The sequence below is a fragment of the Enterococcus sp. DIV1067f genome, assembly GCF_050543505.1.
GTDB classification, from domain to species: Bacteria; Bacillota; Bacilli; order Lactobacillales; family Enterococcaceae; genus Enterococcus_D; species Enterococcus_D entomosocium.
The window spans coordinates 115,344-173,014 of the sequence record NZ_CP172940.1 but is presented as its reverse complement, the minus strand read 5'-3'; the positions used below and the strand labels follow the sequence as shown (position 1 = coordinate 173,014).

The following is a 57,671-nucleotide window of genomic DNA, read 5'->3' as shown; positions in this document are numbered from 1 at the left end:
CTTGTTCAATCTCCCCAATCGGGTCAGCGCTCGTCTCACTCCACATCTCAATGACAAAAGAACCGTTATAATTCAACCGCTTCAGCGTGCGTAAGCAGCCATCAAAATCAACACACCCAGTGCCAAACGGTACTTCTTTAAACTTTCCTCGAAACTTATCTGAGACCGCCAATGTATCTTTCAAATGAATCTGGGTAATCTCGCAAATGCCTTTTTCTAATTCATAACCGACATCATTTTCTGGCCAGGCCGACAGGTTCCCGACATCTGGATAGACTTGTAGATAGGGTGAAGGGATCTGCTCCTTGATCCGTAAATATTTTGAGATAGAATTCAGAAACGGATCATCCATGATCTCTAGTGACAAAACGACCCCCTTTTCAGACGCCCTGGCGACGGCTTCTTTTAGATTGGCAATGAACCATTCTCGGCTACAAAGACTTTTTTCCTCATAATACACATCGTATCCGGCTAATTGGATGCAGCGAATACCCAAATCTGAAGCCAAGTCGATGGCTTTTTCCATCAGATGCATCGCGTGCTTGCGCTTTTTTTCATCGATCGAACCAAAGGGAAACCGCCGATGTCCACTGAGACATAAAGACAAGATTTTGATCCCCGAGGCATAGATTGCCTCGACGATCTCTTTGCGCTGTGCTTGGTTCCACTCTAGGCGTGCCAAGCGTTCATCGGATTCATCGATGGACATTTCAATGAAGTCGAAACCTCGGTCTTTGACAAACTGCAATCGTTCCGGCCAAGAAAGGGCTTTGGGTGTTGCTTTTTCATACAGACCGATCAAACTCATAGAAAACTACCCCCAAATCCGTAAAATCTCTTGCTTGAAATCAACTGCTGCTTGTTGCGGATCGTCAGCGGCAGTGATGCCTCGTCCTGTGATAAAGGTATACACATCAATGCCGGCAAACAGAGCCAACGTCTCGACGCTCAATCCTCCCGTGACGGACACTCGAAACCCCATATCGATCAATTTACGGACTTTTGTTAAATCTTTTTCTCCCCATGTTTCACCAGCTAACAATGCGTCACGACTTTGATGATAGATGGCTTGTGAGATGCCGGCATCTAGCCACTGCTGTGCTTGCTGGTAGGTCCAGTCACCATATAATTCTACTTGGATCTCAGCAATTTCTTTTGCTGCTGCCTTCATTGTTGGGATCGTTGCTGCACAAATCACGGTCATATAATCCGCGCCAGCTTGCTGGCAGTTTTTGGCGACCGTCCCACCGGCATCGGCACATTTTGTGTCTGCTACGATCAACTTCTCCGGATACATTGCTCGGAAACAGCGTAATACCTGTTCTCCTTCTTGCAACAATAAAATAGTCCCTGCTTCAATAATATCAACCACATTGCCGACTTTTTTGATATCTGCCAGTGCACTAGCTAAATCGGAGTGATCGCAAGCAATCTGTAGTTTTGGTATGCTCATGAAATTCCCCTCTCTTTTGTTTGACCAACCTTTTTGTTTTGCCACATCCTGTTACGCTGACTACTCCTTTGAAAGACCCGCTTCTCTGACCCGCTCAATGATTTCTTTTGGAGACATCACATTTCTGACCCCGATTACTGTTACGCCCTTTTCTTTTGCTTTATCGAACATATTGACAAAGTTCATTGGCGTAAAGACCACATCGTAATTCTTGGCGGTGCTTTTGCCTTCAGAAATCGCGCAGTGGTGGATAGAGGTGATCGTGATCCCTTCAGACTTCAAAGCTTTTTCAACACTCCGCATCATCATCAAACTTGTTCCTGATCCATTTGCACAAGATACTAATACTCTCATCTTTTTTTCCTCCTAAGAATTCATTATTTTTGTTTTTCTACATACGCATCGTAATCATCTACGATCAAGAAATACCCTTCTGGATCTCTGCGGTACTGCAATTGCGGAATCACTAATAAGATCACCACCACAAGAACCACACCAATGATGCCTAAGAATTTCATCAATACTGTAAAGAATGGCCAGACGGTCGCCCAGTCGAACATACCAAGATAGCCGCCATATTGGGACAATCCTACCCAAGTAGCGATCAAGGCCGAACCACCGATCTGAATGATGCCTGATAAGAATGGGAAAAGACAAGCCGCCTTGATACCTCCACGGTTGTTGGCAAAAACGGCAATCGCTGCATTATCAAAGAACAGTGGGATAAACCCGGCAATCACGATCGTTGGTGACCGGAACAAAATCAGTAAAGCAATCATTAAAAATTGTCCTAATGCACCGAATAAAAAGCCCACCGTCACAGCATTTGGTGAACCAAAGGCAAAGGTTGCGGCGATATCGATCCCCGGAACAGCACCTGGTAAAATCGTATTTGAGATTCCTTGAAATGACTCGGTCAATTCGGAAACGAAGGTGCGCACACCTAATTGAAGAATTGCTAAGTAGACGGCAAACATCAGTGATGTTTGTAAAATATAAAATAAGAAACTTTGTCCTTCTGCCATAAATCCTGCTGTTATTAAATAATCTTGTCCAAGTGTCACTAAAATGATACCGAAGAAAAAGAGCATCAGGATCGAAGTCGATACCATATTTTCATTGAAGACCGATAAAAAACCCGGTAGTTCGACATCTTCTAATTTCCGGTTGGATTTGTTCTTTTTGAACCGTTCCGCAAGTCTCGCAAAGAAATAAACACCAAACATCTGTTGATGGGCAATCGCAAAACCAGCACCTTCCGTCAAATCTTGACAGATGCCCACGGTCAAATTGGAACCAACCGCCCAATAGCAGCCTAAGATCAAGCCCATGACAAGTAAGACTTCGATTCGACCCAAGTCTGGAAAACAGAATAGCAGCAGCCAAAAGGCCGTTGCGGCTTGCTGTACTTGCACATTTCCAGTAGTGAAGACGGCCCGCAGCTTCGTATATTTTTTGAAGCGAACGAGTAAGATATTAAAAACAAAGGCAATCAATAATAAGAGCATCGTGTCACCAAAGGTGCGTCCAAATCGTTCTTCAATGCCGGCGGTGATCGCATTTTGACCAAAATACGGGTCAGTGACCATCGCATCTAATTCAAAACGCTCCTTAAGCCCCACCAGGATCGGACGGAAATTATTGACCAATCCACCAGAGCCAATCGTCAAAATCAAGTAACCAACGGTGGCCTTTAAGAAACCTGCAACACATTCAACAAACGGCCGTTTCAATAGTAAGTAACCAATCAGTACAATAAAACCGATCAAAAAAGCTGGCTGCATCAAAATATTCTGAGCAAAGTAATCCCAGCATCTCAATAAGAAATCTCCTACCACTTCCATCTAATCCCTGCTTTCTTTTTGGTCATATTTCTCCATCACCATTTCAAAATCTGCCATCGTTTTTACACCTAATAGATCTTCTACCAGCCCCTCTTCCATCAACATCTCTGATAAACCAGCGATATTGTTCATATGTGCTTCAGCGTTTTTGGCAGCGAGCATAAAGAACAACTGCGCCTCCTTGTCCGGATTATCTTCCTGAAACGAGACGGGCGCTGGAAAAATCGTCAGCCCGATCCCTGTTCCTAAGACGCCTTTGCTTTCTGCTGAAGAATGGGGCATGGCTACTTTGGGAATGATCACAATATAAGGACCGTATTGATGGACATCCCGAATGACATCTTCAATGTACTGATCCGTAATCAACGCCTTTTGCTTTAATCCTTCGCCACTCGCCCAGATAGCAGCTTCCCAGTCTTCGGGCTGTTCATGGTTGATTGCAACCAACTCATTTTCATAAAAATAACGCAGCATTACGTTTGCTCCTTTCAAATTTGGCTTTTGCAGCATCCCCCCTTCTTTTATAAGAAAGAAGGGAATGGCGTATCATTGTCGACCGAAAAAACATCTTTGAAGCCACGATAGAAATTAAATTCAAGATCATCTTTATTCGTTGGGTAGGTGAATTTGCCGCCAACTTGCCAAATATACGGTTTAAACTCATAGTTCAAACGATCTTTTTTAAACTTCCAAATCTCGGTGATCTCTTTTGGATCAGCCATAAAATTGGACCAGATATCATAATGTACGGGAATCACCACTTTGGCATTGAGGGATTCGGCCATCCGCAACATATCGACTGATGTAACTTTGTCGGTGATGCCCCGCGGGTTTTCGCCATATGCACCTAAGCAAACATCGATCTTGTACTGATTCCCATGTTTAGCAAATACATTCGAATAATGAGAATCTCCTGCATGATAAATCGCCCCACCGGAAGTCTCAAACAAGTAATTGACTGCGATACGATCCATGTCCTGTGGCATTTTTCCTTTCAAGCTGGTATCCGGATCTTCACAAGTAATCAGAGCGGTTCGATCGAATGCTTCTAAAGCGACGATTTTCACCTGCCCAATAGTCACTTCATCCCCCGGTTTGACCACGATGGTTTTTTCTTCTGGTATTCCCCATTTCAACCAAGTTGCAACGACTTCATGGGGACCGACGAATTTTGCTTCTGGACAATTTTGATGGACTGCGGCTGCGGTATTGATGTCTAAATGATCGGAATGGATGTGGGTCACCACTAACGCATCCACTCCTTTGATTGCAAATGGATCGATCACAAAGGGCTGAGTCCGTAGGTTAGGCTGCATTTCTTGTACACCACTCATTCGCATCATTTGATGGCCTTTTTTCATTTGCCCATTCCCATGACTGCGCTTGCCAGTGCCACACCAAAGGTCGCATAAAATATTGGTTCCTTCCGCACTCTTCAGCCAAATACCCGTACAGCCTAGCCACCACATGGAAACTGTGCCTTCTTTCACAAGCTCATTTTCAATCTCTTCGTTCAAATAGGTCCCCCATTCTGGAAACGTATTTAAAAGCCAACTCTCTTTCGAAACATCATTTACATGTGCCATTCTTATTCCTCCCTTGCTTATTTACACTTTGATTCTAACATATAGAAAAACGCTTTCAATCTAGTTTTATGTTAATTTAGCTTATTATATGTTAATTAACCCATAAATAAATGTGATTATTTAATATATATGGTAATGTATAGGGGATATGTTAAAATGAGTTCGAAAGAAGAAACAACAAACACATCGTTGCTTCTCAACAAGTGGTGTGGGATCATCACTTGAACTTGCGAGAAGGAGGCGATAAGGTTTTTGCTATGCAAAGGCAATCGCAATCTGGATAAACGATGAAAGACAAGAATAGAATAAAGCGCATGTAAGGAGGAAGTATCGTGAAACGTTCCAATGAAGAAGTGAGGCAAAGGAGAAAACAATTGATCGATCTGATAAAAACATCTGGTTTTTCTGATGTGAAGACCCTCAGTCATCAGTTGGGAGTATCAGAGATGACGATCCGCAGAGACTGTACCGTACTGAGTGAGATGGGTCAGATCAAACAAACCCACGGAAAAATCGAATACTGTGAAGCTTATGAAGATGAAGCGCATCCCACCGACTCGATCGAGTACATCAAAGATCGACTAGCCAAAGAAGCGGCTCGCCAAGTAAAAGATGGCGATACCCTTTTCGTCAATACGAGTACTAGCGCCGCTCAAACGTTGCGCCATCTAACGGACAAACGAATCAGTTTGTTGACGAACAATACAAGTGTGATCCAAATGGAACACCATCCAAAATCAACGATCGTTTTAAGTGGCGGCGAAATACGCTATCCTAAAGCGGCCTTGTCAGGGGATATCGCCGTGGAGTCGTTTTCTCATGTTCGTTCTGATGTTACGATCATTGGTTGTAGTGGGTTAGATTTACAGACCGGCATTTCCACTTCAGTGATCCACGAAGCCAAAGTCAATGCGAAAATCATCGAAAATTCTGGCAAGTTGATCGTTATCGCGGATTATCGCAAAATCGGTAAGCAATCCAATTTTACGATTGGCGCAATTGCGGCTATCGATCTGCTGATCACCGACCATTATTCTGATCCCAAAGTCATCGACTTGATTGAGCAACAAGGTGTTCAAGTCATCCAAGTACCCGTCTAACCTTCTTTGCCGCTAAAAAAATGCCCGACAGTTGATCTGAAAAGTCACGCCTTGCTGCCTCTTCCAACAGAAACAGCAAAGCGTGCCCTTCGATCAACCGTCGTGGCTTTTTTCGTTAAACAATCGTACGCTTCAAACGTGCTTTATGAGATGTGCCTCGTGTGAATTAGAGCCGCAGCAACCAAATCAACGCAACAGCACCTACGGTTTGGACGGCTCCAACGGAAAGACCATAGAATAAAAAACGCGGTCCTTCTTTTAAAAACTTGCGGAAATCCAGGCGCAAACCGATGGCTGCCAACGCCGTTGTTTCAAACCACGTACTGATAAAATGAGCCCCCTCATTCAACCAGCTAGGCAGCGGCAAGAAGCTATTCAAGATACAGATGGTCAAGAAGCCCAACACATACCAAGGGATTGGCAGCCGTAGCTTACCTTTGCCTTTGGTTTTGGTGGGGGTCTTTGTCGTCATTCGTTCAAAAACAATGACGACGACTGCCAACATGATGATGCGCGCGATTTTAAAGAGCATCGCGTATTTGACGGTGTCGGCATCAATCAAACTAGCCCCCGCCACGACTTGCCCGACGGATTGAAGTGTGCCGCCAAGTAAGGCGCTTTTTTGCAATAGATCATCGCCGTATAAGGCCAAGCCTAAAAACGGCAGCGTCAGCATCATCACCGTTCCTAAAAGATTGACCAAGGTGATGATCTGCCCTTTTTCTTCATCATCGGCATCAATGGCTGGTGCGATCGCCGCAATCGCAGAGGACCCGCAGACAGCATTGCCGCCTGCCATCATCAGGCTCATCTTTTGATTAAAGCCCAATTTTTTCCCTATCAAATAAGCAGCGGTAATGACCAAGCTCATCATCAGCAAAATAAAGAGAAAGCCCCGAAGACCCATTTCACTGATGGTCTGGAAAGTGACGGTAAAGCCCAGCAAAACCACCGAATATTCCAAGAGCCGACTTTCCGCAACCTTCGTTCCGACTTGATAGCGTTCTTGCTTGAACAGTGTATTTCCTAAAATGATTCCTAATAAAATAGCAAGGGTTGCTCCCCCTAATTTTGGCACAGCCAAAGCCATGATTCGGGCGATGACGGCTACCGAAAAGGACAGGAACAAACCGGGAAGTATCAAAGCTGTTTGTCGTTGCTTCATTGCTTTCATCCTTTCATATAACATCCATTATACACAGATTGACCGATCAGTAGGATTTATTGGTATAATAGTTATGATTGAATTTTCTAATGGAAGGAATTGCAATGTTAAAATTACTGGAGACCTTTAAGATGGTCTATGAAACGAAAAATTTTTCGAAAGCTGCCGAATTGCTATTTATTTCGCAGCCCACGGTTTCTGCTCAAATCAAGCAGTTGGAACAAGACCTGGATACACCGCTTTTTTTACGCAATGGTCGCAAAAACGTGATCGCCACGCCCCAAGCAGAGTACCTTTACGAAAAGGCACTGAATTTATTGGATGAGTGGTCGACGATCGCCAGCGAGATCCATACCAACACACAGCATCAAAGCCACTGTGCCCTAGGCATCTCTCATACCTATGCGATGGCCTTGATGCCTGACTTGATGATTGCTTTATACAACGCCTTTCCCACGGTGCATTTTCGGGTATCGATAATGAACTCCGCTGAAGTCTTAACAGCGCTTGAACAACATCAACTAGATTTAGGGATCATTGAAAAACCCTTATCTGCACCAAGTATTTTGCGTTTCCCGATTTTGAAAGATCAGCTCGTCTTAGCTGGTGATCCCCAAGTCGGTCCTTGGCTTGTTCGAGAAGCGAGTTCTGGTGTCTACTATTACACTAAGCGCTATCTAGAGGAACAAAATATTCAAGGACCGATCATTGAGATCGCCAGCAATGAATTGATCGTCGCTTTACTGAAACAAGGCTTCGGCTGTTCGATCCTTTCCAAGCGAGCCGCCCACGGCATTGGCTATCAACTGCTGGATAAAAATTTTGAGCGGCAATTTTACCTCATCCAGCGCAAAGCCGTCACAGAACCAGCCATCGAGGGATTGCGGACCTTCATTCAGGAGTGGTCGCAAGAGGATTCCTTGCAAGCAGAAAGCAAATAAATCCACTTGTTTTTAAGGGAGGAAACCACCGCCTCGTGGGATTTCTTAACCTTTTCTTACGATTACGCTTCCTCGCTGCTGATCTGGTCCGATTGATTGTTTCTTAAGAAATTTGTGCTAAAATGAGGAGTACTGGCTATGGGCTCTAACGTTCCCCTTTTTGAGGGAAACTTAGACCGCCCTTTGACTACTTATGCAGTTCGTGAAGCAAACCAGTAAGAAAGGATCTTGAAATGAACGAACAAATCAAGAACAAATTAGCGCTGCTTCCTGATCAACCTGGTTGTTATTTAATGAAAGATAAAAATAACAAAATCATCTATGTTGGGAAAGCCAAAATTTTAAAAAATCGTGTCCGTTCGTATTTTACCGGCAGCCACGATACGAAAACCGAACGGCTCGTTCAAGAAATCAATGATTTTGAGTACGTCGTTACCGAATCAAATACGGAAGCTTTATTGCTGGAAATCAATTTGATTCAAAAAAACAAACCAAAATACAATATCATGTTAAAGGACGACAAGTCGTATCCTTTTATTAAAGTGACCAAAGAGCGCTATCCGCGTTTGATCATCACTCGTAAAGTTTTAAAAGACGGGGCTTTATACTTCGGCCCTTATCCTGATGCACGAGCAGCCAATGAAACCAAACGGGTGCTAGATCGCCTCTTTCCTTTACGAAAATGCGGTCCTTCTCAAAAGCGGCCTTGTCTTTATTATCATTTGGGTCAATGCGTCTGTCCTTATGTCAATAATGTAGACCCCAAGGATTATCAAAAGATCGTGGATCAAGTCAAACACTTTTTCCACGGCGGTCACGTCGATATTTTGAAAGATCTGAAAGAGAAGATGGGCGAAGCCATTGAAACATTAGAGTTTGAGCGAGCGGCTGAGCTGCGGGATCAGATCCAAGCGATCGATACCGTCATGACGCGACAAAAAATGACCTTGACCGACCTGATGGACCGTGATGTCTTTGGCTACAGTGTCGACAAAGGCTGGATGTGTGTCCAAGTATTCTTTATCCGTCAAGGAAAGCTGATCGAACGAGAAGTCTCTTTGTTTCCTTTCTACAATGAAGCGGATGAAGATTTCTTGACCTTCGTCGGCCAGTTTTACCAAAAGAATGAACACTTCATTCCCAAAGAAGTCTTTGTTCCGCAAAATGTCGATGCTGCCCCATTAGAAGCGCTGTTGGAAACCAAAGTCCTGCAGCCCCAACGAGGCGACAAAAAGAAATTGGTCGATTTGGCCAATAAAAATGCCCGCATTGCCTTGGCCCAAAAATTTGCGTTGATCGAGCGTACTGAAGAACGGACGATCGGTGCTGTGGATCGTCTAGGCGATGCCATGGGGATCCCGACACCTTATCGGATTGAAGCCTTCGATAACTCCCACATCATGGGAACCGATCCGGTTTCTGCAATGGTGGTTTTTGTCGACGGGAAGCCGTTTAAAGATGATTATCGGAAATATAAGATTCGTACCGCACAAGGCGGCGATGATTATGGCTCTATGCAAGAAGTCATCTACCGCCGATACTCTCGTGTCCTAAAAGAAAACCTGCCTTTTCCTGATCTGATCATCATCGATGGTGGGAAAGCCCAAGTCGGTGCCGCCCAAGAAGTGCTGCATAACCAGCTAGGTTTAGATATTCCCGTTGCCGGGTTAGTGAAGAACAACAAACACAAAACCAGCGAGTTGATTTTCGGAGAATTTTTAGATCCGATCCAGCTGGAACGCAATTCTGTCGAATTCTTTTTGCTGCAACGGATCCAAGATGAGGTCCATCGTTTTGCGATCACCTTCCATCGCCAACTGCGCAGTAAAAACAGCTTTTCTTCCAAGCTAGATGAAATTCCTGGCTTAGGACCAAAACGCAAGCAACAGCTCATGAAAACCTTCAAGTCGTTAAAAAACATCCAAGCAGCTTCCGTGGAAGAGATCCAGCAAGCTGGTATTCCCAAAGCCGTTGCGGAAACTATCTTAGCCAAACTAGGCGATCAAAACCAACCCACTTCTTAAGCCAAAACAAAAACGCTCCATAGCCAACAGTAGCTATGAAGCGTTTTTTCGTTGAAGAACCATTTTGTAAGCCGTTACTTTTTGCGGTGCTGTAACAGATCAGGCTTCATGTCTAACATGGAATAGCCACGAACATCATACCGATTGCGGCTGCAGGAATAGTCCACTGGACGTCCCGATTCTAAATAGATGATCTGTTCTAATTCCAATACTGGATCATCTGCTTGGCACGCTAAATAGGTTTGATCGTATTCATCACTTTTGGCAGCCTGAAAAGTCCGATAAGCACCAGCAAATTTGTAGCCTAAATCTTGCAACAGATAGTCATAGACGGATTCTTCCAAGATCTCTTTCGTCAAACCGCTGACCAGATCCAACGGCATATAGGAATGCTCGAGTATGTAGGGATTGCCTTCTAAGATCCGCAAACGGATCACATGATAGATTGGTTGTTCGGCAGTGATCTGAAGCATCTCTTGAATTCTTGTTGTAGGAAAACAGACTTCAAAGGTGATGACTTGGCTAGTCAACGTCCGTTTTTCTTGTTTCATCTGATAGCTCAGGCCTTTGTATTCTGTCACCGATGAGGTATCTTTGCCCCAAAAGGAATGATTCAAAACTTTGGTCCCTAAGCCGCGCTTTGTCAGCAGCAAGCCTTCCATAATCAGGATATTCACCGCATTTTTAATCGTCATTCGGCTGACGCCAAACTCTTCCACTAACTCTGTTTGATAAGGTAAAAGACTGTCTTTCGGATAAGTTCCGTCCTTGATTCTTTTACGCAGAACATCTGCGATCTCCATATATTTGGGCATTTTGCCACCTCCAAAACGTGTGTTGTATTGATTGAAAAACGAGAAAAGAACCGGCCAAACGAAAAGAGTGTCATCACACCACTGCACCTTCCAATGAAGCAGTGTGATAAGGGGTATTGCACTCTGATCGCGGCCGGATAAGGTCTATTACGTTTGGCGCTTGTTTCTAATCGACTCGATCAGACATTACGCATTTTTTAAACGGCGTGTTTCTTGAATTTGCGCCATTTTCACGAACGGCAAGTAGATAACGATCGACAAGATCAAGTTAACAGCTGCCAAGATTCCGCCAGCAATACTTTGTGTCGACAAAATACCGCCGATGATTGGTGGCGTCGTCCATGGTGCGATGACGGTACTTGCAGGAACTAAGCCAGTTGCAGTTGCAAAATAAGCAGTCGTGACTAAAACAAGTGGTGTCAACACATATGGGATGAACAAGATTGGGTTCAAGACAACTGGTAACCCAAACATCACTGGTTCATTGATCATGAACACACCTGGTGCAACGGATAGTTTTGCGACAGTCATATATGCTTTATGATGACGAGCAACTAAGAAGATCGCAATCAAAAGACCTAGTGTCGCACCTGTTCCGCCGATGTTCACGAAAGAATCAAAGAATGGTTTGTTCACGATATAAGGCAAATCTGTGCCTGCTTCTAATGCTCGTGCGTTTGCTTCGATCGCTGGCACATTGATCGTTTGCATGAATGGATCGATGATGTTGGCACCATGTAAACCAAAGAACCATAAGAATGCAGAGATAAAACCTAATAGCAAAGCAGCTGGGTAAGAGTTTGCCAAGCCCATGAATGGTTGTTGCACCAATTCATAGAAGGACAATACGATACTTGTCACACCAAATGCTTGGAAAATTGCTGTAAACAAAGCAAAGATCGATACGGTGATCATTGCTGGGAATAACGCAGCAAATGAACGTGATACTGCTGGTGGTACGCCATCAGGCATGTTGATGACTAAGCGTGGGTTGCCAGCTAGACGACGGAAGATCTCAGTAGAAATGATCGATACGATTAATGCTAAAAATAATCCTTGAGAACCAAGTCCGGCAGCTGTTAACAAACCATCTGGGCCTGTCGCCATTGCACCTAATGCGAAGAAACTTGCAACTGAGATCGCCCCAGCACCTAATGCGTCTTGATTGTAGCTTTTAGCTAAATTATACGCTACTGTGAAAGCGATTAACAGACCAAGTATTGAAAAAGTACCTGCTGACAAGTTGTTCCCAAAGGCTTGCCATGTCCCTTCACCAAAAATGCCATTCATAAAATCAATATAGGCAGGAATTGGTAAGTTGTTGATCAATACACCAAAAGAGCCTAAGATCATCAACGGCATCGTTACGATAAATCCGTCACGAATGGCCACTAGATGTCTTTGAGAGCCTATTTTAGAAGCGATCGGAATAAAGTGCTTCTCCATAAATCCAATAAATTTATCCATTGTTTTTTCTCCTTTCAAACCCTAAACAAAATAATGAAACCGATTTCTACTAAAGAATACCACGAGAACGTTTCCATGTCTAGTCTTTTCTTTATCAAAACCGTGCTTTTGTTTAACCCAGCTTATCATTTGCAAAAACAGGTGGTTTTTTAATAGAGAATGCCCTTCGGAACAAGACAGAAAAATCCGCGATTTTACACAAAAAAAGCAATGCTGATCCCTACAGCATTGCTTTTTCCATTGTTATTAAAAGCCGTTATTATCTGAAACTTCTTTAAACCAACGACCTGATTTTTTCACCGTTCGTTTAGCATCATTTGCTAAGTCAACGGAGATAAATCCGTAACGGTTCTTGTAAGCATTGGTCCAGGACCAGTTGTCCATGCAGGTCCACATATGGTAGCCAACACAATTGGTTCCTTCTTGGATCGCTTGGTGGACATACTTCAAGTGGTCAGAGACAAACTCGATGCGGTAATCATCTTCGATCACGCCATCAGCATTGACGAAACGTTCTTCTCCTTCGACACCCATGCCATTTTCAGAAATGTAGCACTTGATATTGCCATAGTTTTCTCGCGTGTTTGTCAAAATATCATAGATCCCTTTTTCATAGATTTCCCATCCACGATACGGGTTCATTTTCTTGTTTGGCATATCATAGTTATCAAAGTAATCATCTGGCATTGGACTTTTCGCTTGATCGATCGGTGATTCTTTCTTCATGATACGACGAGGTTGGTAATAATTGATCCCCAACAAGTCGATCGTATTTTCGCGAATCGTTTGTAAATCATCAGCTTCCATCGCTGGTACCATATCTAATTCCTTGACGATGGTCACTAATTCTTCTGGGAACGTGCCTTTGACAGCAGGGTCTAAGAAAGAGCGATTAAAGAAGGCATCTGCGATTTGCGCTGCTTTGACATCCTCTGGATCGTTCTCATCTCTTGGATAGCTTGGCGTCAAATTCAAAATAATGCCGATCTCCCCACCAAGGTTCATCTCATGGTAAACTTTGATGGCTTTAGCACTCGCCAACGTTTCGTGGAACCCAACTTGGACTGCATGTTTCATGTTGATCTCATTCGGATAATGGAATTGGTAAAGATAGCCGCCTTCAACAGGGACGATCGGTTCATTATGAGTGAACCATTTCTTGACACGATCACCAAATAACGTAAAGCAGGTTTGCGCAAACGCGACATAGGCATCCACGGTCTCTCGGTTCAACCAGCCGCCTTTTTCTTGCAGCGCCATTGGCATATCGAAGTGGTATAAATTCATGAAAGGTTCGATCCCGTTGGCGATCAACTCATCAATGTAGGCATTGTAAAAATCAACGGCTTTTTGATTGACTTCTCCTTTGCCTTGCGGGAAAAGACGACTCCATTGGATCGACGTCCGAAACGTCGTATGGCCGGTTTCTTTCATGAGTTGAATATCTTCTTGATAGCGTGTGTAGACTTGCGAGGTTTTTTCAGGACCTACCCCATTGAAAAATTTCTCTGGTTCTTGCTGATACCAGTAATCCCAGATGCTTGCCCCTTTGCCATCACCTTCAAATACACCTTCTGTTTGTGGGCCACTAGCGGCTGACCCCCACCAAAAGCCTGCTGGAAATTGATAATCCATCTTCATTCACTCCTCATTTTTTCTTTGCTGCCCTAATCATAAAGGAAGCAGTTACAAAAATCAATCTTTTTCAAAATAAATGTATAGACATTTAAAATAAAACATGATACATTATCAATGTAATCGATTGCAAAAAGAAATTTAAGGAGTGAACTAATAATGAATGGTTTTATGGACAAGTTATCTGAAAAGATTTTGCCCTTGGCGAATGCCTTAGGACAAAATCGCTACCTGACCGTCTTGCGGGACGCGTTTATGCTTTCGTTCCCAATCACTATGTTTGGATCGATCGTGGTCGTTTTAAACAACCTGCCCTTCTTCAGTGATGCCACTAAAGGAACATTAGGAACGCTGTTTGGCAATGGGCAAAATGCAACAATGAGTATCATGACTGTTTTCGTTACTTTCGGTATCGGCTATTATTTATCAAAATCATATGATGTGGAAGGGATTTTTGGCGGCGCCGTTTCTTTTGCCAGCTTTTTGATCTTAACTCCTTTCTTTATGACTACTGAATCTGGCGAAACGATCTCCGGCGTGCTGTCTCTTGATCGTCTTGGCGCAAAAGGGATGTTTATCGGGATGATCGCAGCATTTTTAGCAGCTGAAATCTATTGCCGCATCACAAAACGCGGCTGGCAGATCAAAATGCCTGATGGGGTGCCACCAGCAGTTTCTAAATCTTTTGCCGCTTTGATTCCAGCAATTATCACCTTAACGGTATTTTTAGTGATCAATGCCATCATGACGGGTGTCTTCAATGCCAACTTGCATGACTTGGTTTATGAATTGATCCAAAAACCATTGACTGGACTAGGCAGCAGCTTGCCAGCAACTCTATTGGCTTTGTTCTTTGTCCAATTCCTTTGGTTCTTCGGTCTACATGGTCAAATCATCGTCAACTCTGTGATGGACCCGATTTGGAATACATTAATGTTAGACAACTTAGAAGCGTATCAAAATGGGGATGCACTGCCGCATATCGTCACAAAACCATTTATGGAAACCTTCACCGTTGGATTAGGCGGTTCTGGTATGACGTTAGCCGTTGTTATCTTGATGGCTTTTGTATTGAAGAAAAAACAATACCGCGATGTGGGTCGTTTGGCTTTAGCACCAGGGATCTTTAACGTTAACGAACCAGCAATCTTCGGTATGCCGATCGTCTTGAATGCGACGATCCTGATTCCTTGGGTCGTGGCACCTCTTGTGGTAACGACCTTCAACTACTTAGTGATGGCGGCTGGACTTGTTCCTGCACCAACTGGTGTTTCTGTTCCTTGGACCGTTCCAGTGGTCTTCAGTGGTGTCTTAGCAACCAACTCTTGGTTAGGTGGTTTGCTGCAAGTCATTGACGTGGTGATGGTCGGCTTAATCTGGTATCCATTCTTACGTGTTTTAGATCGTCAAGCAGAACCATCGATCGATTAAGCGCAACGGCTGGCTGAATTTTTTCAGTCAGCCGTTCTTTTTATAAAAAAACCAAGGTTTGATTGTCGAAACCGCTTTTTTCAGCTATACTTCTTGCGAGGTGATCAGATGCCAAAATACCAAGAAATTGCCAATATTTTACGCACACGTATCAAAAACAAAACGTATCCGCCTGACAGCTTACTGCCGAATCAAACTGATTTAGTCGAAGAATTCGGAGTCAGCCGGATGACCGTCAAAAAAGCCATCGGTATTTTAGCCATGGAAGGACTGGTTTATTCTCAGCGGGGCGCTGGAACAAAAATATTGAACCACCCATTCTTAAAAAAAGACACCACTGCTTTAACGGTCTATGAAGGCTTGTCAACAGAAATGGGCAAAGCTGGCCGCAAGCTAGTCAGTCAGGTCATCGATTTTCAAGTCGAATTTCCTGACCAAACGATCCAAGAAAAGTTGATGTTGACGGAAGAACAGCCAATCTATAGTATTGTCCGCTTGCGGATTCTTGAAGACCAGCCGTTTATTTTAGAATATACCTATATGCCGGTCCATTTGGTGCCCAATTTAACTCGTGGCCATTTAGAAAGTTCTATCTACCGCTATGTCAAAGAGGAACTAGGGGTCCAGTTTGCCGGCGCTTACCGCACCATTGCCGCTGATAAAAGCACCGCGTACGATCAACGGTATTTGGACTGTAAAGCCGATGATCCGGTTTTAGAGATCGAACAGATCGTCTATCAGAAAAATGGCTCACCTATCGAATTTTCCCGTAGTCGCAACCGTTATGACGTGCGGGCCTACTCTTATTTAGATGTCCAGCACTAAAAAGACCTATCCACGGTTTTCTTCCATCAGAAACCGTGGGCAGGTCTTTTTGTTGTTGCATTCGTTGCTTCGTTTATTTTTTTGCTGAGGGTTGGAATCGTTTCAGCCGCAAGGCATTTAATAAAACGGATACCGAGCTGAAGCTCATGGCCGCCCCGGCGATCATTGGATTGAGCAAGGGGCCGCCGAAAAGATGCAACACACCCATTGCGACAGGAATGCCTAAGACGTTATAAGCAAAAGCCCAGAAAAGATTTTCTTTGATGTTTTTGATGGTTGCCCGACTTAACTCGATCGCTGATGGGACGTCCATCAGATCGCTGCGCATCAGTACGATGTCTGCCGATTCGATGGCGACATCGGTACCAGAGCCAATCGCGATCCCTACATCGGCTTGGGCTAACGCCGGCGCATCATTGATCCCGTCACCTACCATCGCAACCTTTTGGCCTTTGGCTTGCAGGCCGGCTACTTTGGCGGCTTTATCTTCTGGCAAGACGTCACTGATTACTTCATCGATACCGACTTGTTTGGCGATGGCTTGGGCTGTCCGAGCATTGTCGCCAGTGATCATTGCTACGTACAAGCCCATTTGATGCAGACGTTCAATGGCTTTTCGACTGCTTTCTTTGATAGTATCTGCCACAGCGATGATCCCGATCGCTTCGCCGTCTTTGGCAACATACATCGGTGTTTTCCCTTCGTGAGCCAATTGTTGGGCTTGCTCGATCAGGCCATCGATGGCAACGTTTTGTTTTTCCAGCCATTTCTGGTTGCCTAATAGGACTGGACTGCCAGCAATCGTGCCTTGAATCCCATGACCGGGAATCGCTTCAAACCCGTCAACTTCTTGTAGGGCGAGGGCTTGCTTGCGGGCTTCGATCACAATGGCTTCGCCTAATGGATGTTCTGAGCCTTTTTCAACAGAAGCCGCCAGCTGCAGCAATTCCGTCGGCGTGTGGTTGCCGGCAGGCAGGAGATCGGTTACGACTGGTTTGCCTTCTGTGATCGTGCCGGTTTTATCAAAGACGATCGTCGTCACGTTTCTAGCTGTTTCTAACGCATCGCCGCTTTTGATCAAGACGCCATTTTCTGCCCCTTTGCCCGCACCCACCATGATGGCGGTCGGTGTCGCTAATCCTAAGGCACACGGACAAGCAATCACTAATACAGAGATCGTAATGGTCAATGAGAAGATCCAGGTTTCTTGTCCTAAGAAAAACCAGGCAAGTCCTGCAAAAACCGCCAAGACCATGACAATCGGGACAAACACACCCGAAACTTTATCTGCCATGCGGGCAATCGGCGCTTTGGAGCCTTGGGCATTTTCTACTAACTGAATGATTTGCGCTAACGTTGAATCTTCTCCCACATTGGTGGCTTCGTATTGAAACGAGCCATTTTTGTTGATACTAGCGCCGATCACCCGATCACCGACTTGTTTTTCGATAGGTAAGCTTTCTCCGGTGATCATTGATTCATCGATGGCAGAGCGTCCTTGGGTAACGATCCCATCCACAGGAATCTTTTCACCAGGTCGTACGACTAAGATATCGCCGGCTGCGACTTCTTCAATACCCACTTCGACTTCTTCGGCTTGATGCCCGCTGCCGCGAAGCACGCGGGCTTTTTTCGGTGCGAGATCCAACAACTTCTTGATGGCTTCGGAGGTTTTGCCCTTCGAGACCGACTCAAGGTATTTTCCTAAGGTAACTAATGCCAAAATAACGGCGGCCGTTTCATAGTACAAGTGCATCGCATAGTGGGTCGTGCCTAGGTAGACCATCACGGTCCCATAAATACTATAAAAGAAGGCAGCACTGGTTCCCAATGCGACGAGGGAATCCATGTTAGGATGGCCTTTCCAAAGCGCTTTGAAACCAGCAATGTAAAAGGCGCGACCGAGGACCATCACCGGTAAGACTAAAATCAATTGAGTGGTAACGAAATTGACTGGATAGGCCATTGGATCTAAAAAGCCAGGGATCGGCAAACCGATCATTTCCCCCATCGTCAAATAGAACAAGGGGATCGTAAAGAGCGCCGAAAGCCAAAACCGTTGCCATAAAGCACGAATCTCTGCCTGTTTTGAATCCGCCTTGTCGGCAGAAGCGGTCGGCAGCTGTGCGTCATAGCCCGCCTCTTTCACGGCAGCTGCGATCTTCGCGGCGGACACTTGGTCTTGTTGATAGCTGACCGTCAGTTTTTCTGTCGCCAGATTGACGGAGGCTTGCTCCACACCCGCTAATTTTTGGACAGCTTTTTCTACTGTTTGGGCACAAGACGCACAGGTCATGCCCGAGATGGCAAAGGTCTCTTGTCTTTGAGAGCCGATCAGTTGATAGCCCGCTGCTTTGATGGCCTCAGCGAGTGTTTCTTCGGTGAGCTGCTGCTCATCATAACGAATATGTAATTTTTCAGTAGCCAAATTGACAGCTGCTTGGTCGACCCCCGCCAGCTTGCTGACTGTTTTTTCGACTGTCTGGGAACAAGACGCACAGGTCATCCCTTTTACCCCATAATTCTTTTCGATCATTGTTTCCTTCCTCCTTGCTTGCTATGCAAACCCATTCACCTTTTATGTTTACAGTTGTAATCTTCTTCTACTTTACAATTATCGTTTACACTTGTCAACGATAATACTCAAAAAAAGGACGTTCTCCTTTGAAGCGGCCCAAAAAGCGAGACTTTTGGTCTACCTTTGGGCGGTCGCTACAGGTGGAACGTACTTTTTTCTAAGAAACGATCACTGCCGTTGCAGGGGTCGTTTCGCTTATTTAGGTATTGGCTTTAGGAGGCTAGCACTCTTGCCCGTTGGTTTTGATCAGCTCTTGATACCAGTAGAAGCTGTCTTTCTTGTAGCGTGCCAGTGACCCTTCTTGGGTTTCATCTTGGTCGACGTAGACAAAGCCATAGCGTTTTTGGTAGCCGTTCAACCAGCTTAGCAAATCAGTGAAGGACCAGGTGCAATAGCCAAGAACTTCCGCGCCGTCGCTGATCGCTTCTTTGATGGCATGGACATGCCCTGCTAAATAATCGATGCGGTATTGGTCATGGATTTGGTGATCGTCTGTTAGTTTATCGTATTCACCAAGTCCGTTTTCCGTAATGATCACAGGCACCCGATAACGGCTAGTGATTCGGCGTAAAGCGATCCGCAGCCCTTGAGGATCGATCTCCCAATCCCAATTCGTCCGTTCCACAAATGGATTTTCAGCTTTTTTGAACATTCCTGGTGTCCCGGTTTCTTCGGAGCTACCTTTTTTCCCAGTGGTGTTCATTTTACCGGCACCGACACCATCTAATGGATTGTAGGCATTCGTTGCTGTTTGGTAATAGTTGATCCCTAAGAAATCTGGTTTTGCTGAACGCAGCAAGTCCATGTCTCCTGGTTCGATCGTAGGCGCGATCCCTTGCTCGTTCAAGTAATTCATTGCGGCAATCGGGTATTCGCCCCAAAGATAGACATCTAACCAATAGTGCGCCATCAAGTCTTCGGCATTTTCAGCTGCCAAAATATTTTTCGGGTCGCTGTTGATTGGGTAGTTTGGTGAGTAGGCGAAACTTGGTCCGATTTTCCCTGGGATTTCCATCTCGTGGAACTTGTTGATCACCGAAGCATTCGCCAAGTTAGCGATATGATTGACTTCATACATCCGTTTAGGATCGGTCACTCCTGGTGGATGGGCAGCTAAAAGATAGCCTAAAGAAGTAAAGATATTTTGTTCATTCAAGCTGACCCAATAGTGAACTTTGCCGCGAAAGGCTTCAAATAATACGGCCGCATAGTTGGTGAAATCTTCAATGATTTTGCGAGATTCCCAGCCGCCATATTCTTCTTGCAACGTACGTGGCAGATCCCAATGGTACAAGGTCACCATTGGTTCGATCCCTGCTTTAATCAGCTCATCGATCAATGCTAAATAAAAGTCTAACCCTGCTTGATTGACTTCTCCTCGTCCTTCTGGAAAAATCCGTGTCCATGCAATGGAAAAACGATAGGTTTTCAATCCTTGTTCTTTCATCAAGGCAACATCTTCTTTGAAGCGGTGGTAATGGTCGACCGCGACATCTCCGTTAGTTGCTTTAAAGGTTTTGCCTGGAATGCGGACAAAATCGTCCCAAACTGAAGCGCCTTTGCCGTCTTCTTGCCATGCGCCCTCTACTTGATAGGCTGCTGATGCTGAACCCCATAAGAAATCGTTGGGGAATTCTTTTAGTTGTTTATGATCCAATTGTTTCCCTTCTTTCTGTTTGATGATACCCCTTTCTTAAGTATACCGATAATTGCCTGATTTGTCATAAGAAGATTTTTTACCTGTGCCAAGAAAGCCGATGGCACGCAAAAAACATCCGTGCAAGCAGTGGGTTACTCCTTGTACGGATGCGGACTAGCTATGGATCATGCGTCAAATTGTGCCTGATAGAGTGCGGCATAACGCCCCTCTTTGGCTACTAACTCTTCGTGGGTCCCTTGCTCTACGATATTGCCCTGTTCCACCACGAGGATCGTGTCGGCATGTCGAATCGTGGACAAGCGATGAGCGATCACAAAGGAGGTTTTGCCTTTCATCAATTTGGTCATCGCTGCTTGGATCAGCAGCTCCGTTTGCGTGTCGACATTCGATGTGGCTTCATCAAGAATCAGCAGATCGGCATCTAAGAGCATTGCTCGCGCAATCGTCAATAGTTGTTTTTGCCCTTGTGAAATACCGGTTCCGTCTTCAGAAATCAAAGTATCATAGCCTTTTGGCAGGCTCATAATAAAGTCATGGATATGGGCGGCTTGTGCAGCAGCTTGGACTTCTGCCATCGTCGCATTCGCCTTGCCGTAGGCCAAATTTTCAAAAATCGTTCCCGTGAACAGCCACGTGTCTTGCAGCACCATTGCATAGCTTTGCCGTAAGCTGCGGCGTGTCGTTTGGCGGATATTTTTTCCGTCTAAACGAATCGCTCCTTGGTCAGGGTCATAAAACCGCATCAAGAGGTTCACAATGGTGGTTTTCCCGGCTCCGGTTGGTCCGACGATCGCGACCAAGCTGCCAGCTGGTACTTGCAGCGAAAGGTCTTTGATGATGGGCTGCTGTGCTTGATAGCCGAAGGTCACATGGTCAAAGGCGACATCACCAGACACCTCGTGGTATTCGTAGGCTCCAGGAACATCAGAAACTTCCGGTTCTTCATCCAGCAAACGGAAGATCCGTTCTGCCGCCGCCAATGCCGATTGCAAATCACTGAAGATGTTGGCTAACTCATTGATTGGTCCTGAGAATTTTCTGGAGTAAAGAACAAAGGAAGAAACATTCCCTAATGTCAGATGACCGAACAAAAACAGCAAGGCGCCAAACATACTGATCAAGGACAACGACAGATTGTTGATAAAGTTGATGGAAGGACCAGTCATACTACCGTAGTACTCGGCATTGTAATAGGCATCCACCGCTTCTTGGTTTTTTTCGTCAAAACGGCTGATGATCGCTTCTTCTTGGTTATACAGCTTGATCGTTTGCTGACCAGAAATAATCTCTTCCACAAAGCCGTTCAATTCGCCTAATTTGCGGGAACGACGGCGAAACAATGGTTGAAATTTGCTCATCAAAAAGCGGGTCAAAAAGATCGAAGCGGGAACCGTTACGACAAAAATCAGCACCAGCAGCGGCGAAATCAAAACCATCATCACAAACGAACCAATGATCGTCACAAGACTGCTGAGAACTTGAATGGCATCGCTGGCCAATGACGTATTGATGGTATCGACATCATAACTGATGCGGCTGATGATATCCCCAGTGGCGACTCGGTCAAAATACCCCACCGGCAGTTCGGTGATTTTATCAAAAATCGCCTTACGCATCGCTGCCACCACCCGCTGACTCAAGCGAATCATCATGAGCGAAATCAGATAACTAAGAAGGGAAGACGCAAGATAAAACAGGAGCATCAGCCCACAATAAAAGAAGACTCGTTCAAAAATGACCTTGCCGGGACCCGGTTGAATGGCATCAATGGCGTACCCGGAAAGCAACGGTCCCACCAAGGCGAAGATGTTGCTGACCATCATTAAAATAGCGGCTGCCAACAGGAGTCCTTTGTACTCGTAGAGATAGCCCCACAAACGGCGGAGTGTTTTCTTGCTATCCTTTGGTTTTTCCGTTTTTTTCTTCGGCATCTTCGGCATCATCGGCACCTCCTGTCTGCCCTTGATAAATGGCTTGGTAGATCACATTATCTGCTAGTAATTCTTGGTGACTGCCAAAACCGTTCATTTGACCATTTTCCAGTACCAAAATTTTGTCGGCATGCTGGATCGAACTGATCCGCTGCGCGATCAAGATCGTCGTCGTCTGTTGAAACTGCTGTTTCAGGACCTTGCGCAACTGAGCGTCGGTCCGATAATCTAGCGCACTGGCGGAGTCATCCAAAATCAAAATTTCCGGATCCCCCGCCAATGCCCGCGATAACAAGACCCGCTGCTTTTGACCGCCGCTTAAATTGCTGCCTTTGGCATGCAGTGGATGGGCTAAGCGCTTGGGCAGTTGATTGATAAACTCCTTGGCTTGGGCGCGAGCCGCCGCTTCTTCGATCTGCTCTTTGGAAAACCGCCGGCCAAAGGCGATATTTTCTTCAATCGTTTCCGCAAAAAGCACGTCTTTTTGTAAGACGACACCGAATAACTGATGCAGCTCCGTCGGATCGATGGAACGAATGTCGCGACCAGCGATGCGGATCATACCCTTCGTTGGGTCATAGAGCCGCAGCAGTAATTTGACGATCGTTGATTTTCCGCTACCAGTCGCACCGATGATCCCTAAGGTTTCTCCCGGCTGCAAGGAGAAATCGATGTCTTTCAGCACCCGGGTACCGTTAGGATAAGTGAAGGAAACTTTTTCAAAAACGATATGCGCCGACTCTTCTTTGACAGGCGCCTCAATGACTTGCATATTTTGCGGCAGGCGCAAGACGGATTGGATCCGATCGGCAGAAGCCAGCCCCTTCGACACGATTACAAAGATGCGAGTGATACTGAGCATGGCATTCAAAATGATCGTAAAATAGGTCAAAAAGGCAATGATGACCCCTGGTTGGGTCAACCCTTGATTGACGCGAAAGGCACTGACGACGATCACCAATGTCAACCCGATATTCAAAAATAGGTCCATCAGGGGCGGTGTTGCAGCCATGGTTCGATTAGCAGTGGTTTCCGCAGCTACTACGTCTTGATTGACGTGGTCAAAGCGCTTTTTCTCGTAATCTGCTTTAGACAAGGCCTTGATCACCCGAGCCCCAGTTACATTTTCTCGGACAGTCCGCACCAACACATCCACTTGCTTTTGCAATGAGGCAAACAAGGGGATCCCCCGTTTTGAGATCGTGACTGCCGCCACTAAAGTGAAGGGCAAGACGCCTACTAAGACCAGTGTCAAAACGGGATCTAATGTAGCAGTGATCATGATCCCCCCTAATAACAGAATCGGGGCACGAATCCCCATCCGCTGGATCATCCCTACCGTTTGATGGATGTTGTAAGTGTCTGTCGTCAAGCGAGACACCAAGGAAGGAATCCCGACTTCTTCGACTTGCGGAATCGACAGATAGGAAACTTTTTCAAATAAATCATGGCGAATACTACCGGTGGTATCGCGAGCAACACTAGAGGCCATCCGATTGGCGATGATATTGGTGACAACTGCGATGATGGAGCAGACCACCATCGCCCCGCCCCAAGCAAAAATCGCTGATACTTGCTTCGTGGGAATCACAGAATCGATGATATACGCCAAAATCCAAGGCAATAGCAAGTCCATCAATGACCCGAAGAATTTGATGCTGACGCCAAGGGAGATGCGCCCGATATAGGGTTTTAAATATTGAGCCAAAAGATTCATTCCATCGCCTCAGCTTTCGCTAAAAGCCGTTGGGAATTTTCTTTGACGATTTCCAGATCGGCGATCAACTGCTGCTGTTGGGCAGCAGAAAAACCTGCTACGACTTGTTCATTCCAGCTTTGAAGCAGCTGTTGGATCTTTGGTTGGACGACAAGTGCTTTTTCGGTTGGATAAACCAGTAATTGTCGTTTGTCGGTGGGACTGCTGGCTCTAGTGACAAATCCTCGTTCTTCTAAGATCGCTAGTTGACGGGCAACATTGCTTTTATTAACAAAAATCTTCTTGGCTAAGGCTTCTTGACTGATCCCCGGTTGACGGCAAATGTTTAAGATATAGGTATGATGCATCCCACCTAAACCAAATTTTTTCAGTTCTTTTTCCCGATAAAGGGTGGCGAGACGGGCAATATGATTGATTGAGCGGATAATGGCTTCCATGAGCACTCCTGCCTTTCTTGGTTCTTCAAAGTGTCTTATCTATTATAAGGAATAATTGTTGCGCACGCAACGATTATTGTTTCTCTCGGAAAAAAATAGGTACACTGTTGCTGATCAACAAAAAAAGAACTTCAGCCCTCTCGCTGAAGTTCTTTTCTGATTCATTTTATTCAGATTCTTTCAATAAAGCTTGTACGACCTTACGACGACGATACAGCTGTCTTGTTTTCCAGCTGATAAAGCCGATGAGTAAAGCGAGCCAAGAAATGATCGTCAGCCATAAAGCTCCGTCGAAAAACCAAGGTGCGTCATAGTCAACGACTAAGACATTCTCCCCTGCTTGCTGTTGGACAGAAACGGCACCAATGGCACTCAAAGAGACATCTTTCTCAGTTAGTGGCTGCTGATTGAGGGTCAATTCAGTATAGCGGTAATTGATGATCGGTAACGCCTTCCACGCCTCTTGATCACCTTGCCAACGTAAAGTAAGCTTCCCGTTTTCTACGGTTTTTGCCACGGTATCATTTTTTTCAATGATTTCTTCCCCGTACAAATTGTACTTGTTCTTCTTGGTCTCTTGATAGAGGGGCAGATAATCTGGGGTAGAACGTTGATACAGCGCTAATGCTAAGGACTTGTCTTTACTAAAATAGGCTTCCTTCAATTGCGCTTCAGATTCCGCCGAGAGATAGGTGTGGTTTCGCAGTGAAACTGCCGCTTCATCGGAGTGCCAGTCCTGCATTTTGACCGTGTTTTGGATCAGGATTTGACCAACACTCAAAACTAAAACGAGGACGAACCAACGCGGATTTGCCAATGGCTTGCCCCGATAATAAGGAACCAGCAGGCACAAACCGACTAAGATCAAAATCGTGGCAGGAACAAAGAACCGAAAAGGGAATTGTAGTAAATTGATCACACCATTGTCCAGACTGCCTAGCCATTGCCAAGGAATAGCGTTCGATGATAAAACGAAAAAGACCGCTGCAGCTGCTGTCATTAATTTGAAGCCGCCGGATAGACGAGGCCATACACGAATCGCACCGCAAAAGAACAAGGCACATAAGATTGGCAGCAGGTACGGAGTCGTCCACCAATAGCTGCTGGTTCCAGTAATGGTATTGTTCTGCATGTTGCGATTCACAAAAGGCGCGATCAACGTGTTACTCGTATAGAGATCCAACATCCCTAACCAAATATTGGCGGTCAGCAGCAAGAAAATCCCGATCGCTCCTGCTAAGCGCAGCACCAATTGTCGTTTTTCTTCGCCGGAAGTTCCAACAAAAAAGGCGCGTAAGAAAAAGGGCACATATAAGAGCACTAACAAGATGCTTGAAAACACATGGATTTGAAATAAGACCGCCACGGAAACCCCTACCGCAAAAGGCCGCAACCGTTTATGTTCCCCTAGTGCGATCAGTGGAATCAGACACAGCGGTAACACGGCTGCTCCCCAAGCAGAAAAGCCCTGCCGCTCAATCCAATACTGGACAGAATAGGTCGCCATAAACAGGATGCTCATCCCCACTGACAGCCAGCCATTGACTCGTAGTTTCTTTAATAAGCCAAACATCGAAAACCCTGCTAGCAGATAGAGCAGCCCATTGGCGAGCAGTTGGTAGGAAAACCACGAAGGACTCAGCAAGACCAGCAGACCTTGGAAATAGGCAAAAAAGGGACCGTATAATGCATTGACGATACGAGCAGATTGCTGAAACCCGTAGATAGAAAGAAAATATTGAAAATTGCCCTCTTTGATCTGCTGGCTGGTCTCATAAAAACGATTGAAGTGAAAGACCACATCAGAGCCCAAAATCATGCCTTGGCCTAAGATCTGCGGTAATAAAAAAACACCACTCATTGCAATCAGAATCACCACTTGCCAGAAAAGCGGCTTTTGTACTATTTTTTGTTTCAAAAAAAAACCTCCTTGCACCTTTTCGGTACGCTCATAAAAAGAGTACCAGATAGGGACGAGGAGGGGAAAAAGAAAGCTTAGTGAAAAGGGATACATGGTAAAAATTTAACCAATTACTAAACTTTTCTAGGTTTTAGGTGGTCGTTTCTTTGCTTTTTCTCAAATTTATTGGGTGATCGTTTGCCAGCTTTCCAGTAGTTCGCTTAAAAGCGGGACGACCGTTTCTGCAGGGGCTGCCTCTTTTTGGACATTGGCACTGACTAGCTGATCGTACATATAGCCATACAGCTGATCGAGATCTTCAGCAATAGCGCCGCCTTGCTCACGGTCTAAAGAGACCCGTAATTCCAATAAAATATTCTGCGCCTTGACAAATTGCTGATGGGCTTGGCTCAACTCTTCTTTTTCCAATGCGATCACTGCTAATTTGATGTTTTTGATGGCTGCTTGCAACAGCATTTCAATCAGTTTGTTGGGGGAGGCACTCATTACTTGGTTCTGCAGATAGTTGTTTTGCATTTTTTGATAATTCATCTTTTTTTCCTCACTATAAATCAAATTCGACGAAGGCGGCACTGTCTTCTTGCTGCAAATACGTTTTGACAAGATTGTTTTTGCGGTTCAAACGCCCCAATTCTTGTTTGATCTCTTGCTGCTGGGCTTTGACCTGGTCTAGGAACGCTTGATACGCTTGGATCACTTGTTGCGCCAATGCACTGGTTTGTGGACTATGGCTCTGTTCTTCTGCTTGCATGGCTGCTATGACCGCTGCATTGGCTGCCATCAAACGACTGGCTTCTTCGCTGTCGCCGCGCCATTGGGCAAAACCAGTTAAAATCTGATTCAAACGTTCATCTAATGATACGTGTGGCTCCATAGGTTGTTTCCTTTCTTGTTGACGAGGGTTTCTTATGCGAATGAAAAAGTGACTGCTTTAATCGGCTATCCTGCCTAGTTTGACGTATTGGCAAACTGATTGCTTAGGTAACTCAGCTGATTTTCAGCCTCCATCATCACGGAGTCTAATTTGGTAAACATTGTGATGTAACGCTCTTTTTTCATTGCTAAAATATCATCAAACCGTGTAATCTGTTTGTTCAAATCCTTGATGGTACTGTCATAGGTCGCAGATTTGGTGGCAATGATCCCTTTATTGGCTGAAGTATTGACGACATAGCTGTTGGCTAATTCTTTTAGCGCTAATGTATAGCCGGTCTCTTTCGTACTCGCAGTGCCATCGGCTTCTTTGGTTTTCGTACTTGCATAAAAGAAGGACTTCACAGCAGCGGGATCTTCCGCTAGGGCTTCTTTTAACTTGGTCGTATCCAGTCCCAATGTACCATCATTATCGACGGTGGAGATGCCTAGCTTATTAGCAGTCAGCTTTGATCCGCTGACGGCTGGAATGGTGATCAAATTTCGCAATTGAGTCTGTAGACGGGTCAACGCACTGTCTCCCACCAAGGTCCCCGTCTTGTTGTTTTCACTACTAGGATCTCCCACGGTCAAATTATCGCCGATAAAACTCATCAAGCTATTGTATTGATCCACTAATCCTTGTACTGCATCAACGACTTTCGAAGTATCATTGGCTAAAGAAAGCGTCACATGCTCCTCGCTTTTTTTCGCTAACGTCAGAGTGACACCATCGATAACATCCGTCACACTATTGCTGTCGCGGGTGATCTCCATGCCGTCTAGTTCAAAAATAGCCGGTTGGCCTTGCGTCGTAGCCGCAGTTGAACCGATCCCTAATCCTTCGGCGGCATTGCCGTCGATCAAGAAGTTTTTGTCGCCCATTTTCGTATTCGTTAAAATCAAACGGTTATCCACGATGCTCGCTGCAACGAAGGTCGTCTTGCTTTGGCCATTGATCTTAGCTGCCACATCTTTTAAGCTGTCTTCGGCAGTGATCTCGATCGAAGCGGTGATCGGTTTGCCATCTTCATCGACTTCCGAACTGGTCAATGAGAGCTGACCACTGACATTTAGGGCCGTTTTGCTGCTTTGAGCTACTTGACTCCCCGTCACCTTCGTGGCTGTTGCTAGTTGGTTGACTTTTAGATCATAGGTGCCTTCTGGGGCTTCCGTTGTTCCTGCAATTGAAGCGATACTACTATTGGTGGTCGTCGCTTTTTTTGTTTGATAAGCATCATCTTTTTGTAACGCATCGACTTTTGACAAAAAGTTAGTCAAGCGAGTGCTGATATCACTCCATGCCGTTTTTTGTGCTTTAAGCGACGTGATTTTATTCTCAGCACGGGTCTTATTGATCGCATCTGCCGCCAATAATTTTTCAATATCTTCTGAAGTCACGCCAGAATAACTCCCTAGCGTTGTACTGATTCCTGAACTGCTGGTTACACTTGCCATAGTTTCATCCCTTTCGATCGACCGCAATGCCCATGTCATCCCATATTTTTCCAATCACATCTAGCATGTTGGCTGGTGGGATCTCTTTGATCACTTCGTTGGTCTGCATATCCACTAAACGCACCATCGTACGCCCTGTGCGCTCATGTACTTCATAAGCCAATTTCATATCTTTGCCAAGTAGGCGCTGATTCACTTCCTCCACGGAGGCTGCGATCTTGTGCTGATCGGCTACTGAAAAATAGTGGATCGGCGGTTCAGTGGCCACTGTCCGTTCCTTTTTCTCCGCCATTTTCCCCTCTTGGTGTTGCGGCTGAAGGTTGGCGGTCTCTTGATCTAGGGATTCGATCGGACGTGCTTTAGCGACCGACGCAACGGCTTCGATCGGGTGTATTCCTGACATTGGCTGAATATCCATCAGAGCTTCCTCATTTCTAAGCGTTTTTGTGCTGCTATGTAAAACACAAGAACTGCGCTTCCCCTAGGCAGTCCTTGTGTCAGTGGTTCACTTGATCAAAAATTATCCTTGTAACAAGCTCAATACGCTGTTAGGCATTGAGTTTGCTTGTGCCAACATTGAAGTTGCTGCTTGAGAAAGGATGTTGCTCTTCGTAAAGCTCATCATTTCTTGGGCCATATCAACGTCACGGATACGTGAGTTTGCTTCAGATAGGTTTTCTTGTGTTGTACCTAAGTTGTTGATTGTGTGTTCTAGACGGTTTTGCGCCGCACCAAGATCCGCACGTTGTGCAGAAACTGCTTTGATCGCTTCATCGATTTTCGTGATTGGGTTGTTTTCAACGCTGACAGTTGCCGCTGCTGCTTTGCCTTCATCAGAAGCGGTAAATGTTGCTAAAGCATCATCGTATGTTTTTTGAGCTGTTGCTTTTGCTGTATCATCCGCTGCTGTATCGATGGCTGTTTGTAATTCAGCAACTGTTTTACCAGCAGCCGCATCAACTGTGCCGTCCGCTGCATATTTTGTTGTAGCATCTGCTTTGAAGGCAGTCGCTACTGCTTTATCTTTTGCTGCAGCAACAGCTTTAGCATCGCTTGTGTCAATGGCTTGTGTTAAATCTAAGCCTTTTACTTTCAAGGCAGATGAGCTCATGTTGTTGATTGAAACGCTCATTGTTTGGTTTGCGTTGGCACCGATTTGGAAAGTGAATGATTTCGCATCATCGCCTTCACCAGTTAACAAGCTTTTTGTATTGAATTCAGTGGTATTGCTGATACGGTCGATTTCATCAGACAATGCAGTGTATTCTTTGTTGATCGCACTGCGGTCGTCATCACTTAACGTACCGTTTGAACTTTGAACCGCAAGATCACGCATACGGCCTAAGATGCTGTGGGTTTCATTTAATGCACCTTCTGCTGTTTGGATCAATGAGATACCATCTTGTGCATTGCTTTTTGCTTGTGACAAACCGCCGATTTGGCCTTTCATTTTTTCAGAAATTGCTAAGCCAGCTGCGTCGTCCCCTGCTTTGTTGATGCGTAAGCCTGAAGATAATTTAGACAAAGAATTGCTTTTAGAAGCATTTGCTGCCGTTAGGCGTGAGTAAGTATTCAATGCTGAAACGTTTGTATTGATTCTCATGTGTAGTTCCTCCTAATTTTTATTCGCTAAGGTTTCCCTCTGCTACTATTTATCGGAAGAAACCGTTCAGGGTTAAGCCTTTTTTCTAAAAAAAATAAAAAACTTTTGCTCCCGTCAAAGAACAAAAGTTTTTTGGGTTAATTTAAATAATCTAGAATGGACATCTGCATGATCTTTGTTCCCATTGCTAATGTTGAGCGGTAGGCAGTCATTTGATTTTGATATTCCATATACTTTTCCGCAATATCGACGTCTTGTTTGTTGGACAGTGTTTCGGTCAAGTTCAGCTTTTCCGTCTCATTTCGATCAGCTGCCGCCTCCAAGCGATTGTAGAGGGTGCCGATCTGCGCCCGTACATTCACTACATTGGTGGCATGCTGGTCATGAGCGGTTAAAAGCTCGCCCCCTAAGGCATCTTTATCATCACTGCGCAACGCAGACAATAAATCATTGAAGTAGGTGCTTAAATTTTGGGGATCCGTAGCGGTGCCCGTCTCGTTCATCAGTCGATCACCGCTGGCTAACAGATCCACCGAGACCCCGTTTGCGATTTCTCGAGGCAAGTCTTCACTGGTGCCATTGTATTTGATACCGACGATGGCGTCATTTTCTTTGACGATCTCAAAAGGCGCCGTCGTCGTATTCGTTCCGCTAAATAAATAGCGGCCATCAAAGTTGGTATTTAATGATTCAACGATACCTTCGACCTCTTGCTCAATCTCTGAACGATTTGCGCCTAATTCCTCACTGCCGGCTGTCGCATTGGCAGAAGATTGAACCAATGAGCGAATCCGCAGCATCGAGGTACTGACGCTTTCTAAAGCAGAATCTTGGGCTTTTGTCCAAGAAATACTGTCTTTGATCGTATTATTGTAGGTTTTGTTTTGATTTAACGACACATTGAGATCCATGATTTTTGAAACCAGCAGTGGATTATCCGAGGACTTGCTGACTTCTTTCAAGCTCGATAGCTGATTCAACGTGGATTGGACTTTGGAGGCGTTGGTTCCTAGATTTCGTAAAAAATCATTGTAGGTGATTGAATTGGAAATACGCATGTTCTACACTCCTGTTCGATTGATCAATGTGTCTAACATTTCAGAAACGACCGATAATATGCGGGCATTGGCCTGAAATCCTTGTTGGAAACGAATCACATCTGACATTTCTTCATTTAATGAAACACCGGACACCGATTGATTTTTGTATTCTAGTTGATTCAGCAGCGACAATTGGGCACTGACTGTATTGTCGGCTTGCTGTTTTGAGATCCCGTTTTTGGTGACGATGCTGTTAAAATAACTGCTGACACTCATGCCGGATGCTGCATTAGCAAACGTCAATGTCTCAGAATCAAAAGAAGCGATCGTCTTTTCTGACAACGGGAAATCCAATTTGGCACTGCTGAGTTTGGCCATTGCAGCAGCTCTTGAACCATCTCCTGCTGCATTGCTCGTTCCGCCGGTCACCAGACTTGGGTTATCTAACAGTGCTTGGCTGACCCGAATCGTCGTCGCTGTGCCGGTATCATCTTGGCCGATCTCAAATAGTCCGCTTGTACGAGAAGCGCCGCCGGTAAAGACCATGTTCATGGCTTGCGCGATCGTCGTCGTAAAGTTGTTCAATTCCGTCAAGCGGCTGCCGATTTCACTAGATGATGCTTGCAGGCCACCGATCGCCCCTTCTTTGATCGGCAATTCTGTATAGGCGGTGTCGCCATTGTCGGTGGTTTTCGTCAACAAGACGGTTCCAGCTGGATAAGACCCTGTGATGGTTTCGGCAGGATTCAAGGCGTTGCCGTCTTTGGAAACCAAGGCGCCTGTCTCGCTTTGTCCCACCACCACACTAAGGGTATTGCGTTCCTCCGCACTTAAGATCGTCTGTCCGCTCATGGATACAAACCCACGGCCATACTGATCGGTCTTGGTTTCGATCCCTGCTAGACCCGAGAGATCTTTCAACAGACTGTCTCGACGATCTAAAAGATCATTGGGTGTCTCACCACTCGTCGTCAACCCATAGATCTGTTCATTCAAGGATTGCAGCTGCTTGACCTTTTCATTGAAGTCCAGCGCGGATTTTTCGATGGTATCCAGCGTGTCGCTTTGCAGCTGCGTCATTTGTTTGCCCATTTGGTTGATGGTATCGGCAAATGTACTGCTGTTTTCCAGCACAAGGGTCTTAGACGTATCCAGTTCAGGATTGTTGGCTAATGCGGTCCAAGAATCAAACATCGTTGCCAGCTGTTTGGACAGTCCGTTGTCAGAAGGCTCATTCATTAAACTTTCCAGCTGTCCTAATATGTCTGCTTTTTGTTCATAATATGTATAGGTAGAATTGGCATTGCGTACTTGTCCAATGACAAAATCATCGACGATCCGTTCGACACTGCCGACTTTCACACCCATACCGATGCTGCCGACACCCGCTAAATGATAAGACGCTTCGGCTTGCAAGTTGACTCGTTGTCTTGAGTAGCCGTCTGTATTGGTATTTGCAATGTTATGGCTGCTGGTTTGCAACGCTGCTTGATTGGCGGTCATGCCCCGGGTTGCGGTGCCTAATGAACCAAATAGTCCTGTCATAGAAGTACTCCTTACATTTTTTGATCGATGATCGCTGTTGAGACAGCTTGTTTTTCTTGGTATTTCGAATACGTATTTGCCGGTGTCTTGATATTTTCTTTGACTGCATCCATCAAAACGGTTTGGAAACTAATGGCTTGTTCCGTCAGCAGGAGATTCTCGGCTTGCTGCACTTGGATCTGGCGGATGAGTTCTTTGATCGCCCCTGAAAGAGTTCCTTCATACGTGGAAAAAACGGGTACGAAGGCGGTTTTTTTCTCGACGAGTTCTGGTAATTTTTCTGCTTGATTTTTGATCAAGCAGGTCTTTTCTTTTTGCAGCAACCGCAAGAACTGCTGTAGCTGACGCTCAAATTCCCGTTCTGTCATCTAGTCGACCTGCTTTTCATCTTGTTGCAGCATTTTATCGGCGATCGTTTCGGCAGATACTTGGTAGGTGCCTTCTTTGATCGCTCGTTTCAATTCTGCCACTCGTTCACTGCGACTGGCTGTTTGATTGGCACTCTTTTGAATGGCTTGAGCTGTTTCGGACAATTGAACATCGACGGTTTTTTCTGTCTGAACAGCAGTTGGCTTTTCTTGTTTGACCGCATCACGTTTGATGGCCTTGTCGCTGTATTCTGCGTAACCTCTTTCGATTTTCATAGGTTCTCCTCCGTTCTCATTCTTCTACCCTCTACTATCGGTCAAATCACAAAAAAGTTAAACCCATATGTTTAACTTTTTGCGATTTCTTCAAATTAATGCAAATTGTGGATGCGTTGTTTTTGCGAAAGAATGTTGGTGATCCGTACGCCGAAGTTTTCATTGATGACCACGACTTCCCCAGTGGCGATCAGTTTGCCGTTCAACAAAATCTCTAGCGGTTCATCCGTCAGTTTTTCCAGCTCGATGACGGACCCCGTATTGAAAGATAAAATGTCCTTAATGGTTTTTTTGCTGCGGCCTAACACGACACTTAGATCCAGTGGCACATCAAGAATCAAGTCCAAATTATCCCCATCGCTCACCCCGCTAGAGGCCAATGTTTGAAACGCCGGTTTGCTGACTTCAACGGGTTTTGATGTAGCCGCCGGTTCAGGGGTAGGCGCAGCAACGGGTGACGTTGGCTGCGGTGTTGGTGTTTCTCGAGTAACGACAGTCGCTTCATCGGACAGCATCGCACTGGCGATATCGTTAACCACCGGATCCGTAAAGATCTGCATGATTTTGCTTTCGATCAGACCTTCGACGCGCAAAGAAAATGAGATACAATAAATCTCTTCCTCTGCCTCGATCCCGCTATACTCAATGTTTTCTGGTGTCTCCCATAGTTTGACGATCGGCGGTAAGATATCCACTTTACGGCTGATCATCGTCGCCATCGAAGTCGAGGCAGTCCCAATCATTTGGTTCATGGCTTCTGCCACAGCACTTAGCTCTAATTCCGTGAATTGGGTGTTGCTGGTTTCACCGGTTCCCCCCATCATCAAATCAGCGATCACGATGGCATCTTTGACTTCTAACAGCATCAAATTACTGCCTAAAAGGCCTTCTTTAAATTCAACTGTCGTTGCTACTTTTGGTGCAACGAGGTCGTTTAAGATCTCACCAAATTTGATTTTAGACACCCGGGGAGTCGTGATGCTGACCCGACGATCAAGAATGGAAGACAACGTCGTCGCCGCTTGCGACATGGAGATATTGCCAACTTCGCCGATAATGTCGACTTTGACTTGCTCTTCTAATCCTTGCGGCTGGGTTGGGGCACTTTGATTCAACAATGCATCGATTTCTGCTTGGGATAAACGTTCACTCATAGTTCTTGCTCCTCTTCTAACTTGTCTAATAATTCAATGGCTAAATGGTCCTCTTGCTTCCCAGGTTTTGCTCGGAAGTAAGGTTTTCCATCGATGAAGGTCTCTAATGGTTCAGTAATTTTTTTGTCTAGTTTGATGACATCGCCTTCTTCTAAGTGGAGAAACTCAGAAAGACTCATTTGAGCATGGCCCAGCAGAACTTCTAGATTCAATCCGACCCCATTCAAACTTTTTTGCAACTCGCGGCTATCGTCTTGGTTGACTGGCTGATTGCTATCAAACCAATTGCGGAAACTTAATTTATCAATGATCCCTTCAAAGAAGACATAGGGGATACATAGATTGATAAAATGTTTCACTTCAAAAATTTTGATAGTAAAGGTCACTAACACGACGGGTTCGTTGGGCGACATGTTTTGCATCAATTGCGGATTCGTATCGATTCCATCCAAAACCGAATCCAAGGCAACGATGTCCTTCCAAACATTTTGGTAGACCCGTACAAATTGTGCTACTACTTCTTCCAAGATCGCTGTTTCAATATCAGTAAAACTTTTTTTCTCGCTAAAATCCATTTCGATCGGCTTGTTTTGATAAACATCCAATCCGCCGCACAACAACTCCACCAACATCATACACAGTTGTGGGTTCATCTCGATCATTTGGATCCCGCTCAAAGGCTGCGAATGAAAGAGCCCCAACAAAGTAAATTTTGGTATCGAATGGATAAATTCGTCATAACTGACTTGTTCGATAGCTGCCAACTGCAAAGAAACATTGGTCCGCAGTTGGGTAGAAAGCATGCTGCTGCTCATCTTCGAGAAATCCTCGAAGATCATGTGCAGGGTATTGACGTATTCTTTCGACAGCTTTGTTGGTCGGCGAAAATCGTAGGCTTTCACTTTGGCTTGTTTGTCTTCTATCTCAATAATTTCTTGATCGATCTCTCCGCTGCTCATCGCATTCAACAATAAATCAATCTCTTGCTGCGTCAATACCTGATCCACACTAATCCCCCATTTTTTTAAAAAATCATGTGATCGATTTGAATCACACTGGCTACTTTTTCACCGATCGTCACGACCCCAACGGCATGTTCTGTCTCTTGATTGCCCAGTTGGATATCGTCTTCAGTGATATCAAGTACTTCAATTACTTCTTCTACGAGGACCCCTTTGGTCTCCTCTTGCTTCTTCATGATCAATATGTTTTTTTCGTAGGCTGGTTCCATGATGGGAATCAATTTTGCCAAACGAATCACCGTTACGACAGACCCCCGCAGATTGATCAACCCTTCCACCCACTCTGGTGCTAAGGGCACCTTCGTAAAGGAAGGGGCATCAATGACCTCGTCCACCGAGTCCGCCGAGATCAAATAGTACTGCTGAGCCATTTTGAAAAGAATCATCTGCATGTCGCTATCCTCCTAGGCATTAGGCAAAGGCTTTGTCGATGGCAGTGATTACGCGGTCCGTGTCAAAGGGCTTCACGATAAAGTCCACCGCACCGGCGCGAATCGCATCCATCACCATTCCTTGTTGTCCCATGGCACTGCACATTACGACTTTGGCCTGCGCATCAAACGTGCGGATCATTTTTAATGCCTCTAAGCCGTCCACTTCTGGCATCGTGATATCCATAGTCACTAAGTCTGGTGTCGTTGCTTGGTATTTTTCAAAAGCCTCTTGGCCATTTTGGGCTTCCCCCACGACTTCATAGCCGTTTTTTTCTAAAATATCCTTTAATTTCATGCGCATAAATACCGCATCATCCACAATCAATACTTTTTTTGACATTGTATTTGCCCCTTTCAAATTCCTAATGAATCAAATATGTTTTCTAGTACACCGATTTCTGGAATCAAAAATAACGATGCCTCTAATGTTTCTTTGGCGTAGACGAACTCATTACGGATCACCATCACCTGCTCATCATACTGGGCCATCGCCAAATAGATGGAGCTGATCGCTGCGCCAAAGAAATCATAGCTGGCGCTTGGTAAAGACGCACTCAGCTGAGTTTCCAATAGTTGGCCGATCGCGATCAAAAAAGAATTGGTAAGAATGTTAGTCAACTCGTTGATGACCGATTGCTTCAATTCTTCAGACGGATCGCTTTCTTGGATCATCAACTGACGCAATTTTGCGGCGGATTCATCTGTTAAGACAAACAAGAAGATCCCTCGAAACGCCCCTTCGATCTGGCTCATCACCACATGAACTTCTTTGTCTTCCGCCATGATCTGCTGATACAGGTCCTCATACGCTAGAATCTCGACTTCCGGTACCCGCATATCGATCGGTTGTTGGACGAGCTTTGATAAACTAGTCGCAGCGTGACCACCGCCGATATTGATCAGTTCTTTTAGGCCATCGATTTGCAGCGCTGTATAACTCATAGGCGGTCATCCTTTTTTTCCTGACAGATGGCATGAATGTCTAGGATCAATGCGATCGAGCCGTTGCCCATAATCGTTGCCCCTTGATAGCGATTCAGCTTTTGCAGCAATGGATCGATTTTCTTGATGACGATTTCTTGCTGGCCGATCAGCTCATCTGCCAAAATGCCGTGAAATTGCTGGTCATTGTTGACGATGATGGCGAATTTTTTCTCAGATGGATCGCTTTCGATCGCTAAGAGTTGATCGGTCCGAACCAAGGGAATCAACTCCTCTTGAAAACGATAGACCTCATCCGAGACCGTCTGGATGATCTCTTCTTCTTTGACCATCACCACGCGTTCGACGAGATTTAGTGGAATCGCAAAGGTTTCTGCTCCGACGCGAACCATCAACGCTTGAATGATCGACAGAGTCAATGGCAATTTGATCACAAACTGCGTGCCTTTATTTGGCTGGCTCTTCATTTCGATCGTGCCCCCTAGTTGGGTGATCTTCGATTGCACGGCATCCATCCCGACACCGCGCCCAGAAATGTTAGTCACTTCTTGCGCCGTTGAAAAACCAGGATGGAAAATCAGCTGCTGCAACGCTTCATCGGAAAGACCTTCCGTTGCTAAGCCTTTCTTTTCAGCACTTGCTTTGATTACTTGCGGATCAAGGCCTTTGCCATCATCCTCTAAAGTAATGATCACGCGATTGCCTTCTTGGTAGGCCGCCAAGCGAATCGTGCCCTTGCGCGGTTTGCCCAGTTTTTCCCGAACATCAGGTGCTTCGATGCCGTGATCGACAGAATTACGCAATAGATGGACCAGAGGTTCACTCAACTCAGAAACCACTGTTTTATCCAATTCCGTTTCTTCCCCAAAAATGACAAGTTCCATTTCCTTTTGCAGTTCATTGGATAAGTCCCGAACCATTCGCGGAAAGCGACTAAAGACGACATTGACTTGCTGCATGCGGATCCGCAAGACCAAATCTTGCAGCTCAGAGGTCAATCGTGAAACTTGCTCTAAGGGGTCTTTGACTGCTTCGATATTTTCCCGCTCACTGACATCCTCTAATTGATTGCGATAGACCACCAATTCGGACACGAGATCCAAGAATGAATCTAAGCGATTCAAGTCGACTCGGATCGATTGGTTTTGGGCGGACGCATGATGCGCGGGCGCCGGCGATTTTTCTTTCGTTTCTGTTGTCGCTTGCTGAAGAGCAGAAGTCTCTGACTCTGGGGTCGGCACTGGTTGAAGCAGCTCTTCTGCCTCCTCCAACACAGCAGCTGAAGGATCTAACGGTGCCACCACGAAGGCTTCGATCTCACTATTGCTAGCGATGTTTTGCTCGACATCAGCCAGTGTTTGCTGCGTCAAATACAGCAGTGAAAAATCTGATTCAAAGGTGCCTTCTTCGAGTGTTTGGGCATCTGGTTCTGTATAGAGAACATCCCCTGCTTGACCCAGCTTTTCCATGATCAAGAAGGCACGAGCGCCTTTTAACATGGATTGGGCATCTAAGCGAACAGCAATTTGAATGGCTTGATAACCATCTCCAGCCGCTTGCTCGATCACATACAGATCAGAAGGATCGATCTGTTTAAACTGTGGGGTTAATGCGCCCACTGCGGTGGTTTTTTGACTTGCTTCTGTCTCGGTTGGTAGGCCGCCAGAATGTTCTGTTTGGTCAAGTTCGGCCAATAAATCGGCAATTTGAGCTGGCTGCAGGTCACGTTCTTCCCGCAGATCCTCCACAAGTTCTGACAGACGATCTAGACATTTGAAAATCAATGAGATCGATTGCTGGGTCACTTGCAAGGTCCCTGTTTTAAATAACTCAAAAATATTTTCCATTTTATGGGTCAGCTGCGTCATGACGTCATAGCCCATCGTTGCCGCCATCCCTTTAAGGGTATGGGCAGAACGGAAAATATCATTCAGCAAGGCGCTATCTTTTGGATCGTTTTCCAATTGCAAGACATGATCATTCAACTGCGCTAAATGATCGTCTGTTTCTTCAAAGAAAAGGGTACGATAGACACTATTGTCATCCAAATGGGTCCCTCCTTTACAAAATTATACTTTTTGATAGATAAACGAATCGATTTTCTTGAGACCGAATTGTTCCGCAAAATTGATCGTTTCTGTCGCTCCCGTAAACAAAATGCCCCCTGGCACCAATGCATCGCTGAATTTTTGATAGACGGCATCCCGAGCATCACTTTTGAAATAAATCGTCACATTGCGGCAAACGATCACATCAAAAGGCCCATTGTACGGGTCTTTCAAAAGATCGTGTTGCTTAAAATGAACTCGCCGTTTGATTTCTGGTTTGATCTGAAACTGGTTCTTTTCTTTTGCATCAAAAAAACGGGTACGTTCTGCCGCTGAGACATTCCGCAATTCGTGGTCTCGATAGAGTCCTTGCTTGGCTTTTGCCAAAATTTGCGTATCGATATCGGTGGCCAAGACATTGGCTGCGGCAATTTGGTTTTTTTCTAGCAGCATGGCGATCGTATAGGGTTCTGCCCCAATCGAACATGCGGCACTCCAAATTTTTGGCAGCGTAGTTTTCGGGAGAACAATGGTTTTCAAGACGCGTTCAAAGGCGTCAAACAGTTCTTTGTTGCGATAAAATTCCGTTACGTTAATGGTGATATGGGCTAAAAAAGCCGCCCGCACCCCTTCATCTCCTTCGATCAATTGCTGGTATTCCCTCAACGTCTTTGCCCCGCTGTTTTCCATGATCGTAAGGATGCGGCGCTGCATTTGATTTTCTTTGTATGCGGCTAAGGGAATCCCTAATCGGCGATCCACCCACGCATTAAATAAGGCAAATTCTTCTTCCATCTTCTTCACCTGACCATCTGTGCAATTTTTGCTTCAATGCCCTGCAACGGCAGGACTTCATCCACGACTCCTTGTTCAATGGCATACCGCGGCATCCCAAAGACTGTACACGTTTCTTTGTCTTGAACGATCGTATAGCCCCCAGCCGCTTGGATCTGTCGTAAGCCAGCGGTGCCGTCTTTTCCCATCCCCGTCAAAACCACTGCCGCTAGTTGCGGGCCATAGTAGTCAGCAGCTGAGGAAAAAAGATAATCGACGGTTGGCCGCGTCCCATGACGTTTTTCTCGCTGGTCCAGCTGCAAGTGCCCTTGTTTGACCGTCATGTGGTAATCCCCTGGACAAAGATACACTTGATTTTCGATCCGCATGCCATCGACTGCTTCTTGTACTCGGACGGTTGTCTCTGTGTCTAAGCGCTTTGCAAAGGAAGCCGTAAATCCCGCAGGCATATGCTGAACAATCAAAATGGGACAACGCAAACGCGCAGGCAAACGGCGGATTATCCCCAGCAAGGCACGCGGTCCGCCTGTTGAAGCACCAATGACTAGCGCATCAAGTGATACCGGCAAGCTGTTTTGCGTCAGCTTAGTGGGCTGGGCAATCGTTGGCATCAGGGTTTGAACCGTGCCGGCCTCATGATCCATCGCCAAAATTTTTTGATGAAATTCAGCGATCCATTCTTTTTCGATCATCGATAGACTGACCGGTTTTTCGACAAAATCTCGGGCGCCTAGCGCCAATGCCTCAATCGTGGTTTCTTGATTGGTTAATGAACTAAGCATGATGACGGGAATGGCTGATTGCTGTTTCATCCTCCGCAAGGTCTCTAATCCGTTCATCACTGGCATCTCCACATCCATTACTACCAAATCGATCGCTTCTTTGGTCAGATAGTCCAATGCTTGTTTGCCATTGCGGGCAGCGACGGTCACCTCGATATCAGGCAGCTGATTCAATAAATCTGTCACTACTTTCCGCATGAATGCCGAATCATCGACGATCATTACTTTTTTCATGTCCCTGTACTCCTTTTACAAATAAACGATTTCTTGTTTGACTTGCCGAACCATGGTCTTGAAATCCTGAAGATCCACGATCATCGTTCGACCAGCGCTGCCGCCAACATGTTTGGCTACGATCGGAATGTTTAGCCGAGCCAAGACTTCCTCGACGGCTTCAATATTGCGCTGACCAATATTGCTGGCAGCGTTAAGCGTCTGGAACTGAAACATATTGGCGCCGCCAACGATTTTCGCTTGAAAGCGAGGCCGACGGATCTTTTGTTCCAGCTCAGCCACCATCGCTGGCAATGCCAAGTCCGCAAACTTCTCGGGCTTGATTTCCCGCTTGTGCAAAAAAGGCTGACTATCTGGCAGCATAATATGACTCAAGCCGCCGATATGACTGGCTTCATCGTAAATGATCGTGCCGATGCAAGAACCTAAACCCACCGTGATCAAACGCGTTGGCGCTTGGGCGATCTTATACTCCGAGATCCCCACATGCAGTTCCTCATTCACGGTCATCATTTTCATGGTCATTGGCGGCTGCCAATTCCTCTGTCTGATAGGCGTCTAACTCCGCCGTCATCTCAGCGGCTTGTTCATAGCTGAAGAGAAACGGCAGCTCCAATGCCAGCACAAGTTCATCGTCTTTTTTCAGAAAGGCTTCGATATAGTTTTGCTTGAGTCCTGATGTATTTAGTTCCGCATTGCTAGGACTTTCAACTAGCGGTAAAATGCCGACGATCTCTTCCACGTAAAGGCCGATCGCTTGCTCTTGCCAGTGACACAACAAAACCACATTTTGCCCAGTTTCCGGTGTAAATTCATCAAACAGCTTTTTGCGGATGTCAATGATCGGCACCATCGCCTCTTCAAAAGGCTGGATCCCCAGCACGAAATCTGCCACTTCTGGCAGCTGTGTAAAAGAAGCAGCCTCAATGACTCGTACCACATAGTCGATACGCAAGGCAAAGAGTTGTTGATGACTTTTAAATACAACGTATTGTTCCATTGGCGTCACTGCTCCTTTTTAGAATTTGAAACTATCCACTTGGAATTTAAGGATAGTGGCGATCGTTTCGATCTCTTGCACATTCCGCTCAAAGTCTTCGATGACTAAGTAGAAGTCCTCTAAGTTTGCCGTTACTTCTTGGGTGCCGGCAGAGGTTTCCGAAACAGCAGCCGAAATGTTGCTGACGGAAACTTGAACCATGTCTTTTTTCTCAACGATCCCGGTAATATGGGCTTCCACGGCTTGAATACTTGAAACCAATTTTTCGACAATATCAGAGATCTCATTGGCTGACTCGATCGCTTTGTTGATATTGTTGGTTTGTTTTTCGCCGCTTTCAAAGGAATCCGTCACTGCAGAGACCACTTTTTCCGATTTTTTGCGGATCGTTTCAATGATCGAACGAATGCTTTTCGTTGATTGACTGCTTTGTTCCGCCAAGCTGCGGACTTCCTCCGCAACGATGGCAAACCCTCGGCCCGCTTCTCCAGCTCGAGCTGCTTCGATGGATGCATTCAATGCCAGTAAGTTGGTCTGATCAGAAATATCATTGATCAGCTGAACGATCTTACCGATGCTTTGGACATCTTCGTTCATGTCGTTCATGCTTTCCACTAATTCCGCTTGGTTTTGCCGTTCGATCTCCCAGCTTTCAAATACATGGAACATCATTTCTGAATTGTGGACATTGCTGCTTTGGGATTGACCCACATAGCCGTTCATCAATTCGATCTCTTTGTGGATCTCTTCGATACTTAAGGCTAGCTCGTCCATATCAAAGGAGGTTTGTTCCGCTTCGGAGGCTTGTGAACTAGTGGCATCTGCGATGGCATTCATCGTCTGACGCACATTTTCAATTGAATTTTTGGCATTTTTTGAGGTTGTCGTTAGGCCGCCTACCATTTTTTCCATCCGGCTGCTTTCTTCGTGCATGCCAACGATCACCGCTTTGAAGGTGTTTAAAACCCCTTGAAAACGATTTTGAACTTGCCCAAATAGGGAAGTTTGGTCGCTGCTGCCGATCTCATCGATATGCGACAGATCACCAGAACCAACTGCTTCTAGTTCTGTCAACAACGTATCCATGCCCGAGTGGGTCTCTTTTTTTACCAAATAGGTCATTCCTACTAACACTGCGATTTCTAGCAGCAATACGATCACTGAAAAAATAAAGAAACTTTTTGCTGCTTGTCCGTCTCCGTGGGTGCGGATCACGAAGAAATAGCATCCTAATAATACGATCAGGGTAAACCCTAGCGGAATCAACGCCGCCAAGCGGATTTTTTTGATGATAGCTTGTACCTTCTTCTTCATAACAGTATCCTTTCCTATGCAAAATGATCAGTCGTGCTGTTTATCAAGATTCGCTCTTCACTTGATAATCGTTGGGTCACTCCTTCTTTATCCGATTATGAAAACAATCTTCTAGTTCTTTAATCGGATCTTTTGCTAGAAAAGTTAAGCATCTTCACCAGACATATGTATCTTTTGGATCAGCAAAGCGCGTATAGCCGCCTTGGTATTCATCACGAACCAAGCGACCGTTTTGCAGCTCGACCACCCGATTACGGACCGTATTGACCATCGTACTGTCGTGGGTCGCCAAGAGGATCGTGGCACCGACTTGATTGATCCGCAAGAGTAGTTTCATGACTTCAACGGCTGATTTCGCATCCAGATTGGCGGTGGGCTCATCGGCGATCAAAACTGCTGGCTCTGTGACGATCGCCCGCGCGATCGCTACTTTTTTGCGCTGTCCCACGGAAAGCTCTTCAGGATAGTGATCCCTTTGAGGAAACATACCCACCAGTTGCAGTGCTTTGGCGGTTTTTTCCTGACGCAGCTTACGGGGAGTGCCTAGTACTTGCAGCGCATAGTCAACGTTTTTGGCAACCGTCAGATAAGGAAGCAAAAGGTCTTCTTGTCCGACGATACCGACTTGTCGTCGAATCATATAGAGATGACGGTCTTTGAGTTGTTCCAACAAGACATTGCCGACTTGGATAGAACCGGCCGAAAGCTCTTCTTCTTTCAAGAGCAATTTGAATAATGTCGATTTGCCGGCACCACTGGGACCCACCACATAGATAAATTCTCCTTGAGGGATCGCAACAGAAATATCGGCCAATGCCAACGTACCATTGCTGAATTTTTTACTGACCTTGGTTAAGCGAATCATGTTCTTTCTCCTCTAATCTGTAAAACGATTGATCACGGACCACATCTCGTCAGCTGTCTGCATGGCTTTTGTATTCAATCCATACGCACGCTGGGTCGTTAACAAGTCTGTCATGGAAGTCGCTAGATCCACTGTCGACTGTTCTAACTGTCCTTGCAACACGCTGCCAAAGGCTGCCGGATTGGTTTGCGAAGTAAGCAACGCTTGATCACCGGCACTGTACAGTTGGTTGCCCATTGGCGTGATGTTTTCTGTATTCGTCGGCTGATAAAGGGTCAGCTGTCCCAACACGCGAGTCTGACCATTTTCTTCCGTCGTCAACTGACCGCTGGCATCTATTGCGATTTGCTGCGCATCTGGCCACTGCGCGGTCGGTACGTTTGTGGTCATTGCCACAGGGTACCCTTCACTATTGACTAATTGCTTGTTCTCACTTAAATGAAAATTGCCTGCTCGACTTAGCAGCAATTGACCGGTTTGGTCCCGAACCCCGAAAAAGCCATTGCCTTGGATCGCGAGATCTAATGGCTGAGCAGTGCCCGCCAGATTGCCTTGGGCAAAACTGGTGGTCGTGGTTGCCTTCGCCCCCATTGACGCACCATATTGGGCGGCGTTGCCATTAAACAGCGTTTCTTCTGCACCGATGGCATTTTCCATCAATGCTTGAAAGTGCGTCGTTTGTGCTTGGTAGCCATTGGTATTGACGTTGGCAATATTGTTGGCTGTCGTGTCTAAGTTTGTCTGCAAATGATTCAACCCAGAACGGCTGATTCCTAATAATCCACTGATATTCATTGACTCATCCTCAAATCTTTCCTAATTCGTTGACCGCTTTTTGCAATGTCTGATTCGTTGAACTCAAGACTTTCTGATTGGCTTCAAATTCCCGAGAAGTCTGGATCATCGCCACCATTTCATCGGCAACCGCTACATTGGCTTGTTCTAAGGCACCTTGTTGGATCACTGGTGCATTCACAGTGGTTCCTGCTGCGTTGCTAGTCACGTAGTTTTGACCAGCTGTAGTCAATGCTTCTTGGGGGAATGTTTGGATCTGAAAGTTCGCTGGTCCTAAGGCGCTGACTGCTTGTCCATTGGCACCCAAGACAAGATAGCCTTCTTGTGTCACGTATTGATTCTGCTGATTGACAGTAAAGTCGCCATTTCTCGTATACAACCGCTGACTCGCATTGTTTTGAACGACAAAGTAGCCTTCGGAAAGCAGTGCAAAATCACTGGCTTGTCCCGTCTGTTTGACAGCGCCTTGGTCTTGACTGATGGTACTGCCTGCCAATTGGGTCCCTAAAGACAACCCACCGATGTCACGGCGGGTATCCGCATTGGGCCCGCTTTGGTAATTATGCAATGCCACTTCATCTAGCGTCGACTGGAATAAGGTTTTTGCTTGATACCCTGTTGTATTGACATTGGCAATATTGCCGCTCGTCGTCTCTTGTCGCTTTTGTAATAATGAAATGTTCCGTGATAAGACATCCAGTCCTCGAATCATGCCAGTTCCTCCTCAATCAATGTGCGCAATTTGGCAATCGTTTTGCCATGAATTTGTGAAACTCGCGGAATCGAGACTTCTAAGATTTCAGCGATTTCTTTTAACGTCAGTTCTTCGGTATAGTACAAACTTAAAATCAATTGTTCCCGTTCCCCTAATTTTTTGATGCACGCAACCAAAGCGGTGCGTTTTTCTTCGGCGACCATGGTATCTTCGACATTCTCGGCAGGATCTCGAACCATATCTTTTAAGGTCATGCCTTCTTCTTGGTAAGCAAACAAGGTATCTTCCAAAGAGACGCTGGCTAAGTAGTGCAGACTCTCATAAATATCCGCTAATTGACTTTGGTTGATTCCCAGCTGTTTGCAGATCTCGGTGTCGGTCGCTTCTCTTTTGAGGCTTTGCTCCAACTCTTGCCGTGCTTGATAAAACTGATTGACTGCCGCCATTTTGTATCGGGAGATTTTGGCGTGCTTGCGTACTTCATCAATAATTGCCCCTTTGATACGAATCGCTGCATAGCTTTCAAAAGGAACTTTTTTTGAGGGATCGAATTTCCGCAAGGCATCCATCAGCCCAATCACCCCAATATTGTAGAGATCGCCTGATTCATAATCGGCGGTTTTGATAGACAGGCGCTGAACCACCCGTTCCACTAGCGGCAGATACTTGATGATCTCCGCTTCTCTATCGACTTCATACATCGGCGATGCCCCTTCCTAAGAAAATTCTGCTTAAATGTCAATACTGCCCACCGTTTCGATCGCAATTTCATTGGGAATCTCATTCAGAGAAAGAACGGCGATATCTGGAAAATTAAAAACGATCATTTTTTTGAATGCTAACCGGATCTTAGGCGATGCCAGAATCACGAAATTGATATTTTGAGCGATCGCCGCATGTTGGATCCCACTGATGGAATCCAACAGCTTGGTCACGGTATCTGGTTTTAAGACCGGGTACGAGCCAGTTGCGGTTTTTTGGATACTTTGAGCGATGATTTCTTCTAGTTTCGGCTGGATCACCGCCACTTGCAGCTCGTGGTTCTCATTGGCATACTTGGCAGCGATCGTCCGTTTCAGTGCTTGGCGAACATATTCTGTCAAAACTTCTACGTCTTTCGTGACAACGCCGTAATCGGCTAAGGTTTCTAAGATCGTTGCTAAGTCATTGATGGGAATTTGTTCATCCAATAAATTTTGTAAAACTTTTTGGACCTCGCCGAGCCGCAAAATATCGGGGATCAATTCATCGATCACGACATTGTACTGCTCTTTGATGCCCTCCAATAATTTCTTGACTTCTTGGCGACCTAACAGCTCTGGTGCATGGGCATAGATGATTTCTTTTAAGTGTGTTGCGATCACGGTCAACGGCTCGATAATCGTAAACCCTTGCAGATCCGCCATCTCCTTATCGGATTCATCGATCCACATAGCATCCAGATGAAAGGCTGGTTCTTTTGTTGTGATTCCTTGAAAAGGAAATGGCTCTTCATTCGGGCTGATCACCATGACTTTGTTCGGGTAAATATCGCCGCGGCCGACTTCGTTGCCGCGGATCTTGATCACGTAATCATTGGCATCCAAATAGAGATTGTCGCGAATACGAACGGGACTGACTAAGATCCCTAATTCTCTGGCACTCTGTTTACGGATCGCCACGATGCGGTTCATCAAGCTGTTGTCGATCGAACTATCCACGATAGGGATCAAACCATAACCGATTTCCACTGAGATTGGTTCCACTTGGAAGGAAGCCACGGAATCGTCTTCTTCCTGTGCTTCTTTTTTGCGTTCCAATGCCAGTTTTTGTTCCCATTGTTTTTGTTCCACTCGCTGCTTTTCTTCTTTTTGCGTCACCAGAAAGCTGGCTGCGAAAAGGCCTAAGCCAATCAACACAAAAGGCACAAAAGGAAACCCGGGAACTAAGGCTAAAACGAAGAGAATCGCCCCCACGATCCGAAACAGTTGGGGATTACGCATCACATCTGCCGCAATATCCAAACCAAAGGAACTATCGTTATCGGAACGAGTCACGATCACCCCAGAAGCAATCGAAATCAGTAAAGAGGGAATCGAGCTGACCAAGCCATCCCCGATCGCCAGTTTCCCGAATTGGGCGAAGGCTTCCATGACGGTCATTTGTCCGCCCATGGAGAAAATGATCGCCCCACCAACTAAATTGATGACAGTGATCAAGATCCCTGCGATCGCATCTCCTTTGACAAACTTGCTGGCACCATCCATCGAACCAAAGAAATCAGCTTCTCGCTGCAGATCTTTTCGTCGTTTGCGGGCATCCGCTTCTGTGATCAAACCGGCATTTAGGTCGGAATCGATCGCCATTTGCTTGCCGGGCATCGCATCCAATGTGAATCGAGCAGTCACCTCTGAGACACGCCCTGCACCATTGGTCACGACGACTAGCTGAACGACCATGATGATCACGAACAAAATGATCCCCACGATATAATTGCTGCCGGCAACGACATTGGCAAAGGCATCGATCACGTGTCCGCCATTTCCTTGGGTCAAGATCAAACGAGTGGAAGATAGGTTCAAACCTAAACGAAACATCGTTGTGATCAGCAGCAAGGTTGGAAACGTAGTGAATTCCAACACTGATTTGGTAAACAGGGTGATCAGTAAAATGTTGATCGCAATCGTCAAATTGATAATGATCAAAATATCTAATAATGCACTCGGTAATGGAATAATAATCAAACCAATAATAGCTAGGACGATCACCGAGATTAAGATATCCGCCAGACCAATGCCTTTTTTCGGTTTTGAGGCAGCCTCATTCATTTTTGTTCCTCCTGTTTCCTTAAATCTTGCCGCGTTGGCTTTCTTCTAACTGATAGACCAAAGCGATGATTTCGGCAATGGCTTCATACATTTCAACAGGGATCAGATCCCCGGGTTCTACTTGACGATAAAGGGCCCGTGCCACTTCACGGTTTTCGATCTGTGGGATATTTTCTTTCAGGGCTTCTGCTTTCATCCGCTGCGCCAGCTGATCTGCCCCTTTGGCCAAGACCCGAGGCACCCCTTCACTGCTGGCATCGTAACGAATCGCAATGGCGAAGTGGGTCGGATTGGTGATCAAAACCGTCGCTTCTTTGACGTTGGCGATGGCATTTTGGGTCATCGCACGGTACTTCGCTTTGCGCTGTGCTTTGACTTGCGGATCACCTTCCATTTGCTTGAACTCTTCTTTGACTTCCTGCTTGCTCATCATCAAGTTCTTACGATGGCTATAGCGCTGGTAGCCGTAGTCGACTACGGCTAAAATGATCAAGAAAATCGAAATCTGTAAAAACAATTCTTTGGCCCGCAGCAGCATGAACAGGATCGTTTTTTCCAACCCCACTTCACTCAAACCCAGTAAAACAGGGACGGCGGCTAAAAATTGTTGATAGCACAAGTAGACGATCACGCCGAATTTCGCCAATGTTTTGCCTAAATTCATCAACGAGCGCAAACTGAATTGCTGCTTGATCCCGCTGATGGGGTTCAGCTTTTTAAAATCTGGTTTGATGGCCTTGCCGGAAAACAACAGACCGACTTGGGCATAATTCGTGATAAGCCCGACTCCGAGCGCAACCAGAAAGACGGGCGCACACAACAAAAGCAGCAGCAAGATACTCTGCACCCCCAGTTTTGGCAGATCCGCCAAACTGGTTTGATAATCAGCCAGCTGCGCCAAACTTTGGGAAAAATAAGGCAAAAAAGAAGCGGCGAAAAACTGCCATAAAGACAGGATCAAAAATGAGAAGACCAGCAGCGAAACAGCAGCTGCTAATTCCTGGGTCTTAGGTACCTCCCCGCGTTTGCGGGCATCCCGCAGCCGCTTGGCACTGGGTAGCTCGGTTTTGCCATCTTTTTCTGCCATCTTCTCACCTCCTGCTGGCTGCCTGTTACTTTATTGAAAGGACTCGATAAACTCCTGCAAGTAGCGGACCGTATCTGGCAAGTGTTTGCCTAAGTACGAAAGGACATTGGGTAATAGCAAGAGAAACACCACAAAACTGATGGCAGTTTTCATCGAGAGACTCATCATCAAAATATTGATCTGGGGGATCGAACGAGAGATCACACCTAGCACGAGGTCCACCAACAGCAGCGCAATGATCATTGGTGCCGCAAGATTGACTGCCATTACCATCATTTGGCTGAAAAGTTTGACGATGCCTTCAACCGTCGTGCCTTGGATCACCACAGAGCCTAAGGGCACGATCCGAAAAGACAACAGCAGTGCTGTGATCAGTCGATGATGCAGATCAAGACCAAAAAACACAGCGATCGTCAGCCAATAGTACGTTTTGCCATACTGGGAAGAGGCGATTTGCAACGTCGGATCATAGGCTTGCGCCATCGAAAAGCCTACTTGAAAGTCGATCAATTGGCCCGCAATTTCCACACCGGTAAAGACCAGCTGGCTCAAATAGCCCATCGCCATCCCAAACAGTACTTCTTTGATGACGAAAACCGTCAGCATAAAGAGGGAAAGCTCGGGAATTGCAGGTGCCGTCGGCAGACATAGGCCCGTCAACGCCATGCCGATCACGATTTTTGCCAGTGACGGAAAATTTTGCTGTGAGAAGATCGGACAAAGGACAACAAACGCCAATATTCGACAAAAAATCAACACCGTCGCTTGAATCGGCGCCATCAGGTTTCCTCCTTACATTGCCGCAATCATCTTGAAAATCATTTTGGTAAAATTCAACAAGAGATTCAGCATAAAATTCCCCGCCAAGATCAAGGTCAAAAAAATCGCTAATAGTTTCGGCACAAAGCTCAACGTTTGTTCTTGGATTTGGGTAGTGGCTTGAAAAATACTGATCACCAATCCAACGAGCATGCCGACCAATAAGGCAGGGCCAGATATCGCTAAAATTCGAAGAAAGGCTTCCCTTAGCACATCAAGTACCATTTCTACTGTCATTTCCTCTTGGCTCCTTTCTTAGCGGCTATTGAAAGCTCTTGATCAGCGACTCCACGATCAGATACCAGCCATCCACTAAAACAAATAGTAAGATCTTGAAGGGCAGTGAGATCATGATCGGCGACAGCATCATCATCCCCATCGACATCAAGATACTAGAGACGACCAGATCAATGATCAAAAAGGGGATAAAAATCAAAAAGCCGATACTGAAAGCCGTTCGTAACTCACTGATAATAAACGCCGGTACCATAACGGTCAGAGGAACATCGTCAGAAGAATGATACTTTTCGGTCTCCCCATCAGCTTCCGCAAACAAGGCAATGTCTTTTTCCCGTGTCTGTACCATCATAAAGGCCTTGATCCGTTTTTCTGAGCGGTCAAAGGCTTCGGCTTGGCTGATCTCTTGTCGATCAAACGGTTCAATCGCTTGCTGGTAGACGTCGGTATACACAGGTTTCATAATAAAAAATGTCAAGAATAAGGCCAACCCGATCAACACTTGATTGGGCGGGTTTTGCTGTGTACCTAACGAACTGCGCACAAAGGACAAAACCATGATGATACGAGTAAAAGAAGTCATCATGATCAGCAAGACTGGTAAAAGGGAAAGCAGCGTCAGCAACAAGAAAGTATTGATCGTATCACTTGAGCCATTCCCATTCGACAATAAATTGTTGATGGTGGAACTGACGTCTTCCGTGTCTAGCGCAAATGCCGTCTGCGGAAGCATCAGACTGCTGAAAAGGACCGCAGCCATGATCTTGATATCTCTGCCTTTGATCTTCATTTTTGCTTGCCTCGTTTTCCAGCAATTTCCGCCTTGGCTTTGTTTAGCCATTCAGAAAAATCTTTGCCAGCTTGCACTTGGGTGCTTTCTAGGCTTTGCTGTAAAAAAGCGGCCGTTTCTTCTTGCGTCAACTCTTTGATGATCTGATTTTGCTGTTCAGAAAAGCTCATGACGTAACATTTGTCCATGATTTGGACGATCCCGATCGAAGACGACTTGCTGACGGCGATTTTTTGCAAAATACGCAACTGGTGATTGTGCTGGTTCGTGTAACGATTCAAATATTTCAAACTAATGTTGATCAAATAAAGAATAAGCAGCAAAAACCCAATCATTTTGACCAGCGATAAAAATGTTTCCATCAACATGCCTCTTTCTATTGGATCACTAAATCCGTCACATAAACATCCTTGGCGATTTCTGATCCGTATTCCTGATTAATTGTTTCTTTCAATGCTTTTTTTAAATTCGGTACACTTTCGGCGGAGCTCAAAATACCGCTGGCCTTTTGTTGGCGCAATAAGTTTACGACGCTGTCACGAATGACAGCCACATTTTTCGTGGCTTCCGCGCTTTTTTCCTCATCCGCCACTAAAATCGATAAATTGACCTTCATGTATTGCTGCTCTTGGTTGTCTTCTTTTGCCAGATTGACTAAAAATTCATCCAATGCCACGATCGCTTCGTCTGAGGAGATTTTGCTGCTGTCTTTTGCTGTTTCAGCAGCTGCTGTTTTTTCCCCCGTCAAAAAGTGATTCGTCACTAAGGTTCCGCCGATACTGCCGCCGACTACCACGATCAAGAGGATCGGCAGTAAAACAACCATGTTCAAGCCTTTTTTCTCTTTTTCTGCTTTTGGTACTTTTTCTTCTTTTGCCATCTTTCCCACCCTTACGTTTTCACTTGGTTCGAATGGATCACCGTATGATACTCGATCACCCGCTGCGCAACTTCTTGCGCAGCTTCCGTCACCACTAAGGTTTTGCCGTCTGTCAGTGTGATCAATGTATCCGGCATTTCTTCGATCCGATAAATCAATGTTGGATTTAAATAGAATGGCTTGCCATTCAATGCGGTCACTAGAATCATGGTCAAACTCCTCTCAATGATGAAGCGTCACGTTCTTAACGTTTTAGATTCAATAATTCTTGCAGCATTTCATCAGAAGTCGTAATACTTCTTGAATTTGCTTGATAGGCACGGCTCGCAATGATCATTTCGGTAAATTCTGTCGAAAGATCGACATTCGACATTTCCAAGGCACCTGCTTGCAGCGTTCCCGCTCCATTATTGCCGGGGCCTGCAACGATCGCATTTCCTGAGTTGCTGGTTTGGATATAGTTGTTGCCGCCGACTTTTTCTAAACCTTCTGGGTTATTGAAGGTTGCGACACCGACTTTTCCCATCACAAAGGTTTGATTGCCGTATTTTGCCAACACTAAGCCATTGGCATCGATTGCCATGGAGTTATAGGTCAAGGTTTCCCCATTGACGGTCAGTGTGCTTGGGATCGACAAGGGAGCTACCGCACCTTGTCCGCTCAATGCCGTGTTTTCATCAAAGTTGTCATCATAGACAACTGGTTGACCGCCATTGACTGAACGACCTAAGACTTGCATCCCATCACTATTGGTCAAGGTTCCGTTGCTGTCGCGCACGAATGCGCCATCTCGTGTGTAATAGGTTTCGCCATTTGCTCCTGGTCCTTGTACCATAAAGTAGCCTTGTCCGCTGATATAAAAATCCATGCTGCGGCCAGTCGATTGCGGGGCACCGACTGTATTGATGGTATCGATGGAGCCCGTCTGAACCCCTAAACCGATCTGCGTTGCATTGATCCCGCCTAAGCCGTTGCCTGGTGCAGTTGCGTTAGACATCGTTTGGCTCATCATGTCTTGGAAAAGGACTCGACTTGATTTGAACCCAACCGTATTGACGTTGGCGATATTATTGGAAACCACGTCCATTTTCGTTTGAAGATTTTTCATTCCACTAACACCTGAATATAATGATCGTAACATGCTTATTTTCCTCCTTATGGTTGGCGTATTTTCCTCTGTCATTCAGAAAATACTTGCAGCCCCTTTTCAGTCCAGCTGCTATTTGATAAATGTGGCGCTGTCAATATTGGTGACGGTGTGAAGCTCATTCATCCCCATCGCCGTAATGATGGTTCGTGAATGGACATCGGCGATCAAGCCCATATCTTTGTAAACGAGCAGTGATTCTTTGCTGCCTTTTTCCGCTAGCTCGCTAAGCGCCGTTGAAAGGGATTGGTAATCATCGTCTTGTAAGGTCAATTCCCTTGCGGTCAAACGCTTTTGCGCATGGTGCGAGACTTTGATGTCGTTTTGTTTTTGTTCAAGCATTGAAGAGAAGGCTTGTTTGTCCACGGCTTTGCGGGGATTTTGATAAGGCTCCCCGGCAACTTTTTGCAGCCCCTGTTGAATCGTCAAACTCATTTTGCTTCGCCGCCAATCTCTTGGATCGCACTCATACTGTATTCTTTGCCATTTACGACGATCGTGGCGTAGCCATTGGCAAAGCGGACCTTTTCGATGGTTCCTGACAATGTTTCTGTGCCGTCCATCAGAGTGACTTGTTTATTGATCAAGCTAAAAGCTTGCTGCTGTTGCTGTAAAATCACCGAGGTCGTCAACGTTTCGCTCAATTCATTCAAGCTCTCTAAGGTCGTAAATTGAACCAGTTGCGAGATATAGTCGGTGCTACCACCACCAGAAGAATCGCTGCCTCCCATCGATGGGTTGCTCATAGATGCTGCTAAGATCTTCAAAAAATCATCCATGGAGATATCTGAAGATTTTTTTGTTTGCGTTAATGCCGATGTATTGGCAATGCCGGCCGCAGCTGCTGTAATTTCATCTGCCATAGGTCTCCTCCTTTACACTAAAATACTGATCGCATGATCGATCGGTGCTAATTGCTGCTCTTCTTCAACCGTATTGCTTTGATGAAATGGCTTTTTGCTTTGTCCTTTTTGAGCCTGTAAAAAACGCTGTTGGTTTAACTGACTGTCACTTGCCATCATACTGCCGGCAAAGGATTGATTTGACAGCGGACCAGCCTGCTGGACAGAAGCTAACGTAGGTTCTTTGATTGCTAGGATCGGCTGCTCTTGCTTTTGCAAAACTTGCTCTAGCTCATGCTTGATGGACAGCAATAATTCTTTGGCTTGCGGCTGCTGAACGGTCAGTTCTAAGCGGCTGCCTTGGGCATTCGTTTCTAGAGAAAGCTGGATCGTGCCTAATTTCTCGGGAACGAATTGCAACGTGATTTTTTTCTCGCTTGACGTGCTGCTCGTTTGGACGAGTTGGGCAGTCGCTTTTGCTAAGGGCAGAGCCGCTTGCTCCATACTCGCTTTTGTTGGCGCTAGTCCTTGCTTGCTCAAAAGGGGAGAAACATCAAGCAGTTGCAGTGCTGGTGTCGCCATTTCATTGTCGGTTACTGCCGAAAAAGCAATGGCTTGTGCAGAAACAGCTTCCGTATTTTTGGCGACTGTTTCCTTCGTGCTTTGCAAGGTGCTAGTCGTATCCGTCGCTTGGTGGGTCACTGGCGACACTTGATCCAATGGTCCCGTTTGGCCCAATTGAGCGGTCCCTTCGGTGGACTGTTTCAGCTGTGCTTCTGTCGTCTGCGCAATCGCGGCTTTTGTTACTGAATCGATTTCCTTGAAAGTCGCGATCCCTTTTGCCGTGGACTGCTCTTCGCCTACTAAGTCTTCTGGCAAAGGCGTTTCAAGCGTTGGTGCTGCGGCTTCACTTCTGTCATTTGTCATCAAATCCAGACCTTCAAGCGTAGACTCGGAGGGGTCGATGACTGTGGTGGCTACGTCTATTGGTGCTAAAGCTGCTGTGGCGCTTGTTTGGTTCTGCTCCGTCGTTACCATTGATGCCTGTGCCGCTTCCTGAACCAAGCCTGCAAAAGGTGTCTGGCTGATCTGGCTCATTTCTGGCGCTTGCGTCGTTGCAGATTGTTCAGCTGCTGAAGTGATTTCTGACTCCTGCGGCAGATGTTCCATACTGCTGGCCGTACCCATTTCTGGTGCGGCGGCGATTTGCTCCGTCATCCCTGATGTTTCGATAGGGGCTGGCAGGTTGCTGCCTGCTTGAACTGTCAGCTGTCGCATCATCAAACTGAAGACCTCTGGTGACGCCTCCATCTTTTTTGATTTGCTACCGACAGGTACAGCGGTTGCGGCACTTGTTGTGATCTCTTTCATTGTTCACCTCCTCTCAGCTGATGCTTTAAAACCAAGGTCATCTCATCACTAAAACATTAGTTCTTTAAGAAAATAAGGCGCGATTGCCGAACTCATCCAATTGTTTTTGCTCTTCCAATTGCTGTTCATAGGTGTATTCAGCAAATTGTTTTTCTCGCAGTTTTTCCACGATCTTGCGTTCCTGCTGCGCTTCTACCACTACCGATAAAGACTCTGCCAATTCTTGCTTCACGTGAAACATTTTGTTCTGAACCTCATCGATGGTGGCATTCAAAGCAAGCAAATAGCGTTGCTGCACTTGCATCCGCCCAATGGTCATTTCATTGACATCAAAAAGCTGGGCTTTTTCCTGTGCCAGCGTGTTCAGGTGCTGTTCTTGCTGAATCAACAATTGCTGTTTTTGGGCGTACGCTCGTTTGGCTTCTTGCTCAATGGTTTTTCGGTGATCCAATACTTTTTCTAAGGAAAAGTGAAATGCTTGCATGGTTGCTCCTTTATGATCTGTTTTACATGGTCGAACGCTGGCGCTCGATCAGCGCTTCTTCACTGAACAAATGCGCCAATTCAAAAATCGTTTGTTCAAATGGGATCCGCTCATCCACTTTTTGCTGTAAAAACCGTAGGATGGGGTGATGCAACGCGATCGCTTGGTCGGTCAACGCATTACTGCCGCTTTTGTAAGCACCGATATCGATCAAATCCTTGGCCTCTGCATAAACGGCCATGTTTTCTTTTAGTTCCCCCGCATGTTCATGCTGTTCCTCAGAAACGAGGGTCTTCATCAAACGGCTGAGGCTGTTTTGAATATCGATGGCAGGATAATGATTTTGAGCGGCGATTTTCCGTGACAACAGAATATGACCGTCAAGAATCCCCCGCACCGCATCAGCGATCGGTTCATTCATGTCATCACCTTCTACCAAGACGGTATAAAAGGCAGTGATCGAGCCTTTGTCAGACATCCCACTGCGCTCTAACAACTTCGGTAAAGCTGTAAACACAGAAGGGGTATAGCCTTTGGTCGTCGGTGGTTCACCTGTTGATAAACCGATCTCCCGCTGCGCCATCGCAAAACGGGTCACCGAATCCATCATCAATACGACTTTCTTGCCTTGATCGCGGTAATACTCAGCGATCGCCGTTGCCACATGAGCCCCTTTTAGTCGTACAAGGGGTGGCATATCGGAGGTAGCACAGACAACGACCGACTTGCGGTAGCCTTCTGGGCCTAGATCATTTTCAATAAATTCTTTGACTTCTCGTCCTCGCTCGCCGATCAAGCCGATCACGATGACATCTGCTTCGCAATAACGAGCCAGCATCCCCAATAAGGTACTCTTACCGACCCCGCTGCCGGCAAAAATGCCGATCCGTTGGCCAAGGCCGACGGTCAAGAGACCATCGATCGCCCGGACACCTGTCGGCATGATCTCAGCGATTTTTTGACGACGAAAGGGGTCAGGAGAATCTTGACTAACTGGATATTCTGACGCAGTTTCCAGATCCAGCGCCATATCTAACGGTCGCCCTAGTCCATCTAAGGTGTGCCCTAGCAGCGTATCATCGATTTTTACCGTCAACGATTTGCCAGTTGGCCGCACCAAACAGCCCGGTCCGATGCCTTCTAGCTGATCAAGGGGCATCAGGAGCACGGTTTTTTTCACAAAGCCCACGACTTCGGCTAAAGCTGTATGTGTCTTGTTTTGCAGTGCGACTTCACAGATTTCTCCTATGAAAACCGCCAACCCTTCGACTTTGATCAGCAGACCTACGACTTCGCTGACTTTGCCGTAACTGGTAAAGAACGGCTGTGCTTGCGCTGTTTTGCGCAGCGCTGTGATCGGTAATTCAAACGTCAT

At 45.8% G+C, this 57,671-nt stretch carries 60 protein-coding genes (2 of these 60 cut by a window edge); 5 read left to right on the top strand and 55 right to left on the bottom strand.

Annotated features, from left to right (window positions below; genetic code table 11):
- The 6 genes in view from IGJ42_RS00805 to ulaG are tightly spaced (at most 60 nt apart) and all read right to left on the bottom strand, a layout consistent with a single transcriptional unit that may run on beyond the window.
- A protein-coding gene (locus IGJ42_RS00805; protein ID WP_429968975.1) for an L-ribulose-5-phosphate 3-epimerase crosses the window boundary here: on the bottom strand, positions 1-808 show its 5' portion. It extends 92 nt beyond the left edge of the window; 808 of the gene's 900 nt are visible here — the first part of the coding sequence; the start codon lies at positions 806-808; its stop codon lies beyond the left edge, outside the window.
- Positions 809-814: 6 nt separating this feature from the next.
- Positions 815-1,453, bottom strand: a complete 639-nt coding sequence (locus tag IGJ42_RS00800; RefSeq protein ID WP_429968974.1) for a 3-keto-L-gulonate-6-phosphate decarboxylase UlaD — start codon at positions 1,451-1,453, stop codon at positions 815-817.
- 60 nt (positions 1,454-1,513) lie between these two features.
- Positions 1,514-1,807, bottom strand: coding sequence for a PTS sugar transporter subunit IIB (locus IGJ42_RS00795; protein WP_008376531.1), 294 nt, complete (start codon positions 1,805-1,807; stop codon positions 1,514-1,516).
- A 23-nt stretch (positions 1,808-1,830) separates the two neighbouring features.
- A complete protein-coding gene (locus IGJ42_RS00790) occupies positions 1,831-3,297 on the bottom strand; it encodes a PTS ascorbate transporter subunit IIC (protein ID WP_016611581.1) in 1,467 nt (488 codons plus the stop codon).
- On the bottom strand, positions 3,298-3,771 hold the full coding sequence (locus tag IGJ42_RS00785) for a PTS sugar transporter subunit IIA (RefSeq protein WP_005232715.1): 474 nt from the start codon (positions 3,769-3,771) through the stop codon (positions 3,298-3,300).
- A gap of 47 nt (positions 3,772-3,818) precedes the next feature.
- Positions 3,819-4,883, bottom strand: a complete 1,065-nt coding sequence (ulaG, locus tag IGJ42_RS00780) for an L-ascorbate 6-phosphate lactonase (RefSeq protein WP_005232716.1) — start codon at positions 4,881-4,883, stop codon at positions 3,819-3,821.
- Between the two features lie 332 nt (positions 4,884-5,215).
- On the opposite strand from ulaG, the gene IGJ42_RS00775 reads away from it, so the two are divergent.
- Positions 5,216-5,983 (top strand): DeoR/GlpR family DNA-binding transcription regulator, encoded by a 768-nt coding sequence (locus IGJ42_RS00775; RefSeq protein WP_005232717.1) that lies wholly within the window; start codon positions 5,216-5,218, stop codon positions 5,981-5,983.
- Positions 5,984-6,149: 166 nt separating this feature from the next.
- Here IGJ42_RS00775 and IGJ42_RS00770 read toward each other — a convergent pair whose 3' ends face one another.
- Complete coding sequence (locus tag IGJ42_RS00770; protein ID WP_005232718.1) at positions 6,150-7,172, bottom strand: YeiH family protein; 1,023 nt, start codon at positions 7,170-7,172, stop codon at positions 6,150-6,152.
- A gap of 65 nt (positions 7,173-7,237) precedes the next feature.
- Between IGJ42_RS00770 and IGJ42_RS00765 the strand changes: the two genes are divergently transcribed.
- Together IGJ42_RS00765 and uvrC are read left to right on the top strand one after the other, a co-directional pair.
- Entirely contained in the window at positions 7,238-8,089 is an 852-nt protein-coding gene (locus tag IGJ42_RS00765; RefSeq protein ID WP_429968973.1) for a LysR substrate-binding domain-containing protein, read from the top strand.
- 233 nt (positions 8,090-8,322) lie between these two features.
- Positions 8,323-10,113, top strand: coding sequence for an excinuclease ABC subunit UvrC (gene uvrC, locus IGJ42_RS00760; protein ID WP_005232721.1), 1,791 nt, complete (start codon positions 8,323-8,325; stop codon positions 10,111-10,113).
- Positions 10,114-10,187: 74 nt separating this feature from the next.
- Here uvrC and IGJ42_RS00755 read toward each other — a convergent pair whose 3' ends face one another.
- From IGJ42_RS00755 to IGJ42_RS00745, 3 genes are all read right to left on the bottom strand, one after another.
- Positions 10,188-10,928: a GntR family transcriptional regulator gene (locus tag IGJ42_RS00755; protein WP_008376546.1), complete on the bottom strand. Its 741-nt coding sequence runs from the start codon at positions 10,926-10,928 to the stop codon at positions 10,188-10,190.
- 186 nt (positions 10,929-11,114) lie between these two features.
- Positions 11,115-12,395, bottom strand: coding sequence for a PTS sugar transporter subunit IIC (locus tag IGJ42_RS00750; RefSeq protein WP_005232725.1), 1,281 nt, complete (start codon positions 12,393-12,395; stop codon positions 11,115-11,117).
- A 246-nt stretch (positions 12,396-12,641) separates the two neighbouring features.
- Positions 12,642-14,030 carry a glycoside hydrolase family 1 protein gene (locus IGJ42_RS00745; RefSeq protein WP_371875328.1) on the bottom strand — a complete coding sequence of 463 codons (1,389 nt, stop codon included), beginning with the start codon at positions 14,028-14,030 and terminating at the stop codon, positions 12,642-12,644.
- 159 nt (positions 14,031-14,189) lie between these two features.
- On the opposite strand from IGJ42_RS00745, the gene celB reads away from it, so the two are divergent.
- A complete protein-coding gene (gene celB / locus IGJ42_RS00740) occupies positions 14,190-15,461 on the top strand; it encodes a PTS cellobiose transporter subunit IIC (RefSeq protein ID WP_429968972.1) in 1,272 nt (423 codons plus the stop codon).
- Positions 15,462-15,569: 108 nt separating this feature from the next.
- Positions 15,570-16,286: a GntR family transcriptional regulator gene (locus tag IGJ42_RS00735; RefSeq protein WP_005232731.1), complete on the top strand. Its 717-nt coding sequence runs from the start codon at positions 15,570-15,572 to the stop codon at positions 16,284-16,286.
- Positions 16,287-16,359: 73 nt separating this feature from the next.
- Here IGJ42_RS00735 and IGJ42_RS00730 read toward each other — a convergent pair whose 3' ends face one another.
- The gene (locus tag IGJ42_RS00730; RefSeq protein ID WP_144330756.1) at positions 16,360-18,822 is read right to left on the bottom strand and encodes a heavy metal translocating P-type ATPase; all 2,463 of its coding nucleotides are present in this window, start codon (positions 18,820-18,822) and stop codon (positions 16,360-16,362) included.
- A gap of 262 nt (positions 18,823-19,084) precedes the next feature.
- A complete protein-coding gene (locus IGJ42_RS00725; RefSeq protein WP_016619547.1) occupies positions 19,085-20,521 on the bottom strand; it encodes a glycoside hydrolase family 1 protein in 1,437 nt (478 codons plus the stop codon).
- Positions 20,522-20,688: 167 nt separating this feature from the next.
- Positions 20,689-22,455, bottom strand: a complete 1,767-nt coding sequence (locus IGJ42_RS00720; protein ID WP_429969342.1) for an ABC transporter ATP-binding protein — start codon at positions 22,453-22,455, stop codon at positions 20,689-20,691.
- The gene (locus IGJ42_RS00715; protein ID WP_429968970.1) at positions 22,421-24,172 is read right to left on the bottom strand and encodes an ABC transporter ATP-binding protein; all 1,752 of its coding nucleotides are present in this window, start codon (positions 24,170-24,172) and stop codon (positions 22,421-22,423) included. Before IGJ42_RS00715 ends, IGJ42_RS00720 begins: the two co-directional genes overlap by 35 nt.
- Positions 24,169-24,609, bottom strand: coding sequence for a MarR family winged helix-turn-helix transcriptional regulator (locus tag IGJ42_RS00710; protein WP_008376562.1), 441 nt, complete (start codon positions 24,607-24,609; stop codon positions 24,169-24,171). The genes IGJ42_RS00715 and IGJ42_RS00710 overlap by 4 nt, the downstream gene beginning before the upstream one ends.
- Before the next feature lie 166 nt (positions 24,610-24,775).
- Positions 24,776-26,527 (bottom strand): hypothetical protein, encoded by a 1,752-nt coding sequence (locus IGJ42_RS00705; RefSeq protein WP_005232737.1) that lies wholly within the window; start codon positions 26,525-26,527, stop codon positions 24,776-24,778.
- Between the two features lie 165 nt (positions 26,528-26,692).
- A complete protein-coding gene (gene fliS, locus IGJ42_RS00700; protein WP_008376567.1) occupies positions 26,693-27,061 on the bottom strand; it encodes a flagellar export chaperone FliS in 369 nt (122 codons plus the stop codon).
- A gap of 13 nt (positions 27,062-27,074) precedes the next feature.
- The gene (locus IGJ42_RS00695) at positions 27,075-27,404 is read right to left on the bottom strand and encodes a hypothetical protein (RefSeq protein ID WP_081117664.1); all 330 of its coding nucleotides are present in this window, start codon (positions 27,402-27,404) and stop codon (positions 27,075-27,077) included.
- Between the two features lie 74 nt (positions 27,405-27,478).
- Positions 27,479-28,900 carry a flagellar filament capping protein FliD gene (fliD, locus tag IGJ42_RS00690; RefSeq protein ID WP_016611598.1) on the bottom strand — a complete coding sequence of 474 codons (1,422 nt, stop codon included), beginning with the start codon at positions 28,898-28,900 and terminating at the stop codon, positions 27,479-27,481.
- Positions 28,901-28,904: 4 nt separating this feature from the next.
- Positions 28,905-29,318: a flagellar protein FlaG gene (locus IGJ42_RS00685; protein WP_429968969.1), complete on the bottom strand. Its 414-nt coding sequence runs from the start codon at positions 29,316-29,318 to the stop codon at positions 28,905-28,907.
- Between the two features lie 102 nt (positions 29,319-29,420).
- Entirely contained in the window at positions 29,421-30,503 is a 1,083-nt protein-coding gene (locus IGJ42_RS00680) for a flagellin (RefSeq protein ID WP_005226642.1), read from the bottom strand.
- Between the two features lie 137 nt (positions 30,504-30,640).
- Positions 30,641-31,561 carry a flagellar hook-associated protein FlgL gene (gene flgL / locus IGJ42_RS00675; RefSeq protein WP_429968968.1) on the bottom strand — a complete coding sequence of 307 codons (921 nt, stop codon included), beginning with the start codon at positions 31,559-31,561 and terminating at the stop codon, positions 30,641-30,643.
- Between the two features lie 3 nt (positions 31,562-31,564).
- Positions 31,565-33,088 carry a flagellar hook-associated protein FlgK gene (gene flgK / locus IGJ42_RS00670; protein ID WP_008376579.1) on the bottom strand — a complete coding sequence of 508 codons (1,524 nt, stop codon included), beginning with the start codon at positions 33,086-33,088 and terminating at the stop codon, positions 31,565-31,567.
- Positions 33,089-33,099: 11 nt separating this feature from the next.
- Complete coding sequence (locus tag IGJ42_RS00665) at positions 33,100-33,456, bottom strand: hypothetical protein (protein WP_008376582.1); 357 nt, start codon at positions 33,454-33,456, stop codon at positions 33,100-33,102.
- Positions 33,457-33,732, bottom strand: coding sequence for a flagellar biosynthesis anti-sigma factor FlgM (flgM, locus tag IGJ42_RS00660; protein ID WP_429968967.1), 276 nt, complete (start codon positions 33,730-33,732; stop codon positions 33,457-33,459).
- A 95-nt stretch (positions 33,733-33,827) separates the two neighbouring features.
- Positions 33,828-34,886, bottom strand: coding sequence for a flagellar motor switch phosphatase FliY (gene fliY, locus IGJ42_RS00655; protein ID WP_142437314.1), 1,059 nt, complete (start codon positions 34,884-34,886; stop codon positions 33,828-33,830).
- Positions 34,883-35,893 carry a flagellar motor switch protein FliM gene (gene fliM / locus IGJ42_RS00650; RefSeq protein ID WP_008376586.1) on the bottom strand — a complete coding sequence of 337 codons (1,011 nt, stop codon included), beginning with the start codon at positions 35,891-35,893 and terminating at the stop codon, positions 34,883-34,885. The genes fliY and fliM overlap by 4 nt, the downstream gene beginning before the upstream one ends.
- Positions 35,894-35,910: 17 nt before the next feature.
- Positions 35,911-36,300 (bottom strand): chemotaxis protein CheW, encoded by a 390-nt coding sequence (locus tag IGJ42_RS00645; RefSeq protein ID WP_005232757.1) that lies wholly within the window; start codon positions 36,298-36,300, stop codon positions 35,911-35,913.
- A 19-nt stretch (positions 36,301-36,319) separates the two neighbouring features.
- A complete protein-coding gene (locus IGJ42_RS00640; RefSeq protein ID WP_003129084.1) occupies positions 36,320-36,682 on the bottom strand; it encodes a response regulator in 363 nt (120 codons plus the stop codon).
- Positions 36,683-36,696: 14 nt separating this feature from the next.
- Positions 36,697-37,284 (bottom strand): chemotaxis protein CheC, encoded by a 588-nt coding sequence (locus IGJ42_RS00635; protein WP_005226634.1) that lies wholly within the window; start codon positions 37,282-37,284, stop codon positions 36,697-36,699.
- Positions 37,281-39,332 (bottom strand): chemotaxis protein CheW, encoded by a 2,052-nt coding sequence (locus tag IGJ42_RS00630; protein WP_430615856.1) that lies wholly within the window; start codon positions 39,330-39,332, stop codon positions 37,281-37,283. The genes IGJ42_RS00635 and IGJ42_RS00630 overlap by 4 nt, the downstream gene beginning before the upstream one ends.
- A 21-nt stretch (positions 39,333-39,353) precedes the next feature.
- Positions 39,354-40,127 (bottom strand): CheR family methyltransferase, encoded by a 774-nt coding sequence (locus tag IGJ42_RS00625; RefSeq protein ID WP_034878173.1) that lies wholly within the window; start codon positions 40,125-40,127, stop codon positions 39,354-39,356.
- A 5-nt stretch (positions 40,128-40,132) separates the two neighbouring features.
- A complete protein-coding gene (gene cheB / locus IGJ42_RS00620; RefSeq protein WP_061053560.1) occupies positions 40,133-41,143 on the bottom strand; it encodes a chemotaxis-specific protein-glutamate methyltransferase CheB in 1,011 nt (336 codons plus the stop codon).
- Positions 41,144-41,158: 15 nt separating this feature from the next.
- On the bottom strand, positions 41,159-41,668 hold the full coding sequence (locus tag IGJ42_RS00615) for a chemotaxis protein CheD (protein WP_429966474.1): 510 nt from the start codon (positions 41,666-41,668) through the stop codon (positions 41,159-41,161).
- Positions 41,640-42,143 (bottom strand): chemotaxis protein CheW, encoded by a 504-nt coding sequence (locus tag IGJ42_RS00610; RefSeq protein ID WP_151195377.1) that lies wholly within the window; start codon positions 42,141-42,143, stop codon positions 41,640-41,642. The genes IGJ42_RS00615 and IGJ42_RS00610 overlap by 29 nt, the downstream gene beginning before the upstream one ends.
- Positions 42,144-42,161: 18 nt before the next feature.
- Entirely contained in the window at positions 42,162-43,457 is a 1,296-nt protein-coding gene (locus IGJ42_RS00605) for a methyl-accepting chemotaxis protein (RefSeq protein ID WP_005226627.1), read from the bottom strand.
- A 154-nt stretch (positions 43,458-43,611) separates the two neighbouring features.
- A complete protein-coding gene (locus tag IGJ42_RS00600) occupies positions 43,612-44,322 on the bottom strand; it encodes a cell division ATP-binding protein FtsE (protein WP_196043890.1) in 711 nt (236 codons plus the stop codon).
- Between the two features lie 12 nt (positions 44,323-44,334).
- A complete protein-coding gene (locus IGJ42_RS00595; RefSeq protein ID WP_139959983.1) occupies positions 44,335-45,117 on the bottom strand; it encodes a flagellar hook-basal body protein in 783 nt (260 codons plus the stop codon).
- 10 nt (positions 45,118-45,127) lie between these two features.
- Positions 45,128-45,829, bottom strand: coding sequence for a flagellar hook-basal body protein (locus IGJ42_RS00590; RefSeq protein ID WP_429966898.1), 702 nt, complete (start codon positions 45,827-45,829; stop codon positions 45,128-45,130).
- A complete protein-coding gene (locus IGJ42_RS00585) occupies positions 45,826-46,533 on the bottom strand; it encodes a sigma-70 family RNA polymerase sigma factor (protein ID WP_196043892.1) in 708 nt (235 codons plus the stop codon). Before IGJ42_RS00585 ends, IGJ42_RS00590 begins: the two co-directional genes overlap by 4 nt.
- A 30-nt stretch (positions 46,534-46,563) precedes the next feature.
- Positions 46,564-48,639, bottom strand: coding sequence for a flagellar biosynthesis protein FlhA (gene flhA / locus IGJ42_RS00580; RefSeq protein ID WP_005226622.1), 2,076 nt, complete (start codon positions 48,637-48,639; stop codon positions 46,564-46,566).
- Between the two features lie 19 nt (positions 48,640-48,658).
- Positions 48,659-49,726 (bottom strand): EscU/YscU/HrcU family type III secretion system export apparatus switch protein, encoded by a 1,068-nt coding sequence (locus tag IGJ42_RS00575; RefSeq protein WP_005232780.1) that lies wholly within the window; start codon positions 49,724-49,726, stop codon positions 48,659-48,661.
- A 30-nt stretch (positions 49,727-49,756) separates the two neighbouring features.
- The gene (gene fliR, locus IGJ42_RS00570; RefSeq protein WP_196043893.1) at positions 49,757-50,506 is read right to left on the bottom strand and encodes a flagellar biosynthetic protein FliR; all 750 of its coding nucleotides are present in this window, start codon (positions 50,504-50,506) and stop codon (positions 49,757-49,759) included.
- Between the two features lie 12 nt (positions 50,507-50,518).
- Positions 50,519-50,782, bottom strand: a complete 264-nt coding sequence (gene fliQ, locus IGJ42_RS00565; protein ID WP_005226613.1) for a flagellar biosynthesis protein FliQ — start codon at positions 50,780-50,782, stop codon at positions 50,519-50,521.
- A 25-nt stretch (positions 50,783-50,807) separates the two neighbouring features.
- On the bottom strand, positions 50,808-51,572 hold the full coding sequence (fliP, locus tag IGJ42_RS00560) for a flagellar type III secretion system pore protein FliP (protein WP_005232783.1): 765 nt from the start codon (positions 51,570-51,572) through the stop codon (positions 50,808-50,810).
- Positions 51,569-51,934 carry a flagellar biosynthetic protein FliO gene (locus IGJ42_RS00555; RefSeq protein WP_008376622.1) on the bottom strand — a complete coding sequence of 122 codons (366 nt, stop codon included), beginning with the start codon at positions 51,932-51,934 and terminating at the stop codon, positions 51,569-51,571. Before IGJ42_RS00555 ends, fliP begins: the two co-directional genes overlap by 4 nt.
- Positions 51,935-51,948: 14 nt before the next feature.
- Positions 51,949-52,452: a flagellar basal body-associated FliL family protein gene (locus IGJ42_RS00550; protein ID WP_008376623.1), complete on the bottom strand. Its 504-nt coding sequence runs from the start codon at positions 52,450-52,452 to the stop codon at positions 51,949-51,951.
- An 11-nt stretch (positions 52,453-52,463) separates the two neighbouring features.
- Complete coding sequence (locus tag IGJ42_RS00545) at positions 52,464-52,661, bottom strand: flagellar FlbD family protein (RefSeq protein WP_005226609.1); 198 nt, start codon at positions 52,659-52,661, stop codon at positions 52,464-52,466.
- A gap of 35 nt (positions 52,662-52,696) precedes the next feature.
- Positions 52,697-53,593 carry a flagellar hook-basal body complex protein gene (locus tag IGJ42_RS00540; RefSeq protein WP_194195022.1) on the bottom strand — a complete coding sequence of 299 codons (897 nt, stop codon included), beginning with the start codon at positions 53,591-53,593 and terminating at the stop codon, positions 52,697-52,699.
- Positions 53,594-53,671: 78 nt separating this feature from the next.
- On the bottom strand, positions 53,672-54,034 hold the full coding sequence (locus tag IGJ42_RS00535) for a hypothetical protein (RefSeq protein WP_005232787.1): 363 nt from the start codon (positions 54,032-54,034) through the stop codon (positions 53,672-53,674).
- Complete coding sequence (locus IGJ42_RS00530) at positions 54,031-54,462, bottom strand: flagellar hook capping FlgD N-terminal domain-containing protein (protein WP_003129052.1); 432 nt, start codon at positions 54,460-54,462, stop codon at positions 54,031-54,033. Before IGJ42_RS00530 ends, IGJ42_RS00535 begins: the two co-directional genes overlap by 4 nt.
- A gap of 12 nt (positions 54,463-54,474) precedes the next feature.
- Positions 54,475-55,812 (bottom strand): flagellar hook-length control protein FliK, encoded by a 1,338-nt coding sequence (locus IGJ42_RS00525; RefSeq protein ID WP_005232788.1) that lies wholly within the window; start codon positions 55,810-55,812, stop codon positions 54,475-54,477.
- Between the two features lie 64 nt (positions 55,813-55,876).
- Positions 55,877-56,296, bottom strand: coding sequence for a flagellar export protein FliJ (gene fliJ / locus IGJ42_RS00520; protein WP_005232789.1), 420 nt, complete (start codon positions 56,294-56,296; stop codon positions 55,877-55,879).
- 22 nt (positions 56,297-56,318) lie between these two features.
- Entirely contained in the window at positions 56,319-57,671 is a 1,353-nt protein-coding gene (gene fliI / locus IGJ42_RS00515; RefSeq protein WP_430615853.1) for a flagellar protein export ATPase FliI, read from the bottom strand.
- Positions 57,668-57,671, bottom strand: partial view of a hypothetical protein gene (locus tag IGJ42_RS00510; RefSeq protein ID WP_005232791.1) — the final stretch only. 755 nt of this gene lie beyond the right edge of the window; the window shows 4 of its 759 coding nt (coding positions 756-759); the start codon falls outside the window, past its right edge — the gene reads right to left on this strand; it ends in the stop codon at positions 57,668-57,670. Before IGJ42_RS00510 ends, fliI begins: the two co-directional genes overlap by 4 nt.

Bases quoted from the DNA above. Each gene is read 5' to 3' on its own strand.
- IGJ42_RS00800 (WP_429968974.1), bottom strand. From the start codon at position 1,453: ATGAGCATACCAAAACTACAGATTGCTTGCGATCACTCCGATTTAGCT.
- IGJ42_RS00795 (WP_008376531.1), bottom strand. From the start codon at position 1,807: ATGAGAGTATTAGTATCTTGTGCAAATGGATCAGGAACAAGTTTGATG.
- IGJ42_RS00790 (WP_016611581.1), bottom strand. From the start codon at position 3,297: ATGGAAGTGGTAGGAGATTTCTTATTGAGATGCTGGGATTACTTTGCT.
- IGJ42_RS00785 (WP_005232715.1), bottom strand. From the start codon at position 3,771: ATGCTGCGTTATTTTTATGAAAATGAGTTGGTTGCAATCAACCATGAA.
- ulaG (WP_005232716.1), bottom strand. From the start codon at position 4,883: ATGGCACATGTAAATGATGTTTCGAAAGAGAGTTGGCTTTTAAATACG.
- IGJ42_RS00770 (WP_005232718.1), bottom strand. From the start codon at position 7,172: ATGTTATATGAAAGGATGAAAGCAATGAAGCAACGACAAACAGCTTTG.
- IGJ42_RS00765 (WP_429968973.1), top strand. From the start codon at position 7,238: ATGGAAGGAATTGCAATGTTAAAATTACTGGAGACCTTTAAGATGGTC.
- uvrC (WP_005232721.1), top strand. From the start codon at position 8,323: ATGAACGAACAAATCAAGAACAAATTAGCGCTGCTTCCTGATCAACCT.
- IGJ42_RS00755 (WP_008376546.1), bottom strand. From the start codon at position 10,928: ATGCCCAAATATATGGAGATCGCAGATGTTCTGCGTAAAAGAATCAAG.
- IGJ42_RS00750 (WP_005232725.1), bottom strand. From the start codon at position 12,395: ATGGATAAATTTATTGGATTTATGGAGAAGCACTTTATTCCGATCGCT.
- IGJ42_RS00745 (WP_371875328.1), bottom strand. From the start codon at position 14,030: ATGGATTATCAATTTCCAGCAGGCTTTTGGTGGGGGTCAGCCGCTAGT.
- celB (WP_429968972.1), top strand. From the start codon at position 14,190: ATGAATGGTTTTATGGACAAGTTATCTGAAAAGATTTTGCCCTTGGCG.
- IGJ42_RS00735 (WP_005232731.1), top strand. From the start codon at position 15,570: ATGCCAAAATACCAAGAAATTGCCAATATTTTACGCACACGTATCAAA.
- IGJ42_RS00730 (WP_144330756.1), bottom strand. From the start codon at position 18,822: ATGATCGAAAAGAATTATGGGGTAAAAGGGATGACCTGTGCGTCTTGT.
- IGJ42_RS00720 (WP_429969342.1), bottom strand. From the start codon at position 22,455: ATGCCGAAGAAAAAAACGGAAAAACCAAAGGATAGCAAGAAAACACTC.
- IGJ42_RS00715 (WP_429968970.1), bottom strand. From the start codon at position 24,172: ATGAATCTTTTGGCTCAATATTTAAAACCCTATATCGGGCGCATCTCC.
- IGJ42_RS00710 (WP_008376562.1), bottom strand. From the start codon at position 24,609: ATGGAAGCCATTATCCGCTCAATCAATCATATTGCCCGTCTCGCCACC.
- fliS (WP_008376567.1), bottom strand. From the start codon at position 27,061: ATGAATTATCAAAAAATGCAAAACAACTATCTGCAGAACCAAGTAATG.
- IGJ42_RS00695 (WP_081117664.1), bottom strand. From the start codon at position 27,404: ATGGAGCCACACGTATCATTAGATGAACGTTTGAATCAGATTTTAACT.
- fliD (WP_016611598.1), bottom strand. From the start codon at position 28,900: ATGGCAAGTGTAACCAGCAGTTCAGGAATCAGTACAACGCTAGGGAGT.
- IGJ42_RS00685 (WP_429968969.1), bottom strand. From the start codon at position 29,318: ATGGATATTCAGCCAATGTCAGGAATACACCCGATCGAAGCCGTTGCG.
- IGJ42_RS00680 (WP_005226642.1), bottom strand. From the start codon at position 30,503: ATGAGAATCAATACAAACGTTTCAGCATTGAATACTTACTCACGCCTA.
- flgL (WP_429968968.1), bottom strand. From the start codon at position 31,561: ATGCGTATTTCCAATTCAATCACCTACAATGATTTTTTACGAAATCTA.
- flgK (WP_008376579.1), bottom strand. From the start codon at position 33,088: ATGACAGGACTATTTGGTTCATTAGGCACCGCAACCCGGGGCATGACC.
- IGJ42_RS00665 (WP_008376582.1), bottom strand. From the start codon at position 33,456: ATGACAGAACGGGAATTTGAGCGTCAGCTACAGCAGTTCTTGCGGTTG.
- flgM (WP_429968967.1), bottom strand. From the start codon at position 33,732: ATGAAAATCGAAAGAGGTTACGCAGAATACAGCGACAAGGCCATCAAA.
- fliY (WP_142437314.1), bottom strand. From the start codon at position 34,886: ATGAGTGAACGTTTATCCCAAGCAGAAATCGATGCATTGTTGAATCAA.
- IGJ42_RS00645 (WP_005232757.1), bottom strand. From the start codon at position 36,300: ATGCAGATGATTCTTTTCAAAATGGCTCAGCAGTACTATTTGATCTCG.
- IGJ42_RS00640 (WP_003129084.1), bottom strand. From the start codon at position 36,682: ATGTCAAAAAAAGTATTGATTGTGGATGATGCGGTATTTATGCGCATG.
- IGJ42_RS00635 (WP_005226634.1), bottom strand. From the start codon at position 37,284: ATGAGTTATACAGCGCTGCAAATCGATGGCCTAAAAGAACTGATCAAT.
- IGJ42_RS00625 (WP_034878173.1), bottom strand. From the start codon at position 40,127: ATGGAAGAAGAATTTGCCTTATTTAATGCGTGGGTGGATCGCCGATTA.
- cheB (WP_061053560.1), bottom strand. From the start codon at position 41,143: ATGAAAAAAGTAATGATCGTCGATGATTCGGCATTCATGCGGAAAGTA.
- IGJ42_RS00615 (WP_429966474.1), bottom strand. From the start codon at position 41,668: ATGACCATGAAAATGATGACCGTGAATGAGGAACTGCATGTGGGGATC.
- IGJ42_RS00610 (WP_151195377.1), bottom strand. From the start codon at position 42,143: ATGGAACAATACGTTGTATTTAAAAGTCATCAACAACTCTTTGCCTTG.
- IGJ42_RS00605 (WP_005226627.1), bottom strand. From the start codon at position 43,457: ATGAAGAAGAAGGTACAAGCTATCATCAAAAAAATCCGCTTGGCGGCG.
- IGJ42_RS00600 (WP_196043890.1), bottom strand. From the start codon at position 44,322: ATGATTCGCTTAACCAAGGTCAGTAAAAAATTCAGCAATGGTACGTTG.
- IGJ42_RS00595 (WP_139959983.1), bottom strand. From the start codon at position 45,117: ATGAATATCAGTGGATTATTAGGAATCAGCCGTTCTGGGTTGAATCAT.
- IGJ42_RS00590 (WP_429966898.1), bottom strand. From the start codon at position 45,829: ATGATTCGAGGACTGGATGTCTTATCACGGAACATTTCATTATTACAA.
- IGJ42_RS00585 (WP_196043892.1), bottom strand. From the start codon at position 46,533: ATGTATGAAGTCGATAGAGAAGCGGAGATCATCAAGTATCTGCCGCTA.
- flhA (WP_005226622.1), bottom strand. From the start codon at position 48,639: ATGAATGAGGCTGCCTCAAAACCGAAAAAAGGCATTGGTCTGGCGGAT.
- IGJ42_RS00575 (WP_005232780.1), bottom strand. From the start codon at position 49,726: ATGGCAGAAAAAGATGGCAAAACCGAGCTACCCAGTGCCAAGCGGCTG.
- fliR (WP_196043893.1), bottom strand. From the start codon at position 50,506: ATGGCGCCGATTCAAGCGACGGTGTTGATTTTTTGTCGAATATTGGCG.
- fliQ (WP_005226613.1), bottom strand. From the start codon at position 50,782: ATGACAGTAGAAATGGTACTTGATGTGCTAAGGGAAGCCTTTCTTCGA.
- fliP (WP_005232783.1), bottom strand. From the start codon at position 51,572: ATGAAGATCAAAGGCAGAGATATCAAGATCATGGCTGCGGTCCTTTTC.
- IGJ42_RS00555 (WP_008376622.1), bottom strand. From the start codon at position 51,934: ATGGAAACATTTTTATCGCTGGTCAAAATGATTGGGTTTTTGCTGCTT.
- IGJ42_RS00550 (WP_008376623.1), bottom strand. From the start codon at position 52,452: ATGGCAAAAGAAGAAAAAGTACCAAAAGCAGAAAAAGAGAAAAAAGGC.
- IGJ42_RS00545 (WP_005226609.1), bottom strand. From the start codon at position 52,661: ATGATTCTAGTGACCGCATTGAATGGCAAGCCATTCTATTTAAATCCA.
- IGJ42_RS00540 (WP_194195022.1), bottom strand. From the start codon at position 53,593: ATGTTACGATCATTATATTCAGGTGTTAGTGGAATGAAAAATCTTCAA.
- IGJ42_RS00535 (WP_005232787.1), bottom strand. From the start codon at position 54,034: ATGAGTTTGACGATTCAACAGGGGCTGCAAAAAGTTGCCGGGGAGCCT.
- IGJ42_RS00530 (WP_003129052.1), bottom strand. From the start codon at position 54,462: ATGGCAGATGAAATTACAGCAGCTGCGGCCGGCATTGCCAATACATCG.
- IGJ42_RS00525 (WP_005232788.1), bottom strand. From the start codon at position 55,812: ATGAAAGAGATCACAACAAGTGCCGCAACCGCTGTACCTGTCGGTAGC.
- fliJ (WP_005232789.1), bottom strand. From the start codon at position 56,296: ATGCAAGCATTTCACTTTTCCTTAGAAAAAGTATTGGATCACCGAAAA.
- fliI (WP_430615853.1), bottom strand. From the start codon at position 57,671: ATGACGTTTGAATTACCGATCACAGCGCTGCGCAAAACAGCGCAAGCA.